We start from the raw sequence: 57,585 nt of genomic DNA on the forward strand, positions 1-57,585 counted from the left end.
GAGAGACTCTCTCAGGCTTTCCTCCGGGCGCTTCCCTTCGGTCTTGCGTTTCCGACTCTATCAGTCTTTTTCCGTCTCCCTGACCACCCTCCCGCAGACATGCAGAAGGTGATCCAAAGAGAGGATCTGATGAGTTGGTTGCTGCTCGGTTAAGTGCGCTCGTTCGCGTCACTCACCCTCAAGCAGGAGTACGACTGTACACGGGGCCGCAGAGCAGACGCAAATCGATTAAGGTAGTGGTCTAGACCACGGACGGATGCTCACGCGGAACCGGTACTTCATATGACATACCCTGCTGCACAGTGCGCCGTCCGGGACTGGCAGTGACGGCCCTGTACATCTCCATCCCTGGGAGGCTTCCCATGACCACCGTGACGTCCCCTCTGGCAGGACGCGCCATCGGACTGGCCGCCGTGCCGGATCCGGTCTTCTCCGGGGCCATGGTCGGCCCGGGCACGGCGATCGATCCGGTGCGTGAGGCCTCCGAGGCCGTCGCACCCGTGGACGGAGTCATCGTCTCCCTTCACCCTCACGCCTTCGTCGTGGTCGACGCCTACGGGCACGGCGTGCTCACCCACCTCGGCATCGACACGGTGCAGCTCAACGGTGAGGGCTTCGAGCTCCTCGTGAACAAGGGCGACACGGTGACGCGTGGACAGAGCATCGTGCGGTGGAACCCCGCTGCGGTGGAGGCGGCCGGCAAGTCCCCGGTGTGCCCCGTCGTCGCTCTCGAGGCCACTGCCGGCTCACTCGGCGAGCTCCGCGAGGACGGCGACGTGAAGACCGGCGACGTCCTCTTTTCCTGGAACTGACACCGCCGCCGTCCTGTGACGGCATACACGACAACCATCGCGGCGGCGGGACCCGCCGCACTATCGGAGACGGGTGAGATGGAGACAACGCTGCGAGGCGTCGGCGTGAGCCATGGCGTAGCGATCGGCGAGGTTCGGCACATGGGGACGGCGGTGCTCGAACCGCCCGCCAAGCAGATTCCGGCGGAGGACGCGGAACGTGAACAGGGACGTGCCCGCAAAGCCGTGGAGGCCGTGGCAGCCGACCTGATGGCGCGCGGCAATCTGGCGGGTGGCGAGGCCCAGGCCGTGCTCGAGGCGCAGGCCATGATGGCCCAGGACCCCGAGCTGATGGCGGACGTGGACCGGCGTATCGCCGTCGGTAGCACGGCCGAGCGTGCCGTGTACGACGCGTTCGCCGCCTACCGCGAGCTGCTGGCGGGGGCCGGTGAGTATCTCGCCGGTCGTGTGGCCGACCTGGACGATGTGCGGAATCGTATCGTCGCCCGTCTGCTGGGCGTTCCGATGCCGGGCGTCCCGGACAGTGACGAGCCGTACGTGCTTGTTGCCAGGGACCTCGCGCCGGCCGACACCGCTCTGCTGGACCCGACGCTGGTCCTCGGTTTCGTGACCGAGGAGGGTGGTCCGACCAGCCACAGTGCCATCCTGGCCCGGGCGCTCGGCGTTCCGGCTGTGGTGGCGCTCCCGGGTGCCGGTGAGCTCGCCGAGGGGACGGTGATCGCCGTCGACGGCAGCACGGGTGAGATATTCGTGAACCCGAGCGACGACAAGAAGGCTCAGATGCAGGCCGCGGCCGCGGAGCGCAAGGCCGCGCTGGCCGCGTCGACGGGGCCGGGTGTCACCGCGGACGGTCACAAGGTGCCGCTGCTGGCGAACGTCGGCGGACCGGCCGATGTGCCGGCCGCGGTGGAGGCGGGCGCGGAGGGTGTCGGTCTGTTCCGTACCGAGTTCCTCTTCCTCGACGACAGCAAGAAGGCGCCGTCCGAGGAGAAGCAGGTGGAGGCCTACCGACAGGTGCTCGAGGCCTTCCCCGAGGGCCGTGTCGTGGTGCGGGTGCTGGACGCGGGGGCCGACAAGCCGCTGGACTTCCTGACACCGGCGGACGAGCCGAACCCGGCGCTGGGCGTGCGGGGACTGCGGACGCTGCTGGATCATCCGGAGGTCCTGCGGACCCAGCTGACGGCGCTGGCGAAGGCCGCCGAGGGGCTGCCGGTCTACCTCGAGGTGATGGCGCCGATGGTGGCGGACCGTACCGACGCCAAAGCGTTCGCGGACGCGTGCCGCGAGGCCGGGCTGCGGGCGAAGTTCGGTGCGATGGTGGAGATCCCGTCGGCCGCGCTGCGCGCCCGTTCGATCCTGCAGGAGGTCGAGTTCCTGTCGCTGGGAACGAACGACCTCGCTCAGTACACGTTCGCCGCGGACCGGCAGGTGGGTGCGGTGTCCCGTCTGCAGGACCCGTGGCAGCCCGCACTGCTCGATCTGGTCGCGTTGTCCGCGGAGGCGGCCAAGGCCGAGGGCAAGAGCTGTGGTGTCTGTGGCGAGGCCGCTTCGGACCCGCTGCTCGCGTGTGTGCTGGCCGGTCTGGGGGTCACCTCCCTGTCCATGGGTTCGGCGTCGATCCCCTATGTGCGGGCGACGCTGGCGAAGTACACGTTGGCGCAGTGCGAGCGGGCCGCGGCGGCCGCGCGGGCGGCCGACAGCGCCGAGGAGGCGCGGAACGCGGCTCAGGCCGTGCTGTCCGGTGAGTAGGGGTCGCGCCACGCCGCTGATCGGCTGGTGAGGAGGGGCGCTCCGCCTTCGGGTGGGGCGCCCCTTCCTGTGTCCTCCTTTGTGTCAGTGGCGGTGAGGCGGCGCCGGCCCGTCGTTCTCCGGGGCGAGGTCGGGGGGCGCGCAGTAGTCGACGCCCGACTCGGGTGAGATGAGCTCTCCGGATTCGACGTCGGTGCAGTAGGCGTCGAAGACCTCGCCGGCGGTCAGGGGTTCCAGGTCGTCTCCGCGCAGGCGCCAGCCGTAGATCTGGTCGGGTGCGCCCGGGATGGTGGTGCGCATGACCAGGCCGCCGGGTTGCTGGGTGGCGAGGCCGAGGGCCAGGACGGTGGTGAACTCGAGGACCTCGGCCTCATCGAGTGGGATGGTGCCGGTCGCCGTGTCGTCGGCGTGCAGGACGGCGACGAGCGTTTCGGGAGTTCCCGTGACGCTGCAGACGAGGTGGCGGCTGCCCGGCGGCGCTGTGTCGAGGATGCGGCCGAGGAGGCCCGAGGCGCGGGCGAACGCCGCACGGCCGATGTCCTCGCCGCAGGTCGCGCAGGCGCCGAGGCGGGCCAGGAGGGTGGCCGCGTACTCCCAGGTCGCCTGGCGGACGGCTTCGTCGACGAGGGTGGGCACGAGGTCGGCGAGGGGCTGGCCCTCGTAGGGGATGGTGGGGCCGGTGGTCGCCAGTTCGGCGGTGAAGCGGGAGCGGTGGGCCGGGACGTCGGGGTCGAGGCCCTTGGCGGTGCAGAACTCGGCGTACTCCTGGGGGTCGAAGAGGGCGACGGTGGTGTGGATCCCTTGGAGGGCTCGCGTTTTGAGGAGTTCCTCGACCTGTTGGAGATACGTGGTGTGGTCGTCGAAGGTGAAGCTTCGGTAGCGCCGCATGGCACGGAAGTCGTGCTCATCGGTGAGCAGGCCGATCGTGCCCGCGATCTCGCGGCGCAGGACGCGTCGCATGGTCTGGTGGTCGGTGTGCGCCATGTTTCCCCCTGTGTGCACAGTCGATCAATGCTCACTCACAGTAATCGACGGCACTGACAACGGCGGCTGGAGCCCGTCCGGCGCGAGCCTGGCGGGGAAGAACGCGCAGGTCACAACGGTGAGGTGGTCGATGGCGGGTCGACCGAGGGGTCGGCGGCGGTTCCCCACGGTGATGGTGCGTCCGAGGTTCGCGGTGGGTCTTCGCCGCCGGCCTCGGGACGGTCAGGCTCGCTTCTGCGCGAGTTCCTCGTAGAAGTGCAGCAGGTCGAGGTTGTCGATGGAGCCCGGGTTGACCGCCTTCTCCAGGGGGGTGCCTTGCAGGAGGCGCTTGACGGGGACCTCGATGCGCTTTCCGGTGAGGGTGTGCGGGACTCCGGGCACCTCGATGATCTCGTCGGGGATGTGGCGCGGGGAGAGTTCTTCACGGATGGCCTGCTTGATGCGGGCGAGGAGCGCCTCGTCGAGCTCGGCTCCGGGGGCCAGGTGGACGAAGAGGGGCATCCAGTAACCGCCGTCTGGCTGCTCGATGCCGATGACGAGGGATTCCTTGATCTCGGGAAGCCGTTCGACGACTTCGTAGATGTCGGCCGAGCCCATGCGGACGCCCTGGCGGTTGAGGGTGGAGTCGGAGCGGCCGTGGATGATGACGGAGCCGCGTGAGGTGACGGTGATCCAGTCGCCGTGGCGCCACACGCCGGGGTAGGTGTCGAAGTAGCTGTCGTGGTAGCGGCTGCCGTCGGGGTCGTTCCAGAAGTAGACCGGCATGGACGGCATGGGGTTGGTGACGACCAGCTCGCCGACCTCGTCGACGACCGGGTGGCCGTTCGGGTCCCAGGACTGCAGGTCGGTGCCGAGGCTGGGTGCCTGGAGTTCGCCGGTGTACACGGGGAGTGTCGGGACGGCTCCGGCGAAGCAGGAGCAGACGTCGGTGCCGCCGCTGACGGAGGCGATCCAGAGGTCGTCGCGGACCTCGTCGTGCAGCCAGCGGAAGCCGTCGGGCGGAAGAGGTGAGCCGGTGGTGGCCACGCACTGGACCGTCGAGAGGTCGAAGTCGCGGGAGGGGTGGACGTCCGCCTTGCGGCAGGCCATGACGTAGGCGGCCGAGGTGCCGTAGAGGGTGGCTCCCGTGCGTTCGGCGACCCGCCACTGGGCGGCTGTGTCGGGGTAGCCGGGGCTGCCGTCGTAGAGGACGACCGTCGTGCCGGTCAGGAGGCCGGAGACGAGGAAGTTCCACATCATCCAGCCGGTCGAGGTGTACCAGAAGAAACGATCCTCGGGGCCCAGGTCGCAGTGCAGGCCGAGTTGCTTGAGGTGTTCGACCAGGATGCCGCCCTGGGACTGGACGATGGCCTTGGGCAGGCCAGTGGTGCCGGAGGAGTAGAGCACCCACAGGGGGTGGTCGAAGGCGACCTGTTCGAAGACCGGTTCCTCGTCCGCGGCTGTCAGGGCGGACCATTCCAGGGCGCCGTCGGGTGCCTCGCTGCCCAGGAGGGGGATGTGGACCACGGCGCGCAGGGTGGGCAGTTCGCGGCGGAGTTCGGCGACGACGGCGCGGCGGTCGTGTTCCTTGCCACCGTAGCGGTAGCCGTCGACGGTGAACAGGACGACGGGCTCCACCTGCTGGAAGCGGTCGAGGACGCTGCGGGCGCCGAAGTCGGGGGCGCAGGAGGTCCAGACGCCGCCCACGGCCGCCGTGGCGAGGAGGGCGACGACGGCCTGTGGGATGTTGGGGAGGTAGGCGCTGACCCGGTCGCCGGGGCGGACGCCGAGGGAGCGCAGTTCCGCGGCGAGGGAGCCGACCTGGCGGCGCAGCTCGGACCAGGTCACCGGGCGCGGTTCGTGGGTCTCGTCGACATGGAGGAGGGCCGGTTCGTCCGCGCGGGTGGTGCTCGCGCGCAGGGCGTGCTCGGCGTAGTTCAGCGTCGCCCCGGGGAACCACTCGGCGCCGGGCATGGAGCGGTCGCCCAGCACGCGCGCGTAGGGGCTGGAGAACCGGACGTCGAACCACTCGGTGACGGCCTTCCAGAACGTCTCGAGGTTGTCGACGGACCAGCGGTGCAGGGCCGGATAACCGCCGTCGGCCGGGGCACCGTGGTGTTCGGCCGTCCAGGCCTGGAACCTGGTGACCTGGGCTTGGGCGATGCGCTGCGGATCGGGCCGCCAGAGCGGCTCGGGGTTCACGGTCGACATGGGGCGGCTCCTGGACTGTGCGCGTCGTGTGCGTCGACCGCGCACGTGCCGGGGTGTGCGCGTGACGCGACTGATACGGACGATGCCACGTGATCGACTTCTACACCAGGGTGTGCCCCACACAGTCGGCGTCGTGAAGATGTGGTCCCGCCACAGGTGAACGGAAGTTGAACGACACACGCGTGTGGAGCGGCGAGTGGCAGGGTGAGCAGCATGGACGGTCGTGACCTGGTGCGTTCGATGAAGGCGGTCGGTTCTGCGGGGGCGGCCCAAGGGTTGCGGACCGTACGGGCCGCGTGGCGCAGGAGGCGTGCCGACGTCACTGGGTTGCCGACGCGCCGCACCGAGCGGGCGCGGGTGCCGGGGGCGGTGCGGGAGGTCGAGCCCGGGCCGGGCGGCGGGACGATCAGGTTCGCCCGCTCGGAGCTGCGGATCCACGTCGCGGTGAACGGGGCCGTGTTCTGGGGCTGGGACGGGGCCGGCCCGGAGCCGTCGTACGCGCTGGTCGGGCGGTGCCCGGAGGCCGATCCCCGGGCGGTCCTGGAGCCCGACAAGGACGGTGGCTGGCGGGTCGTGGCCGAGCGGGTGACCGTCGTGGTCTCGCGGCACGGGGCGATCGAGGTGTGCACGCCGGGGGGCGTGCCCTTGCGACGGGACCTGCCGCCGCGGTGGTGGGAGCCCGAGGGTGGCGGCCCGGGGCGTTGGATGCAGCGCTCGGAGGTGGCGGCGGACGCCCGTTTCTTCGGTCTCGGGGGGCGGGCGTCGGGGCCGCGGCTGCGGGCGGGGACGTACCGGCTGTGGAACACCGATCCGGGGCACGTGTTCGGCTGTGAGGACGATCCGCTCTACCTCACGATGCCGGTGCAGCTGGTGGTGGCCGACGCGGGCACGCATCTGGCCTTCCACGACAGCTCCTGGGACGGCACGGTGGCCCTGCGGGAGGGTGAGGAGGGCGCCGGCTCCGGGCACGACCGGCTGGGCACCTGCGAGCTACGGATGGAGGGCGGCCCGCTGCGCTGCTGGGTGATGGTGGGGACGCCTGCGCGCGTGCTGCGTACATGGGTGTCTCTGACCGGGGCACCGGCGCTGCCGCCGTCCTGGGCGCTCGGGCACCATCACGCGCGGTGGGGCTTCGGCAGCGAGCAGGAGGTGCGGCGTGTCGTGGCGGGTTACCACGAGCACGGGCTGCCGCTCGACGCCGTGCATCTGGACATCGACCACTTCGACGGTCATCAGGTGTTCACGGTCGACCAGGAGCGTTTTCCCAAGCTGCCGGTGCTCGCCGAGGAGCTGCGGCGGGACGGGGTGCGGCTGGTGTCGATCGTGGACCCGGCCGTCAAGGCCGAGCCGGGCAACGCCGTCTACGACAGTGGGGTCGGCGAGGACGCGTTCGTGCGGGATGCCTCGGGGCGACCGGTGGAGGGCGTGGTGTGGCCCGGGGAGGTGGTCTATCCCGACTTCACGCACGCGCGCGTGCGTGAGTGGTGGGGTGGTCTGTACGCGGAACGGATCGCGCAGGGGTTCACGGGGTTCTGGCACGACATGAACGAGCCCACGTCGTTCACGGCCTTCGGGGAGTCGACGCTGCCCCGCTCGGCCCGGCACGCGCTTGAGGGGCGGGGCGGCGACCACCGGGAGGCTCACAACGTCTACGGGCTGTGCATGGCGCAGGCGGGCTACGAGGGGTTGCGGAGGCTGCTTCCCGAGGAGCGTCCGTTCGTCTTCTCGCGCTCCGGCTGGGTGGGCCTGCAACGCTACGGCGGCACCTGGTCGGGTGACGTGGCCACGGGCTGGTCCGGCCTGCGGGCGTCGCTGTCGCTGGTCATCGGTCTGGGACTGTGCGGGGTGCCGTACTCGGGGCCGGACGTGGGTGGCTTCGACGGCAGTCCGTCGCCCGAGCTGTATCTGCGGTGGTTCCAGCTGGGTGCCTTCCTGCCGCTGTTCCGTACGCACGCGAGCCTGCGGGCGGGGCGCCGGGAGCCGTGGGAGTTCGGTCCGGAGGTGCTGGGTCACGCGCGCGTGGCGCTCTTGGAGCGCCGGCGGCTGCTGCCGTACTTCGTGACGCTGGCGCATCTGGCCCGGCGTACGGGAGCTCCCTATGTGCGGCCTTTGTGGTGGGGGGCGCCGGAGGACCGGGCGTTGCGGGACTGTGAGGACGCTTTCCTGTTGGGTGACGGTCTCCTGGTGGCGCCGGTGCTCGACCCGGGGACGAACCGGCGGGCGGTGCGGTTGCCGCGGGGGCGCTGGTACGACACGGCGACGGGGAAGGCCTACGAGGGGCCGGGGCAGGTGCTCGTCGACGCCCCTCTGGCGCGTATTCCGGTGCTCGCGCGCGCGGGTGCGGTCATACCGGTGCGTGGGCGGGACGGTGGGCTGGAGCTGGAGGTGTGGGCGCCTGCCCTGGGCCGGACGGGAGGCGGCCTGGTGGTGCGGGACGCGGGCGACGGCTGGGACGATCCCGAGCTCGAGCGGTACGTCGCCCGCTGGGAGGGCGGCCGGGGCGTCGTCGTCGAGCGGGAGGGTGAGGACGGCGTGTGCGAGCCGTCCCACCCTGTGCGCGTACGCGGGCTGGGCGGGCCGGCTCAGACGTAGCGGCCCTCGAAGAACGCCCGGGCGGCGAGCGTGTGCAGGGGGAAGGCCAGCTCCTCGGGCCTGCGCAGGAGGTGCCAGCCCTCGGTCTCGTCGGTGGGGGCCGAGGTCGGCAGGCGGTCCACGGGGCGTTCCGGCAGGAGGCCGAAGAGCAGGAGGTGGCCGTCGGGGGAGCTCATGGCGTCGGCGAGGCGTACTTCGCGGCTTGCGGCGTCGATGCCCGTCTCCTCCTTGAGCTCGCGGACGACGGCCTGCCGCCAGTCCTCGCGGTCGTCGATGTAGCCGCCGGGCAGTGCGATGCCCCCGCGCGCGGGGCCGACGGTTCGGGTTATGACGACCAGGGCAGTGCCCTTCGTGTCGTACACGGGCTGGAGTGCGACGGCGACCGGCAGCGGGTTGCGGTAGGCCACGGTGGCGCAGGCCGGGCAGGTGCGGGGCCAGCCGGTGACGCCCTCCCCATAGGGTGCCCCGCAGCTCGAACAGTGGGAGTCGCGCGGGGAGTTGGTAGTGGGATGCTGAGTTTCGGACACGCGGCGGACTGTATCCGATCATGGGCGGGCGTCGTGCGCGGGTGGCTCAGTTGCCCCTGGTGAGCGACTTGGCCGAGACGGGGAAGTCGAAGTAGGTGTCCGGGTACGGCTCGGGCTTGAAGGTGTAGTGCCACCACTCCTCGGCGAGATTGACGAAGCCGAGGGTTTCGAGGGTGCTCTTCAGCAGCAGCCGGTGGGCGCGCTGTTCGCCCTGGACGCGCGGGTCGAGAGTGTGGCTGAGGGTGTCGAAGCAGTCGAAGCCGGTGCCCATGTCGACGGAGTTGTCCGGGAAGCGTTCCTGCTGCGGCGCGAAGCAGGGCACCAGGGGCTCACCGGGGGTGTAGGGCCTGGTCGGTCGTGCCGGGAGCTTGACGAGGGTGAGGTCGAGGGTGGAGCCGCGGCTGTGACCGGATTTCTCGGCGATGTAACCGTCTTCGAACAGGCGGGCCTTGTCGACGTTCGGGTAGAACTCACCCTTCATCGCCTCGTCGTCGAGGTTCTCGGCCCAGCTGACGAAGTGGTTCACGGCCCGCTGGGGCCGGTAGCAGTCGTAGACCTTGAGGGTGTAGCCCTGGCGCAGGAGCCTCGTCTGGGCCTGGTGGAGGGCTTCGGCGGCCGGCCTGGTGAGGATGCACAGCGGCTGGCGGTAGCCGTCGATGCGTTCGCCGACGAAGTTGTGCGGCGTGAAGTAGCGCATCTCCTGGAGGATCGTCGGGTCCACGTTCCTCAGGGCGACGAAGTCGGCGGGCGCTTCGGGCTCGGTCTTCGCTCGGGCGGGAGCGGAGGCGACGGTCACGGCCAGCAGGGCGGCGAGCGCGGTGACTGCACCGCGTACGGCACGGGAGAGTCGTGTCATGTCTCCTGCGTCTATCAGCACCGGGTTGCGTTCGGGAAGCGATCGCGTGCGGGACGTCGCGAGAGTCGGGCGCCCTGCCCCTTTCGCGTGACACGTGCCAGACTTCTGACGTCTCGTCAGATCCTGCTTGCGGGAGGGCACTTGTCACGTACACGCACGCCCGTGGTCGCCGGGTGGTTCACGGGGGACGGCGAGCGGTTCAGGTTGCTCGGGACGCGTTGCTCGGCGTGCGGCGCGGTCTTCTTCCCCCGCGAGGACACGTACTGCCGAAACCCGGGCTGCACGGGGGGTGAGCTGGAGGAGGTCCCGCTGTCGCGGCGCGGGCGCGTCTGGTCGTACACGGACAGCCGCTACCGGCCGCCGTCACCCTATGTGACCGATCCGGAACTTCCGTGGAAGCCGTACGCGTTGATCGCTGTGGAGTTGGAGGCAGAGCGCATGGTGGTGCTGGGACAGGCCGCTCCCGGCATCAGTGTCGCCGAGCTGGCGGTGGGCATGGAGGTGGAGGTCGTCCCCGGAGTGCTGCACGAGGACGCGGAGACGACCTGGACGACCTGGCACTGGCGGCCGACGGGGGTGAGGGGATGACAGCGGAGGTGGCGGTGATCGGCGCGGGGATGCACCCGTGGGGCAAGTGGGGGCGTGGCTTCGTCGCGTACGGCGTGGCGGCGGCGCGCGCGGCGCTGGCCGACGCCGGCCTGGATTGGCGGGACGTCGGCTCGATCGTGGGCGCGGACACGGTGCGTGGCGGCTATCCGGGACACGTGGCCGGGGCGACGTTCGCGCAGGCTCTCGGCTGGCAGGGCGCCCGGGTCACGAGCGTGTACGCGGCGTGCGCGTCAGGAGCCCAGGCGATCGGTGCCGCGCGGGCGCAGATCCTCGCGGGGCTGGCGGAGGTCGTGCTCGTGGTGGGGGCCGACGCCGCTCCCAAGGGGTTCTTCCGTCCGGCCGGCGGGGACCGGCCGGACGATCCGGACTGGCTGCGGTTCCGGGTGCTCGGCGCGACCAATCCGGCGTACTTCGGGTTGTACGCGCGCCGGCGCATGGCGGTGCACGGGGACACACTGGAGGACTTCGCCCAAGTCAAGGTGAAGAACGCCGCTGTGGGAGCGCTGAATCCGAATGCCCGCTACCGCAAGCGGGTGACCGCCGAGGAGGTCGCCGCGTCCCCGGTGGTCGCCGATCCCCTGCGGCTGCTGGACATCTGCGCGACCTCGGACGGCGGGGCGGCCCTGGTGCTGTCCAGCATGGAGTTCGCGCGTCGGCGGGGGGTGTCGGATCCGGTGCGGATCCGGGCGGTGGCCACCGTGTCGCCCCGCTATCCCCGAGCGGTGCTGGATCTGCCGGACATCGCGACCGACTCGGCCGCGGCGGTGGAACCGGCCGGGGAGACGTTCCGGGCGTCGATCGCCGCGGCCGCCTATGAGGAGGCGGGAACAGGGCCGGAGGACCTGTCTCTGGCCGAGGTCTATGACCTGTCCACGGCATTGGAGTTGCAGTGGTACGAGGATCTCTCGCTGTGTGGCGAGGGTGAGGGCGCCAAGCTGCTGCGCGAGGGGGCGACGGCGCCGGGAGGCCGTATACCGGTGAACACCAGTGGCGGCCTGGCCTCGTTCGGGGAGGCGGTGCCGGCGCAGGCGATCGCCCAGGTCTGCGAGGTGACCTGGCAGTTGCGGGGTCATGCGGGCGACCGGCAGGTCCCGGGCGCGCGCGTGGGGATCACCGCGAACCAGGGGCTGTTCGGGCACGGATCGGCGGTGGTCGCCGTGCGGTGAGGGAAAGAAAGGGGCTCCCGCCCGGCCGGCCGGTGCTCGGGCAGGTTGGTGCGGTACCTCGCTCACGTTGTGTCATCACGCCGGAAGGCTGCGTGAACGTCTCATGAACTGCGCCTGGGCGCAGGCTCGCGGGGCCATCATGCTCCCGTGCACTCGTGGACGGATGCTCTCCGCTTCGCCTTTCAACCGGTGGTCAACCTCACCACTGGAGGAGTGTCAGCGCTGGAGATACTCGCCCGCCCGGAGACCGGTGACGTCCTCGCGGAAGCCCGGCGGGATCCCGAGCTCGACAGCCGGCTCGCCGTGTCGGCGGTGCGGGCGGCGGCAGGCAAGGAGACGATGCTGCCCCTGCATGTCAACGTGTTCGCCGGCACCCTGGCCGACCTGGGCGGGCTCACCCCCCTGCACGACGCCGTGCGGGAAGCGGGGCGGCTGCCGTGGGAAGTGACGCTGGACGTCGTGCCGCCGTACACGCACGTGCCGCAGGCCGCGCTGCTCGAGGCACTGGCCGCGCTGCGGGAGCAGGGCTTCCGGATCAGCGCCGACGGCGTCGGAGAGGGGGACCTGCCGCTGCGTCTGCTCGCGGACATCTCCCCGGACCTGGTGAAGCTCGACGCGTCCCTGCTGGCGCGCCCGGCGACAGTACGGGCGATGCGGACGCTCTGCGACGAACTGGGGGCGCTGCTCGCCGTCGAGGGGGTGGAGACGGAACTCCAGTGTGCGGCCGTTCGGTCGGCGGGCGCCCAGCTCGCCCAGGGTGAGTTGTTCGCCCCGCCGGCCCGGCTGCCGACGGCGGAGGTGTACGTGCCGCCGTGCTCACCGGGCGTACCGCCGGCGTCCCGGACGGGGCCGTCGGTGCGGGAGTTCGTCCGGCCGGCGGCACTGCTGCCGGCCGGCGCGTCCGCCGGGCAGGTACGGGCGTTGCTGACCGGGTCGCCGGACGTGTCCGGGGTGCTGCTGGTGGACCGGGCGGGGGTACCCGTGCGGTCGGTGCACCGCTCGCGCTTCCTGCTGTCGATGTCGGGACGCTACGGACACGCCCTCTATGCCGACCGGCCCGCAGCCAAGCACGGTGACCCGCCACGCACTGTGGGCATCGACGCGACGGCGTGGGAGGTGCTGGACGTGGTCGCCGTGGGCGATCGGGACCGGACGTCCGACGACGTGGCCGTCGTCGACGAGCACGGGCGGTGTGTGGGCGTCGTCCGATTGGCGGATCTTGTGCGGGCCTTGGCCGAGACGCGGGTGGAGGAAGCCGCGGGGCTCAATCCGCTGACCAGGCTGCCCGGTTCGGACGCGATCACCGGGGAGGTGGACCGGCGGATCGCGGAGGGGCGGACGTTCGCGCTGAGTTGGCTGGACATCGACCACTTCAAGCAGGTCAACGACGGCGTCGGGTTCGCGGCGGGCGACGAACTGATCCGGGCCGTGGGGCAGGCGCTGACGGCGGCGGCGGTGGGGAACACGCGCGTGGGGCACATCGGTGGGGACGACTTCCTCGTGCTGGCCGATCCGGAAGGCCTGAATCCGTTGGCTGCCTCGGTGTTGGAGGCGCCCTGGTCGGCGGGCGGACGTCCGGTCACCCTGTCCTTGGCCACGGTGGTGTGCCCGCCGGGCAGCGTGACGGACCATCGTCAGGCGGCTGCCTGTCTGGCGCCGCTGAAGAAGGCCGCGAAGGCCCTGCGCGGCGCCAGCTGGGTGCTGGGGCGCGCGGGACTGCCGGGGCATGAGGTGCGGCGAGGTGCGCTGCCGGTGGGCACGCCGGAACCAGGGGCGGTGGGAGTGGAGCCAGGCGTGCGGTGAAGGCCACCGACGCCGGCGCGGGACGGTCGGCGGTCCTTGGCCCGGCACCGGCAACCTCAACCATTGCCGTCGTCCTCCTTGACGGCCCCTGGGCGCCGGTGAACACTCCTCGGTGTCAGCCGACATCGCCGTACATTCGCGGCGTATCCAGGCACTGCGCCATGCGGACTCACCGGCTCTGGCGCCACTCCCCCACGGGCGATTCGGCTACGACGGCACGCTCGTCACGGACGCCGGGCGGGGCGCGAAACCTCCCTGCCCAGGCCGAAACAGCCACGGAGACGCACCCTGCACGGAGCACCCGGGGATCGCCCGGGCCGGGCCTAGGAGCCGCCATGAGCAACGGAGACATTTTCGTCGGCGAGGTCATCGGTACCGCCCTTCTCATCCTGTTCGGCGCGGGCGTCTGCGCCGCCGTCACCCTCAGATACTCCAAGGCCAGGGCCTCGGGGTGGATCGTGATCGCCTTCGGATGGGGGTTCGCCGTGCTGGCGGGGGCGTACACCGCCGCACCGCTGTCCGGAGGGCATCTCAACCCGGCCGTCACCCTGGGGATCGCCGTCGACACGGGCGAGTGGGGCAAGGTATGGGTCTACGTACTGGGGCAGATGGTCGGGGCGATGCTCGGCGCCGTCCTCGCCTACCTGGTCTACCTCGCGCAATTCCAGGCGAACGTGCGGCAGACCGGCACCACGCAGGGCACGGCGGAGGAGCCGACGCCGACGCTGGGAATCTTCTCCACCATCCCCGAGATCCGGAATCCGGTCGCCAACCTGATCACGGAGATCATCGCGACGGTCGCGCTCGTCCTGCCGATCCTCGCCTTCGGGCTGACGAAGGGGCTCGGTCAGTCCGGCACGCAGGTGCTGATCGTGTCCCTGCTCGTCGTAGGCATCGGCCTCTCCCTCGGCGGGCCGACCGGCTACGCCATCAACCCGGCGCGCGATCTCGGGCCGCGCATCGTGCACACGTTCCTGCCGATCCCCAACAAGGGCACGTCCGACTGGGGTTACGCCTGGATCCCGGTGGTCGGACCGCTGATCGGCGGGGCGCTCGCGGGTCTCGTGTACAACGCCGCCTTCTGACCAGTCGTCCGCGCAAGTGATCCGCGCGGTCGCCCGGACCACGCGTCGACCGCGCTCCTTTCCGCGCAGGCTTCCGCGCGGCCTTCCGAACCCAGCCCAAGGGGTAGCCATGACGGACCACGCCGAGACGTACGTCGCCGCAATCGACCAGGGCACCACCTCCAGCCGCTGCATCATCTTCGACCGGAACGGCGCGATCGTCGCCGTCGACCAGCGTGAGCACCGCCAGATCTTCCCCAAGCCCGGCTGGGTGGAGCACGACGCCACCGAGATCTGGTCCAAGGTGCAGGCCGTGGTCGCCGGGGCGATCGCCAAGGCCGGGCTGCGCGCCGACCAGGTCAGCGCACTCGGGATCACCAACCAGCGTGAGACGACGGTCCTGTGGGACCGGGCCACGGGCAAGCCGGTGCACAACGCGATCGTGTGGCAGGACACGCGGACCGCCGCGCTCTGCAACGAACTGGGCGGCGCGGACGGGCAGGACCGTTTCCGTGAGCAGACGGGACTGCCGTTGGCCAGCTATTTCTCGGGGCCCAAGGCGGCCTGGCTGCTGGACAGCGTGCCCGGCCTCAGGGGCCGCGCCGAGCGCGGCGAGATCGCCTTCGGCACGATCGACTCATGGCTCATCTGGAACCTCACCGGCGGGGTCGACGGCGGCCGGCATGTGACCGACGTGACGAACGCCGGGCGCACCATGCTGATGAACCTGGAGACCCTCCAGTGGGACGCGTCCATCCTCTCCGCGATGAACGTGCCCGAGGCGGTCCTGCCCGAGATCAGGTCCTCCGCCGAGGTCTACGGCACCGCCGTGGGCCAGCTCGCCGGTGTGCCGGTCGCGTCGGCGTTGGGCGACCAGCAGGCGGCGGTGTTCGGGCAGGCTTGCTACGACGTCGGCACGGCGAAGAACACCTACGGGACGGGCAGTTTCCTGCTGCTCAACACCGGCAACCGGCCGGTGCCGTCCAAGAGCGGGCTGTTGACGACGATGGGCTACAAGATCGGTGGTGAGGCGCCGGTCTACTGCCTGGAGGGTTCGATCGCCATAACGGGCGCGCTCGTGCAGTGGTTCCGCGACCAGCTCGGCATCATTCGCACGGCTGACGAGATCGAGACGCTGGCGGCCAGTGTCGAGGACAACGGTGGCGCCTACATCGTGCCCGCGTTCTCGGGGCTTTTCGCGCCGTACTGGCGCTCCGACGCGCGCGGTGTCGTCACCGGGCTGACCCGGTTCGTCACGAAGGCCCATCTCGCTCGCGCGGTACTGGAGGCGACGAGCTGGCAGACACGTGAGGTCGTGGACGCGATGTTCCAGGACTCCGGGGTGCGGATCACGACCCTGAAGGTGGACGGCGGCATGACGAAGAACAATCTGCTGATGCAGCACCAGGCGGACGTGCTCGGTGTGCCCGTGATCCGGCCCCGGGTCTCCGAGACGACCTGCCTGGGGGCGGCCTACGCGGCCGGACTGGCCACCGGTGTGTGGAACGACCTGGACGAGCTGAAGACTCATTGGCAGAGGGACGCCGAGTGGACACCGGCCATGGAGGCATCGGTGCGGGACCGCGAGTACCACAACTGGCGCAAGGCCGTGGAGAAGAGCTTCGGGTGGGTGGAGGACGGCGGCAGCTAGGCCCTGTCGTTTGGATTCGGGCGGTGCGGCGCGCTCACGCGCGCGTGTGCTGCGTCCGGGCGGTGCCCCGCACGCGCGTGTGCGTCCCCTTCGGGCCGCGGCCCGTACCCCGGTCGGCGGGGGTACGGGCCGTGCGTGGTTCAGGTGGTGGCCCGGCTGCACTCGGCGCGGTTCAGGTGGTGACGGCCTGCCGGCGTTCGGCGCCGTACTCCATGGCGTGCTGGACGACACCGACGAGGACGTCCCTGACCGATACCCGCTCGCGGGCGTCGCACAGCACCACAGGGACGTCGTCGTCGAGGTCGAGGGCGCGCCGCACGTCCTCGACCGGGTAGCGGACCGCGCCTTCGAAGCAGTTGACGCCGATGACGAAGGGTATGGAGCGGCGCTCGAAGTAGTCGACGGCGGCGAAGCAGTCCTCCAGGCGCCGCGTGTCGGCGAGCACGACGGCCCCGAGGGCGCCTTCGGAGAGCTCGTCCCACATGAACCAGAACCGTTCCTGGCCGGGTGTGCCGAACAGGTACAGCACCAGGTCCTCGCGCAGGGTGATGCGCCCGAAGTCCATGGCGACGGTGGTGGTGTGCTTGCGCTCGACACCTGTCGTGTCGTCGACCGGGCGGCCGGCCTCGGTGAGGAACTCCTCCGTGCGCAGCGGCCTGATCTCGCTGACGGCACCGACGAGGGTGGTCTTGCCCACGCCGAAGCCGCCGGCCACCAGGATCTTGAGCGTGACGGGCTCGACCGGGGGCTTGCCGCGCTCAGAACGCCCGAAGATCATCGATCTCTTCTCCTGCTTGATGGGGGTCGTGGGGCGGTGGGCCGTAGCCTCCGCCACCGGGGGTTTCGATGACGAGTACGTCGTCAGGGCCGACGTCCACGGAGTCGCTGCCGTCGAGCTCGACAAGGGTGCCGTCCGCGCGTTCCACCCGGTTGGCGCCCAGCGCGCCGGGGGCACCGCCCGCCATGCCGTACGGGGGCACCCTGCGGTGCTGGGACAGGGTGGAGACGGTCATGGGCTCCAGGAACCGGATGCGGCGGACCGCGCCGTCCCCGCCGCGCCACCGTCCGGCGCCGCCGCTGCCGCATCGGACGGCGAACTCGTCGAGCCGCACGGGAAGCCGCCACTCCAGGACCTCCGGGTCAGTGAGACGCGAGTTGGTCATGTGTGTCTGGACGACACTCGCGCCGGGGAAGCCGTCGCCGGCCCCGGATCCGGAGGCGACGGTCTCGTAGTACTGGTGGTGCTGGTTGCCGAAGGAGACGTTGTTCATGGTGCCGGACCCCTCGGCCTGGACGCCGAGTGCCGCGTAGAGGGCACCGGTGACTGCCTGGGAGGTCTCGACGTTGCCCGCGACGACGGCTGCCGGCGGTTCTGGAGCGAGCAGCGACCCGTGCGGTACGACGATCCTCAGAGGGCGCAGACAGCCGTCGTTGAGGGGGATGTCGTCGGCGACCAGGGTGCGGAAGACGTACAGGACGGCCGCGTTGACGACCGAGAAGGGTGCGTTGAAGTTGGTCGCGAGCTGGGGTGAGGTGCCCGTGAAGTCGACGGTCGCGGAGCGGTTGTCGCGGTCCACGCGCACGCTCACCCGGATCACGGCGCCCGCGTCGGTCTCGTAGGCGTAATCGCCGTCGTCGAGGGCGTCGATGACGCGGCGCACGGCCTCCTCGGCGTTGTCCTGGACGTGCCTCATGTAGGCCTGCACGACGTCGAGTCCGAAGTCCTCGATCATGCGGGTGACTTCGTCGACGCCCTTCCGGTTGGCTGCGATCTGGGCCCGTAGATCGGCCAGGTTGGTGCTGGGGTTGCGGGAAGGGTAGGGGGCCTCGGTGAGCAGGCGGAGGGTCTCCTCCTCGCGGAAGCTGCCGTTCTCGGCGAGCAGCCAGTTGTCGAAGAGGACGCCTTCCTCGTCGATGGTGCGGCTGTGGGCGGGCATGGAGCCGGGGGCGATGCCGCCGATCTCGGCGTGGTGGCCTCGGGAGGCGACGTAGAAGAGGATCGCCGGGTCACTCTCCGTGTCCGTTGCCTTGTCGGTGTCGAAGACCGGGGTGATCACGGTGACGTCGGGAAGGTGGGTGCCTCCGTGGTAGGGGTCGTTGACCGCGTACGTGTCTCCAGGGCGCATCGCGGGGCCGCGGCGGCGGATGACCTCCTTGACACTGGTGCCCATCGAGCCCAGGTGGACGGGGATGTGCGGGGCGTTGGCCACCAGGTTTCCGTCGGGGTCGAACAGGGCGCAGGAGAAGTCGAGGCGTTCCTTGATGTTGACCGACTGGGCCGTCGATTCGAGTCGGGCGCCCATCTGTTCGGCAATGGACATGAAGAGGTTGTTGAAGACCTCGAGGAGGACGGGGTCGGCTTTCGTGTCGAGATCGGAACTCTGCGTAATCGCCGTGCGTTCCATGAGCAGATGCCCGTCGTGGGTCGCCTCGGCCCGCCAGCCGTCGTCTACGACGGTGGTCGCGCCGGCCTCGGTGAGGATCGCCGGGCCGATGACGGTCTCGCCGGGAGGGAGGTCCTCCCGGCGATGCAGGGGTACGTCGTGCCAGGTGCCGCCCGTGTGGAGGCGGACGGTGTCGGGGACGGCGGTGCGGCCTTCGTACGGGGCGAGGGCGGAGAGATCGGGGGGTTCGGTGATGCCGGTGGCTTCCACGGAGAGTGCTTCGACGACGATCGGCCGGTCGAGTGTGAAGGAGTACGTGGCGCGGTGACGTTCTTCGAAGGCGTGTCTCATCGCCGTGGGCTCGGTCAACTCGACGGTGAGGGTGGTGTCGGTGCCGTCGTAGCGGAGCTGGGCGCGGCGGGTGACCTGGACGTGTTCGTCGGGGACGTCCTCGTCGTGGAGTTCGGCGCGGGCCGCCGCTTCCAGGTCGTCGGCCGTCTTGCGGATCCCTGGCATGGAGGCGGCCTCCAGGGGCGCCTCGACGGACTGTTCACGCATGGCGGTGGTGTCGGCGAGGCCGATGCCGAGCGCGGACAGGACGCCTGCCATGGGCGGCACGAGCACGGTGCGGATCCCGAGCGAGTCGGCGACCATGCACGCGTGCTGGCCTCCTGCGCCGCCGAAGGTGGTGAGGGCGTAGCGGGTGACGTCGTGGCCCTTCTGCACGGAGATCCGCTTGACGGCGTTGGCGATGTTGGCCACGGCGATCTGCAGAAATCCCTCGGCGACCTGCTCCGGCGTACGGTCGTCACCGGTCTTGTCGCGGATCTCGCGCGCGAGGGCGGCGAAGCGCTCGCGGACGAGGGCGTCGTCGAGGGGCTGGTCGCCGTCCGGGCCGAACACCTTGGGGAAGTGGGCGGGCTGGATGCGGCCGAGCATCACATTGGCGTCGGTGACGGCGAGCGGGCCTCCGCCGCGGTAGGAGGCGGGGCCGGGGGCCGCGCCGGCCGAGTCCGGTCCCACGCGGTAGCGGGAGCCGTCGAAGTGGAGGACCGAGCCTCCGCCCGCGGCGACCGTGTGGATGTCCAGCATGGGGGCGCGCAGCCGGACGCCCGCGATCTGCGTCGTGAAGACGCGTTCGTACGCGCCGGCGAAGTGCGAGACGTCGGTGGAGGTGCCGCCCATGTCGAAGCCGATGACACGGTCGAAGCCGGCGAGCTGGGACATGCGGGCCATGCCGACGATGCCGCCGGCGGGTCCGGACAGGATGGCGTCCTTGCCGCGGAACTGGCCCGCTTCGGCGAGACCGCCGTTGGACTGCATGAACATCAGCCGTACGCCGCGCAGCTCGTCTGCGACATGCCGGACGTAGCGGCGCAGCACGGGCGACAGGTAGGTGTCGACGACGGCGGTGTCCCCGCGTGGGACGAGTTTCATGAGCGGGCTGACCTCGCTGGACAACGAGATCTGCGGAAAGCCGACCCGGGCGGCCAGCCGGCCCACGGCCTGCTCATGGGCGGGGTGGAGGTGGCTGTGCAGGCAGACGACGGCGACGGCCCGGATGCCGTCGTCGTAGGCCTGTCGCAGCGGGCCGGCGAGGGCGTCCAGGTCGGGTGCTCTCAGGACGGTGCCGTCGGCGGCGATGCGTTCGTCGACCTCCACCACGCGCTCGTACAGCAGCTCCGGGAGGTCGATGCGACGGGCGAAGATGTGGGGGCGGTTCTGGTAGGCGATGCGCAGGGCGTCGCGGAAGCCGCGGGTGACGACGAGCAGGGTACGTTCGCCCTTGCGCTCCAGGAGTGCGTTGGTCGCGACGGTCGTGCCCATGCGCACGGCCTCGACGGGCTCGTGGGCGTCGCCCAGCAGCGCGCGGACGCCGGCGACGGCCGCGTCGGCGTAGCGCGCCGGGTTCTCGGACAGCAGCTTGTGCGTCAGCAGCCGGCCGTCGGGGCGGCGCGCCACGATGTCGGTGAAGGTGCCGCCCCGGTCCACCCAGAACTGCCAGCCGGTCACGTCCTCACCTCGCTTCCGCGCTGCTCACAGGGCTCGGAGGCCGTTGATCACGTCGCGCAGAATACTCTCGTCCGGCAGTTCGGCAGGGGGAACGGGCCGGTTCACATGGACGAATTCCGCGTCCACGAGGTCCCCGACGAGGACCCGGACCACACCGATCGGCAGGTCGAGGTCGGCGGCGAGTTCGGCGACCGACTGGGGCGCGTCCCGGCACAGGTCCACGATGTCCACGTGCTCCGGGGAGAGCGACGGGTCCGTTTCCGGATCATCGGCGTGGGGCTCGGCGACGACCACCGCGATCAGGTCGAGACGGTGCTGGACCGCACTGGTGGTGCGGCCCCGCGTCATGGCGTACGGACGGACGACCGGTCCGGCCTCGTCGTCGAACCAGTGGCTTCTTCCCTGACCGTCTGTGCTCATGCGACCGTCTGTGCTCATGCCATCCCACTACCCGCCCGCGGGCAGATCGGTACGCGGGGCGGTGCCGAGATGCACTCCGACCCGCTTGACGAGGAGCGTCATCTCGTAGGCCACCTGTCCGACGTCCGAGTCGGCGTCCGCGAGGACGGCGAGGCAGCTGCCGTCGCCCGCGGCGGTGACGAACAGGAAGGCCTCGTCGAGCTCGACGACGGTCTGCCGGACGCTGCCGGCCTCGAAGTGGCGGCCGACGCCCTTGGCGAGGCTGTGGAAACCGGAGGCGACGGCTGCCAGGTGCTCGCTGTCCTCCCGGGTCAGGTCCTTCGACACCCCCGTCGGCAGTCCGTCGCCGGAAAGCACGACGGCCTTGCGGATGCTGGCGACGCGGTCGACGAGCTCGTCCAGGAGCCAGTTCAGTTCGCCGTTGCTGGTCGTGGTGTGGCCGGTCGCCTTCGGTGCGGTCATCGACCGTCCCCCTTAGTCGTTCCTCGTGGTGCTGTGCCGCTGTGGGCGTCTTCGCCCGCGGCGTTCTCTGCGCGGCCGCGCTGCCAGCCACGCTGGAGCGAGGCCATGCGGCTGCGTACTTCGTCGGCGTCCCGGTCGGCCAGGTCCTTGCGGTCCTCGGCGCGCGGGTCGGGGCCTTGGCGCAGCTGCGGAGCCAGGTTCGCCTGCCGCACGCGCCGCGGCAGCGCTCCGAAGCCGGAGCCGGTGTCATGAGGCGCTGTTCCGGGGTCGCCGGGCCCCTCACCACCGCCTTGCGAGTGGCCGACCGGGCGGTGAGGTGTGCTGCCCGGGCGGTCCGTCGGCTCGTCCTGGCGGCCGGGGCCTACGGGAGCCTGGCGGGTGCGCCGGGGAAGGGACGGAGGCCCGGACGGCTCGCCGGCGCCATGCTCGGGTCGCTCGGCCGGGGCGCCGCTCCGTGGGATCTGCGCCGCCGCGCCGCGTCGGCGCGTGGGCAGGGGCGCAGGTGCCCCGTCCTCCGTCCGGCGGGTGTCCGACCAGGGCGAGGAGTCGTCGCCCGCCTCCGCGCGCCGCGGACGCTGGTCGGTCACCGGGCGGCCGTGCGAGCTGACCAGCTTGGGGGTGCGACGGCTCGGCAGCGGCACGGGGGCGGTCGGGCCGTCGGTGGGGGTGCGGTCCGGTTCGCCTCGGGTGGCGGACGGGCGGTGGTGCTGCTCGGCGGTCGGCTCGCCCTCGGCTCCGGTGAGGGAGCGGCGCGGGCGGAACAGGCCGCCTCGGTCACCGTCCTCCTCGTCGAGACGGACGGGGAAGGCGTCCAGGGCGTCCAGCCCGACGGGCGCCTCCAGCTCGATCGGACCGTCCAGCAGCGCGGCGGGGACTCCCGGGAGCTGAGCCGAGGGCGAGGAGAGCGCGGTCCTGCCGTCCGCGGCCTCGCCGGCCTTCGGGGGCCGGGGGCGGTCGAGGCGGAAGCCGATGCCGTTGGTGTCGGGGACGTCGTCGGTGAGCAGCACGTCGGGGATGAAAATGACGGCGGTCGTGCCACCGTACGGGGAGGGCTGCAGGGAGACCCTGACGTTCTGCCGCTGTGCGAGCCGGCTGACCACGAACAGCCCGAGGCGGTCGGTGTCGGAGAGTTCGAACTCGGGGGTCTCGGCGAGCCGGAGGTTGGCCTCCAGGAGCGCTTCGGGCGCCATGCCGAGGCCGCGGTCGTGGATCTCCAGGGTGAACCCGTTGGCGACGCGCTCACCGAGCACCTGGACGGCGGTGTGCGGCGGGGAGAACACCGTGGCGTTCTCCAGGAGTTCGGCCACGAGGTGGGTGAGGTCCGCGACGGCCGGGCCGGTGACGGCGATGCGTGGCAGACGGCGGACCTCGATGCGCTCGTAGTCCTCGACCTCGGCGACGGCGGCGCGCACGATGTCCATGAGCTGGATGGGCTTGCGCCACTGTCGGGAGGGTGCGGCCCCCGACAGGATCACCAGGCCCTCGGCGTGCCGGCGCATACGGGTGGTGAGGTGGTCGAGGCGGAAGAGGTCGGCGAGTTCCTCGGTGTCCTCGGTACGGCGTTCCATGGTGTCGAGCAGGGTGAGCTGCTTGTGCAGCAGGACCTGGCTGCGGCGGGCGAGGTTGACGAAGACCTCGGAGACGCCGGAGCGCAGTTCGGCCTGCTTGACGGCGGCCTCGACGGCGGCGCGCTGAAGGGTGTTGAGGGCTTGGCCGACCTCGCCGATCTCGTTCTTGTCGTACTCCAGACGCGGTACCTCGGTCTCCACGTCGACCTGTTCGCCCGCGGAGAGGCGGCGCATCACGCTGGGCAGTCGCACGGCGGACGCCTCGTGCGCCTCCACCCGGAGTTGGCGCAGGTCACGGATGAGTGCGCGGCCGATGCGCACGGACAGCACCAGCGAGAGGACCAGGGCGATCAGACCGAAGACGCCGGCCACGACCGCCTTGACGATGACCTCGATCGCGACCGGTCGGACGCGGTCCTGGTAGCGGTCGTTCGCCTGCTCGTCGAGGGTGCCGAGTTCGGCGAGGACGTTGGCGGCGGCGGTGTCCCAGGTCCTGGCGGTGACGCCCCGGGGCATGTCACCGGCGGAGGTGGCGACGACGGCCTGTTCTGCCGTGCGCAGCGGAGCAGTGGTGGCGTTCTTCCAGAAGCGCTCGTAGCGTTCGCGTTCCGCGGCGGGGAGTTGGGCGAGGCTGATGTCGTAGACCACGTTGCGCTGGGCCTCGAGGTCGGAGACGGCGCGGATCTCGTCGCGGGTGAGCTTGCCGACGACCAGGGCGGAGCCGAGCAGGGCGTCCTCCCGGGAGAGCAGTTCACGGGCGCGGGCGACGCTGACGAGGGCCCGGTACTGCTTGTCCATCTCCACACTGTCGACGACGTCCATCGTGGACAGCAGGGCGTAGCACGGATCGATCAGCCGGTTGTAGAGGTCCAGGGCCTGGGCCCGGGTGACGGTGCCCTCCTCGACGCTGCGGCGCAGGGAGTCGATTCCGTCGAAGGCGTCGAGCACCGCGGTCAGGCCCTCACCGTCGTCCTGGTCCAGCACGTCGCGGACGTCGGGGTCCTTGGCGTTCGCGCGGATCTCGGTCAGCGCCTCGTCCGTGGCGGTCCGGGTGCGCCGCAGTGCGGAGAGCGCGTTGGAGGCACGGGGGTCGGCGAGATAGACGAGGGTCTGGCGGCGCTCCTGCTGGACGACGCGGACGGTGTCCTCGATGGGGTAGCCGACCTTCTCCACAAGGTGCGACACGGTGAACAGGCGGTTCGCCTCGCGGCCCGTGAGTACCGTGGCGAAACCCCAGACAGCGGTCAGGGACACCAGCGGCACGAGAAGCAGCGCCACGATCTTCCGGCGGATGGACTTCCCGCGAAAGCGCATGGCCTCCCCCAGCTCGAACCCCCACCGGCAGGGGGTACGCATGTGCGTCAACAAACGGCGCGAGCCTACTACCGACGCACAGATAACTCGAAGAGCGGTCCGGAAGCTGAACCTCCGTATCAGCGTCCGGGCGGGGGGAGTTGTCCGGGCATTGCGGGAGATTGCCGCCCTGAATCCGAGCTCGCGCGGCGGACCGGATTCGATCGGTGCCGTGGACGAGTTGGCCAGAATTTTTCGAAGTCAGGGAATCTTCGGGGCGTGTCGCGCGTCCTACTCATTGGGAATTGGGGGCGGAATCGGCCACAGGAGCCGCAGGCCGCACCTGTGCGGCGTAAAAGAGCGCAAGCCGGGCAGCCACTGGGGAGTCGGTTCTTCGAACCGGGGCAAAGCTGTCTGCCGGCGGTGGGGAGTGACACGTTGATGGGCACGGCGGAGCGGCGCGGGGCGCCCGAGGACGGCATGGCGTCACGCGGTACGGCGCTGCGGGCTCCGGAGGCAGCGGATCGCGGCAGGCCGGCGGGCGGACACCAGCCAGCGGGCGGGTATGAAGCGGTGGACGGCCGCATACATGACGCGGTGGACGGCCGCATACCTGCGGAAACCAGGGCCGCCGCGTACGAGGGTGCCGAGCGGAACGGGGCGGGTATGTCGGCCGGTGCGCGCGTCGAGGAGCAAGGCAGGCCGGTCTACCGGCCGTTGTGGGTCGAGGAGCCCGCGCGTCGGCGTCGTCTTCCCGATCCGGTGCGCACGGCAGCCGTGCGCGCGGTGCTCCTCATCGCGGTGACGCTGGTTCAGGCCATGGTGGCTTTCCTGTGCACCCTGGCCGGTTCCTGGCTGGCCTTCCCCATGGTGATCAGCAGCGTGGTCAGCACGGTGTTGGCGACGTGGGGTGCGCTGGACGTCTGGGTGACCCGACAGGTGTGGAACCAGCGGTACGGGGTGGTGTCGACGCCGAGCAGCACCGCGCGTGCGCTGCGACGCGAGCGGCGGCGTGCGCGTCGGCAGGCGCGGGCGGCTGAGAGGGCGCAGGAGCGAATACGCCGACAGGGCGGCGCGGGGCAGTTGTCGCACTCGTGAGCTGAGGCTCTCCCGCCAGGTCACCGCACCCTGAACCGCACCGGCCCTTCCCCGCGCGCCAGTTCGCGTCGTGCGCGCATGAAGGGTCGCGGGTGGTCCACGGAAAGCACCGCTGTCGTACGGCCGTCGCGTTCGTAGAGGGCGAGGAAGCCGCCCTCGGCGGGGGCGCCGTCGCTGAGGCCTCCCTCGGTGATGCGGACGGTGTCCCCGTCCCGGTGTCGGCCGGCGAACTGGATGCGTGCGCCGTACTGGTCGGACCAGAAGTACGGCACCGACCGCAGGTTCTCGGCGGTGCGGCCCGCGAGCAGGTTGGCCACGGCGACGCGGGGCTGTTCGGTCGCGGAGGTCCAGTGCTCGGCGCGGGAGCCGCCGACGCGGGCGGCATCGCCCACGGCCCACCACCTGCGGGAGCGCGGTGACGCAGCCGTCGTCGCACAGCACGCCGTCGTGCAGGGCGAGCGTGGAGCCCGCCAGCCAGGCGGTGTTGGGGGTGGCGCCGATGCCGACGATCACGACGTCGGCGGGGAGGGTGCGGCCGTCGCAGAGTTCCACGCCGGTGACGGCCGTGGTGCCTCTCAAGCGGGCCACTCCGGTGCCGGTGACCAGCTCCGTTCCGCCGCGTCGGTGGAGGCCGGCGCAGACGGCGGCCATCTCGGCGCCGAGTTGCGGCACCAGGGGAAGAGGGGCGGTCTCGACGACGGTGACGGCGTGGCCCAGCGCCTCGTACGGGTACACGCTGGGCCGCTGTGTCGCCTACGCCTGGCTGCCGGGGCACCTGGCGCCAGGCACCGGCGTGCACATCGAGTACTTTGGCGAGAAGGTCCCCGCGACCGTCGCCGAGGAGCCGCTGTACGACCCGAAGATGAGCCGCATCCGCCGCTGACGACCGCCGACCGGCCCTCAGGAGGCCTTGTGTCCCCCACCTACGACGTCATCGTCATCGGTCTCGGCGGCATGGGCAGCGCCGCCGCCCACCATCTGTCCGCGCGCGGCGCCCGTGTCCTCGGCCTGGAGCAGTTCGGCCCCGTGCACAACCGGGGCTCCAGCCACGGCGGTTCACGGATCACCCGGCAGTCGTACTTCGAGGACCCGGCGTACGTCCCGCTGTTGTTGCGCGCCTACGAGCTGTACGAGGACCTGGAGCGGTCCACCGGCCGGCAGATCGCGCTCCTCAGCGGCGGGGTGATGGTCGGCCCGCCCGGCAGTGGGACCTGCCGCACGAGATGCTGGACGCGCGGGAGATCCGCCGCCGCTTCCCGACGCTCGCCCCGCGGGACGACGAGGTCGCCCTGTACGAGGAGAAGGCGGGACTGCTCCGCCCCGAGAACACCGTCGCCGCGCACCTCCAGCTCGCCACCCGGCAGGGCGCCGACCTGCACTTCGACGAGCCCATGACCCGCTGGGAGCCGTACCGGGACGGGGTACGGGTGCACTCGGCGGACAACACCTACACCGCGGGCCGGCTGGTGATCTGCCCGGGCGCGTGGGCACCGCGGCTGCTCGCCGACCTCGGGGTGCCGTTCTCGATCGAGCGGCAGGTCATGTACTGGTTTCAGCCGAAGCACGGCATCGAGGCGTTCCTGCCGGAGAACCACCCGGTCTACATCTGGGAGAACGCCGCCGGGGTCCAGGTCTACGGCTTCCCCGCCATCGACGGACCCGGTGGCGGCGTCAAGGTCGCTTTCTTCGACAAGGGCGAGGTCACCACCCCGCAGACGATCGACCGGACGGTGCGCGAGGAGGAGATCCGGGCGATGGCCGACCACATGGCGGGCTGCGTCCCCGACCTCCCCGGCACCTTCCTCAAGGCGGCGACCTGCATGTTCTCCAACACGCCGGACGAGCACTTCGTCATCGCCCGCCATCCCGCGCACCCCGAGTCGACCACCGTGGCCTGCGGATTCTCCGGGCACGGCTTCAAGTTCGTGCCCGTCGTCGGCGAGATCCTCGCCGATCTGGCCCTGACCGGCAGCACCGCGCACCCCATCGGCCTGTTCGACCCCGCCCGCCTCGCCGCCGCGCCCGCCTGAGGAGCCCGTACGTGACGACGACCCCGATCTCCCCGAGCCTGATCGCCACCCTTCCCGGGCGTTACTACACCGACCCGGAGGTCTTCCGGCAGGAGCAGGAACGCCTCTTCGAGTCGATGTGGTTCTGCGCCGTGCGCGGCGCGGACCTCCCCCGGCCCGGGGCGTTCCGCACCGTCCGGGTGGGTCGCGAGAGCGTCATCATCACCCGCGACCGCAGGGGCGCACTGCGTGCCTACCTCAACGTCTGCCGGCACCGCGGGGCCCGGCTGTGCACCGAGGAGTCCGGTGAGTTCCGGCGCAACCTCCAACGCCCGTACCACGCCTGGACGTACGACCTGGACGGCCGGTTGATCGCCGCGCCCAACCTGGTCAGGATGCCCGACGTCGACCGGGTGGCGTACGGGCTGATCGAGGTGGCGCTGCGCGAGTGGCTCGGTTACGCCTGGGTCTGTCTCGCCGACGAGCCGCCGTCCTTCGAGGACACGGTCCAGCACGCGGCGGTCGAACGGCTCGGCGACGCGGCGGCGATCGAGCACTACGGCACCGAGAACCTCGCCCTGGGCAAGCGCATCAGCTACGACGTGCGGGCCAACTGGAAGCTGATCGTCGAGAACTTCATGGAGTGCTACCACTGCGCCACGATCCACCCCGAACTCACCGATGTGCTCCCGGAGTTCGCGGAAGGCTACGCGGCGCAGTACTACGTCGGCCACGGCGCCGGGTTCGGCGAGGGGATCCGTGGCTTCACCGTCGACGGCAGCGAGGGCTTCGCCAGACTCCCCGACGTCAGTGCCGAGCAGGACCGCCGCTACTACGCGATCACCGTGAAGCCGACGGTGTTCATCAACCTCGTACCGGACCATGTCATCCTGCACCGCATGTTCCCGCTCGCCGAAGACCACACGCTTGTCGAGTGCGACTGGCTGTACGCGCCGGAGGTGGTGGAGTCCGGGGCGGACGTGTCGAAGTCGGTGGAGCTGTTCCCGGTCCGGAGGCGGGTGCCCCGCTCGGCGATCACCCGGACGTCGACCTGGTGTCCTTCACCGGCGGTCTGGAGACCGGGCGGCGACTGATGGCGGCGGCGGCCGGCACGGTGAAGAAGGTCGCCCTGGAGCTGGGCGGCAAGAACCCCAACATCGTCTTCGCGGACGCCGACTTCGACGCGGCCGTCGACATGGCGCTGACCGCCGTGTTCCTGCACTCCGGGCAGGTGTGCTCGGCGGGTGCGCGGCTGCTGGTCGAGGACTGCCTGCACGACCGGTTCGTCGACGAGGTCGTACGGCGGGCCGAGGGGATCCGTCTCGGCGGGCCGTTCGACGAGCGGGCGCAGACCGGTCCGCTGATCTCCGCCGCGCATCGGGCGAAGGTCGAGGCGTATGTCGCCCGAGGTCTGGCGGAGGGCGCCGTCCTGCGGTGCGGCGGCGAGCGGCCGTCCGGCGCGGAGTTCGAGGACGGCTACTACTACCGGCCCACCGTGCTCGACGCGTGCACGGCCCGGATGGCGGTGGTCCGGGAGGAGTCCTTCGGGCCGGTGCTGACCGTGGAACGGTTCACGGCCGAGGAGGAGGCGGTGCGCCTCGCCAACGACACGGTCTACGGCCTCGCGGGCGCCGTATGGACGGGCGACGAGGCGAAGGCCGCGCGCGTCGCGGGGCGGCTGCGTCTGGGCACGGTCTGGATCAACGACTACCACCCCTATGTGCCGCAGGCCGAGTGGGGTGGCTTCAAGCAGTCCGGTTTCGGACGCGAACTGGGTCCTTCGGGGCTCGCCGAGTACCGCGAGACGAAGCACATCTGGCGCAACACCGCCCCCAGCCCCCAAGGTTGGTTCGCCTAGCCCTTCTCCCACAGGCCCCGGCACCCGCAGAGCCGCTCCCTCCCCTCCCCCAGGCCCACGAGGAGTCCGCTCATGACGACGACAGCGCACCCATCCGGACAGCCCGGTTCACCCGGCCAGGACGACGCCGAACTCGCCGAGTTCGGCTACAGACCCGAACTCAAGCGCACCCTCGGCAACTTCCACACCTTCGCCGCCGGCATCAGCTACATCTCCATCCTCACCGGCACCTTCCAGCTCTTCTACTTCGGATACGGCAGTGGCGGCCCCGCCTACTGGTGGTCGTGGCCGATGGTCTTCGTCGGCCAGTTCATGGTGGCCCTGTGCTTCGCGGAGCTGGCGGCCCGCTACCCCGTCGCGGGGTCGGTCTACAACTGGTCGAAGAAGATAGGCAATCCGCACCTGGGCTGGCTGGCCGGCTGGATGATGCTGATCGCCTCCATCGTGTCGATCTCGGCCGTGGCCCTCGCCTACCAGCTGACGCTCCCGCAGATCTCGTCGTTCTTCCAGTTCGTGGGCGACGGCACCGGCACGTACGACGTGGCGACCAACGCGGTGATCCTGGCCGCGGTGCTGATCCTGTTCACCACGCTGGTGAACGCCTTCGGCGTCAAACTGATGGCCCGGATCAACACGGCGGGCGTGTTCATCGAGCTGATCGCCACGGTCGTCCTGATCGTGCTGTTCGCGGTGCACATCACCCGTGGCCCGCAGGTCGTCATGGACACCCAGGGCACGGGCTCGGGGTACGGCGCCGGGTACCTCGGCGCGTTCCTCGTGGCCTCGCTGGCCTCCGCGTACGTCATGTACGGCTTCGACACGGCCGCCTCGCTCGGCGAGGAGTCCCTGGACCCCTCCCGCAACGCGCCCCGCGCGATCATCCGCGCGATCGTCGCCTCGTTCGTCCTGGGCGGCCTGATTCTGCTGCTGGCGCTGATGAGCGTCTCCAGCCTGAAGGGCGACAAGCTCTCCACGGACGGGTTGCAGTACGTCGTGCTGGACGTGCTCGGCCCGACGGCCGGCAAGGCGATGCTGTGGTGCGTACTGATCGCGGTGACGGTGTGCGCGCTCGCCGTGCACACGGCGGCGATCCGGCTGGCGTTCGCGATGGCCCGGGACAACAACCTGCCCGCGTCCTCGCTGCTGGCCCGGTGCAGCCCGCGTTTCCAGACGCCGGTGGTCCCGGCCGTGGTGATCGGCATCCTGGCGTTGGCGATCCTCGTGGTGAACATCCGTCAGCCGCAGATCTTCACCGTCGTCACCAGCATCGGCATCATCATGATCTACCTCGCCTACCTCGGCGTGACCGGCCCGATGCTGGTGGCGCGGCTGCGCGGGCGGTGGCAGCCGGCGGGCGACGGGAAGTTCTCGCTCGGCCGCTGGGGGCTGCTCGTCAACATCGTCGCGGTGGTGTGGGGCGCGGCGATGACGGTCAACCTGATCTGGCCGCGCGCCTCGGTGTACAACGCGGCCCCGCCCTTCCACTGGTACCTGAAGTGGGGCGCCGTGCTGTTCGTCGCCGTGATCGCGGGCGGCGGCTACGCCTATTACTGGTTCGTCCAGCGCCACCGCACCGGCGTCCTCGCCGAGCACGCGCTGGAGTCGCCCGCCGCCCCGACCGCTCCGCTCGCCACTCCGGCGGCCGACTGAGGAGGAGGTCAGCAGCTCATGAGCAGCATCGACGAGTTCGACCATGTCGTGGTCGGTGGCGGCACGGCGGGCAACGTGGTCGCGGCCCGGCTCTCGGAGGACCCGGCCGTCACGGTGTGCGTGCTGGAGGCGGGCCCGAGCGACGTCGGCGACGACGACGTGCTGAAGCTGGAGCGCTGGATGGGGCTGCTGGAGTCCGGCTACGACTGGGACTACCCGGTCGAGCCCCAGGCCCGCGGGAACGACTTCCTCCGGCACGCGCGCGAAGGTGCTGGACGGCTGTTCGTCCCACAATTCCTGCATCGCCTTCTGGGCACCGGCCGAGGACCTCGACGACTGGGCGGCGGCGGGCTGTACGGGCTGGAGCGCGGCCGACCTCTTCCCGCTGTTCCGGCGGCTGGAGTCGAACGACGCCCCCGGCGACCACCACGGCCGCACCGGCCCGGTGAAACCGCGCACCCTGAAGGGCGAGGACCCGTGCGGTACGGCCCTGCTGGAGGCGTGCGCGCAGGCCGGAATACCCCACGGTCGCCTTCAACACCGGCCGGACGGTGGTCCGGGGCGCCAACTGGTTCCAGATCAACGCCGACGAGAACAACGTCCGCCAGTCCTCCTCGGTGGCCTATCTGCACCCGGTCATGGGCAAGCGGCCCAACCTCGACGTCCGCACCGGGGTGCGCGCCAAGAGGCTCGTGCTGGAGGGGCGGCGCTGTACCGGTGCCGAGTACCTGGACCCGGACCTGATCCACACCCGGACGGTACGGGCCCGGCGGGAGGTGATCGTCTCGTGCACACCGAACCGGGCCTGGACCGGCCGGACCTGATGTTCCACTACGGGTCGGTGCCGTTCGACATGAACACCGCCCGGCACGGCTACCCCACCTCCGAGAACGCCTTCTGCCTCACCCCGAACGTGACGAAGGCGAAGACACGGGGGAACGGTGCGGCTGCGCACACGGGACTACCGGGACAAGCCGCGGGTCGACCCGCGGTACTTCACCCACGAGCACGACGTGCGGGTGATGACGTACGGGCTGCGGCTGGCCCGTCGCATCGCCGCGCAGCCCGCGCTGAGCGGCTGGGCGGGCGCGGAGCTGGCCCCGGGGCCGGACGTCCGCACCGACGACGAGCTGCTCGACTACATCCGCAAGACCCACAACACCGTCTACCACCCGTCGTGCACCGTGAGGATGGGCGCTGACGACGACTCCTCGGCCCCGCTCGACGCGCGGCTGCGGGTCAAGGGTGTCGAGGGGCTGCGGGTCGCGGACGGCTCGGTCATGCCGGACCTCGTCGCCGTCAATCCGTGCGTCACGACGATGATGATCGGCGAGAAGTGCGCGGAACTGCTGAAGGAGGACGCCCGGTGATCCTCAGCTGGGTCGCTTGTACATCCTCGTCGCCGTGATCTCGCTGTGCCCCGCCTCCCCCGCCTGGGGCTGCTGCGGCAGTCCCGGGCGGAGGTGTTCCTCCACGCTGATGTACTTCAGGCCCGCCCTGAGGTCCGCGTCGTTGCGCAGCCGGATGACCAGCGGGAACTCCGCCAGAGCCGTGGTGTCGAACAGGCCGGTGGTGTACAGCAGCTGGACGCCGAGCGCGTCGGACACCGCCCGCTGGAGCTCCAGCAGGTAGGTGGCGTTGGCGCGGCCGATGGGGTTGTCGAGGAACAGCGTGCCGGCGTGACGGTGCTTGTCGCGGCCCCGGTCGTTCGAGCGCAGGGCCGCCATCGTGCAGTACAGGGCGATGGCGGCGGTGAGCAGCTGACCGCCGGAGAAGACGTCGCCCATCTGCCCGACGGGGACGCGTTCGGCGCGCAGCACGGCGTCCGGCTTGAGGATCTCGACGGCGACGCCCTTGGGCTGGAGGGCCGCCGCGACGCCGCGCAGCAGCAGCGACATCCCGTCGCGCCTCAGGTCGGAGTTCTTCTTGACGGCCGCCCGGGTCGCCTCGTCGATGACCTCGCCGAGCCGCTCGATGAGGGTCGCCTGGTCGGGTTCCTCGAAGCGGATGCGCAGGAACTCCTGCCCGGACCACTCGCCGAGGCCCTCCGGCAGCCGGGAGAGCCGCTGCGCGGAGCGCAGTGTGGCGAGCGCGGACTCGACGAGGCCGCGGAGGCGGTCCACGATCGAGTCCCGGTTGCGCTCCAGTTGCGCCAGCTCGTCCGTGAGGACCCGCAGTCGGGGCGCGAAGGCGTCCGCCCACTTCTGGGCGTGCTCGGGCAGCGCGGAGGCGGGCAGCTCGCGGATCTGCTGCCGGGCGGGGGTGCGGACCTGCTCGTAGCGTGTGGAGTTGGCATGCCGGACGAGCACGTCGCTCGCCTCGCGGACGGCGGCCTCGGCGGCGGACAGATCGGCGACGCAGCCGCGCAGCGAGCGGCGGGCCTCGGCGGCGGACTGCCGGGCCTCCTCCAGACCGCCCGGGTAGGGCTCCGGCTCCTCCTGCTCCTCGTCGGTGGTGTGCTCGCGCAGCAGGTCGCGGAGCATCGCGGCGATCTCGTCGAAGCCGCCGGCCGCGTCCTCGGCGGCCCGGTGCGCCTCCAGCAGCTCGGCGTGGGCCTCCCGGGCCTGGCTCAACGCCTCGGTGCGGGCGGCGAGTTCGGCGGTCGCGGTGCGCAGCAGCGCCTGGGCGTGCTCGGCGTCGCGCGGCTGCTGGTCCTCGGGCAGCTCGGTGTGCGCCTCGCCGTCCTCGGGAGCGTGCCGCTCGGCCTCGCCGCGCAGCCGCCCGAGCTGTTCACTCGCGCTGGACATACGGGTCTCCAGGAGCTGCACCAGCTCCTCCGCGCGCGCGGCGGCGGCCTGCCGGGAGGGTCCGTCGGAGCCGTCGGGTGACTGAAGGAGCTGCTCCGCGCGCGTGCGGACCTTGTTGCTCAGCCGGTCCAGCTCCGCGCGGGCCGCGCTCTCGTCGCTCTCCGCCCGCGCCTGCTCGGCCCGCAGGTCGGCGCCGACGCCGACCTTCTCGTACACCTGAGAAGCGGCCCGGTAGGCCTCGCGCAGGGCGGGCAGGGACGCCGTGGGCGCCTCGGTGTCGTCCTCGGGTACGCCGTCGGGAGCGCCGGCGATCTCGGAGCGCTCGGCGCGCAGCGCACGCGCGGTACGGCGGGCGTCGTCGGCGGCGCGCTGGGCGGCGCGGCGGTCCTCGTCGGCGGCGCGGGCCCGTTCCAGGCACGTCTGGGCGCGGGCCTCGGACTCGGTGGCCTCGTCGGCGAGTTCGCGCAGCTTGGCCTGCCAGCCGGCGCGCTCGCGCAGCCGGAACGCCAGCCCGGCGAGGGCGTCGGCGGCGCGGCGGGCCTTCTGGGCGGCTTCCTGCCTCTCGTCGCGGATCTGCGCGGCTTCGGCGGCGGCCTCGTCGGCCTCCGCGCGCACGGTGCGCGCCTCGGCCAGCTCGGCCTCGGACTCCTCGGCGAACGCGTGTGCGTCGCGGGCGGCCTGCGCCAGCTCGACCAGACGGCCCGCCGGGCAGCCCGTGCGCCAGGACGCCAGGCGTGCGGCCAGCTCCCGGTCCTTGCCGAGCCGGGCGGCGAGCCGGCGGATCTCCTCGTCGCGTTCGGTCGCCCGCGCGCGCAGCGCCTGCCGCTCCTCGTCGGCGGCGTGCTCGTCGTGCATGGCCGGGTTCGGCGGTACGAGGAAGACGTCACCGGTGTCGGCGTCGGGCGCCGGGGTGGGGGCGAGCAGGGCGGCGGCCGTGCCCACCGCGACGGCGGAGCGGGGCAGCAGGGCGGCGTCGCTGAGCGCCTCACGCGCGCGTGCGTGCGAGTCGGGGTCGGTGATGATCACGCCGTCGACCAGCTCCGGGCGGGCGGCGAGCACGCGCGCGTGGTCGGCGGGGTCGACGGCCTGGGCGAGGTAGCGCCAGCCGGGCAGGGCGGGGATGCCGTGCTCGCCGAGGAACTCGACCGTGGCGAGCACGTCCGGGCCGGGCGGCAGCAGCCCGCCGTCGCCGAGCGCGCCGAGGATGCGGGAGTCGTCGGCGGCGGCGGTCCGCAGCTCGAAGAGGTGCCGTTCGGCGGAGGAGACGGCGTCGTCGAGGAGTTCCCGCAGTTCGTCGGCGTAGCGGTCCAGGTCCTCGGGGGTGAGGCCGGTGCCGTCCGTCTCGCCGTCCTGCCGGGGCCGCGGAATGCCCCCGCGGGGGGTGCTGCCGCCGCCGGTCAGGCCGAGCAGCTCCGCCAGCCGCTCCTCGCCCGCCAGGGCCTCGGCGATCCGCCGCTCGGCCTCGTACGACCGCTGGGCGGCCGTCGCCGCGTCCGCCGCTCGGGCCGCGGTGAGTTCGGCGCGGGACTCGGCGGAGGCGGCCTCGCGCGCGTGCTCGGCGGCCCGGCGGGACGCCTCACGCGCGGTGTCCCAGGCGGCGACGGCCGTCTTCTCGGCGTCGCTGGCGGCGAGGGCGGCACGTGCCGGGTCGGCGTCCGGGGCGCTGTCGTCCAGCCAGCCGGCGCGCACGGCCTCGGCGGTCTCCTGCTCGACCTCGGTGAGGCGCTGGCGCAGGTGGCCGGCCTCGCTGCGGGCGCGCTGCGCCTCGGTGGCGGCGGAGGTGGAGTCCCGGTGGGCGGACTCGCCGACCTCCTGGAGCGCTGCGGAGCGCTCCTCCTCCTCGTTGGCGAGGGTCTCGGCGCTCTCCGCGGCCGCGTGCAGGGCGCGCACGAGGTCGACGGCGGCCTTGGCGCGGGCGGCGAGGGCCGGGGCGGCGTCGCGTTCGGCCTCCTGGATCGCGGCGGACACGCGCGCGACGCGGTCGGCGGCGGCGCGGTGGCGCAGTACGGCCTCGGCGGCCTGCCAGGCGGAGTGCAGGGTGCGGGCGTCGGCCAGCTCGCGTTTCTGCGCGGCGGCGGACTTCTCGGCGGCGGCGAGCGCCAATGAGGCGTGGCGGTAGGCGAGTTCGGCGGCGATCAGCGCGCTGCGTCCGCGTGCGGCCTCGGAGTGGGTGACGGTGTGGGCGGCGGCGGTGACCCGCTGGGCGAGGTCGGCGGCCCGCGCCCGTTCCCGGGTGCCCCGCGCGGACAGCCGCCGGGCCAGGGTGCGGGTGCGCCGCTCGGCGGCGGCGTGGACGTCACGCGCGCGTGCCCGAGCGTCGGCGGCCTCCACGATCCGCCCGAGCAGGTCCACCGACCCGGCGGTGAAGTCGCGTTCGGCGATGAGTTCGGCGCGCCGGCCCAGCTTGTTGCCGAAGCCGCTGACGAGGTCCGCGAGTCCGTCGGTGTCGCGGGTGTCCGTCACCGCGCGCAGCAGCAGGTCGGTGAAGTCGGAGTCCTTCTTGACCGCGAAGAGGCCGGCGGCCTCGCCCTCGTCGGCGTTCATCTCCCGCTGGTAGCGGAAGAGTTCGGGGTCCAGGCCGAGGTCGCCGAGGTGTTCGATCCACCGGTCGTGGATCTCCTCCCAGTGCACCTCCAGGTGCGGATACGCCTTCCCGGCGTCGGTGATCGCGTCCCGGAAGCCCTTCATCGTCCGCCGCCGTCCCTGCGCCCCGGACTGGCCCTCGACGGGCGGCCGTACGGCGGTGGACTCGGCGACGGGCAGGTTGTCGAGGCTCAGCCCGGGTCCGGGCCGGAAGGAGTACCAGGCCTCCGCGAACTTGCGGGGGTCGCTGGACACCTGCCGGCCGCGCCACTCGCTCACCTTGCCGACCACCACGCACTCGCCGGTCAGCACGTGCTGCCACTCCAGCGCGACGTGTCCGCAGTCGTCGGCGAGCAGGAACTTGCGCAGCACGCCGGAGCTGGCGCCGCCGAGGGTGTTGCGGTGGCCGGGCAGCATCACCGAGAAGATCAGCTTGAGCAGGACGGACTTGCCGCCGCCGTTCTCCAGGAAGAGCACGCCGGCGGGCGCGGGGCGGCGCGGCGGACCGACCGGCTCCTCCTCGAAGAACTCCGCCTGCGTGGGGGCGGGATCGGGCACGACGTCGCCCACTCCCCGCAGGTCAAGCACGGTGTCGGCGTAGCGCGCACCGGCGGGCCCGATGGAGTAGAGGCGGACCCGGGACAGCTCGTACATGGCGGACTCTCGTAAGTCTTCGGCAGATCAGGGGGGTGTGCGTGGCTCAGGAGTGGAAGGGCAGTCCGGCGTCGGCCACCAGCTCCAGGTCGTCGGTGTCCTCGGCGGGCAGCAGCGTCGGCGTTCCGTCCGTGACGGGGACGACGCCCAGCTCGAGCAGTTCGGCCAGGGCGGCGCTGCCGGCCATGTCCCGCACCTGGAGCTGGTAGCGGGCCGTCGTGCGGTACGTGCCGCCGTTGTCGTCGCCGGTCCGCTGGAGGAAGCCGGAGTCGGTGAGGAAGGAGACGGCCTTGCCGACGATGCCGGTCGTCGAACCGGCCAGTCTGCGCGCGTCCTTGGTGGCGCCGGTGGCGCTGCGCCGGGCCCAGATCCGCCAGGCGGCCTCCAGGCCGGGCGCGTCGCTGGCCGGGTCGGTGTTCTCGCCCTGCTCCTCCGCCCGCTCCTCCAGCCGGCGGCAGGCCTGGCGCACGAAGGCATCGACGCCGTTGACGCTGACCCGCCCGATGTAGGAGTCGTCGGCGAGGTCCTCGGGGCGGGGGAAGGCCATCGCGGCGACGGCGAGGTGCGCGAGGCCGTGCAGGAAGCGGTCCCCGCCGTCGGCGGACGTGCGACGCGCGTAGTCGCCCATGCGCACGGCGAACACCGAGTCCTCGGCGGCGGTCACGGCCATCCCCGCGCGCGGGGACACCTCCAGCACGACGAGGCCGAGCCCGGCCGCGACCGCGTCGGCGAGCCGGGCGAACGCCGGGTCCTCGCGGTGGCGCCGCAGCAGCTCGGCGTACTCCTGGTCGCGCGCGGGCTGGAGCTTGGGCTGGAGCCCGAAGGCGACGAGCCGCGCCGCGTCGGCGGCGTCGGCGGGGGTGACGGTGTTGCTCACCGGCGCGGCGGCGGCCTCCGGTTCACTCCGGTCGACGTGCTCGGTCACGGTGTCGGCTCCTTGCTGAGATGTCGCTCGTCCTTGGGGTTCCCGGCCGGGTTCACGCTGCTTCCGTCCGGTCGGCGGCCATCCCTGCCGCGTCCAGCAGGGCCGTACCGACGATGAGGTCGGCGCCGCCGAACTCGGGGTCGTCCAGCTCCGTCCCGTCGTCCACGGCGAACAGCAGCTTCTCCTCGCCCTGCCGGTAGGCGGTGCCGACCGCCGGGCTGGCCGCGTGCACGGCGAGCAGCGCGACCAGGTACGGCAGGTCGGGGTCGGTGCGCCGTGCCTCGGCCAGCAGCCCGGAGAGTCTGCGGGGCGCGTCGGCGGGCAGGTCCAGCAGCTCCTTGGCGGCGGCCAGTTGGTCCTCGCTGAATCGGCTGTCGTCCGGCGTGGCGATGAGGTCCGGTTCCGGCATCTCCGCCCCGAGGTGCTCCCGCTCCACCGGAGGCGTCAGCAGCAGGTCGACCAGGTCGCCGACCCGGACGGACACCGGCGTGCGCAGCCCGGTCCCGCGCGCGAAGAACGCGTCGGTGACCTTGACGGCCTGTTCCAGCGGCAGGGGCAGGACCGGTGCGACCAGGTGGCCGTAGAGGTCGATCCCCGAGGTCGTCATGGGTGTGGCGAAGGCCTGCCGGTCCTGCTCGGCGCGGAACAGCGGCCCGGCCTCCAGCAGGCGCGACTGCAACTGGGTGTGCCGGCGGATGCAGTCCTTGACGATGTCGACGAGTTCGGCCGCGCGCCGCTTGTGCTCGGGGTCCTCGGACTCGTCGCGTGCCTTGCGGATGTTGGTGAGGATCGCGTTCTCGTGGCGGTAGCGGTCGGCGACGTGGTCGAGGGCCTCGGCGATCATGTCGGGGACGGCGTTGAGCCAGTCGACGGCGCGCACGTTGCGCCGGGTCGCGTCGAGCGCCTTGCGCAGGGTCTCGGAGTACTGCACGGTCCGGTAGCGGGCCTGCTCGGCGGCGAGTTGGGCGTCGGCGAGGCGGCCCCGGCGGATGAGGACCTCCAGCTTGACCTCGGCGGCGATCTGCGCGCTGGTGACATCGGTGTCGAGGGCGCCGACGAGGACGTTGACCGCCTCGTCCGTCGTGCGGAGGTAGACCGCGCCGCCGTGGCCGGGGACCTCCTCGATCAGCTTGAAGTCGTAGTCACGGCGGACGTAGGTGCCGTCCGGCGCGAAGGTGCCGTACACGGCGCGGAAGCCGCGGTCGACGCTGCCGACGTTGATCAGGTTCTCCAGGACCCAGCGGGCCACGCGCTCGTGCTCCTCGGCGGGCCGCCGCGGGGCCTGAGCGGCGATGCGCGGGACGAGACGGGCCACGATCTGGTCCTGGTCGGCGCCGGTGTCGAAGTCCATGTTCAGGGTGACGAGGTCGATGGCGGCGAGGGCGATCTCCGCCATGCCGTACACCGAGTACTCACCGGCGAGGTTGGCCTTGCGTGCGTCGAGGTCGTGAAGGGGGGCGGTGCAGGCGAGCGCGCGCAGGCGCCGCGCCAGTCCCTCGTCGGCGGCCGGGCCCGAAGCGGGGCGCGGCCCCGCACTGAGCTGGGGCGGAACGCGGTCCGTCGATGCAGGCGAAGTCACGGTGCACAGACTAGGTCCTCGGTCTGACAACGAACCAAACGACGCAGAAGCGACGGTCGTCACAGAGGCGCGAGACGATCTCAGGCGTCGCCGCGCCCCTCCTCGCCCACCCGTCGCCGGTACACGTCGACGATCCGCTCCAGCGAGTCGGCGAGGTAGACCTCGAGCAGCCGCTCCGCCTCGCCCTTGTCGCCGGCCTGGAGGGCCTGGAGGATCTGCCGGTTGCGCATCAGGTACGGCTCGTGCAGCCGCCGCGGGTCGTCCACGACGTGGAAGGCCAGGCGCAGCTCGGCGAAGACGCTGCGCATCAGCTCGTCGGTGCGGGCACTGCCGGCCAGGGCCACCAGTTCCCGGTGGAAGTGGATGTTGGCGGTGCCCAGCCCCTTCCAGTCGTTCTCGACGGCCGCGAGCTGTCCCTCGGTGACGGCCGCCCGCAGCGCGTCGAGCCCGTAGGGCGGCTCGCCCAGCCCGCGGACGACGGCGCACTCGACGAGCGCGCGCGTGCGGTAGATGTCCTCGACGTCCTCCACGCTCAGAACACGGACGAACACGCCCCGGTTGAGCTCGTGGACGAGCAGGCGCTCGTGGGTGAGCAGCCGGAACGCCTCGCGCAACGTGTTGCGGGAGACGCCGAGCGCGCCGCCGATGCTGTCCTCCGACAGGCGCGTCCCAGGCGGGAAGTAGCCCTCGGCGATGCGGCTCCTGAGGATGTCCGCGACCCGCTCCGCCGTGCTGGTGCGCCCCAGGAGGGCTCGGTCGTCGGCCAGTCCCGTCAGCTGCTCTGCCATGCCGGAATTCAATCGCAGACAGGAGGAAGGAACAACAAGGGTATTGAAGGATCGTTCAACGATCCTCTACCTTGCTACGAACGGCGCCGCCCGCTCCTCACCGCGGCGCCGCGCGCTTCCGCACGGCACGGCTCACTCCCAGCACCCTCCGTCATCTCTTGCGAGGTGCCCATGAGCACGACCCCTCCACCGCAGGCCCCGCCCACCGACACCCACACCTCGCCGGCTCCCGAGGCGTCCGACGACGGCGCCATGGCCTGGCTGCGCGCCCTCGGTCCGCGCGGCCGGCGCGCCTTCGCGGGCGCTTTCGGGGGCTACGCCCTCGACTCCTACGACTACTTCACCCTGCCGCTGAGCATGGTCGCGCTCGCGGCGTACTTCGGCCTGGACAGCGGCCAGACCGGCCTGTTCACCACCGTCACGCTGGTCGCCTCCGCGGTCGGCGGCGCCCTCGCGGGCGTGCTGGCCGACCGGATCGGCCGGGTCAAGGCGCTGATGATCACGGTCGTCACGTACGCCGTCTTCACCGTGGCCTGCGGCTTCGCGCCCACCTACGAGACGCTGCTGGTCTTCCGCGCCCTGCAGGGCCTCGGCTTCGGCGGCGAGTGGGCGGTCGGCGCGATCCTGGTCGCCGAGTACGCGAGCGCGAAGCACCGCGGCCGCACCCTCGGTGTGATCCAGAGCTCCTGGGCCGTGGGCTGGGGACTGGCGGCGATCGTGTACACGCTGGTCTTCTCGTACTTCGGCGACGACATCGCCTGGCGCGTGATGTTCTGGACGGGCGCCCTGCCGGCGCTGCTCGTGGTGTGGATGCGGCGCCGTGTGCAGGACGCGCCGACCGCCGCCGCCGCGCGCGAGCGGAGCGCCGAGAAGGGTTCGTTCCCGGCGATCTTCCGGGGTCCGCTGCTGCGCACGACGGTCTTCGCGGGGCTGCTCTCCACCGGTGTGCAGGGCGGCTACTACACGCTGGCCACCTGGGTGCCGACGTATCTGAAGACCGAGCGCGGGCTGTCGGTGGTCAACACCGGCGGGTACCTGACGTTCCTCATCTCCGGCGCGTTCCTCGGTTACCTGACGGGCGGTCACCTCACCGACCGGCTGGGCCGCCGCCGCAACATCTGGCTCTTCGCCCTGCTGTCGGCGGTCTGCATCGTGGCGTACGCGAACATCCCGAGCGGTGCCGACACCCTGCTCCTCGTGCTCGGCTTCCCGCTCGGGTTCTGCATGTCGGCGATCTTCAGCGGCTTCGGGTCCTTCCTGAGCGAGCTGTACCCGACGGCGGTGCGCGGCACGGGTCAGGGCTTCACCTACAACACCGGCCGGGCCGTCGGTGCCGTCTTCCCCACCACGGTCGGCTTCCTCGCCGACAGCTGGGGCGTGGGCGGCGCGCTGGTCTTCGGCGCGATCGGCTACGGCATCGCGGCCCTGGCGCTGCTGGGGCTGCCGGAGACCCGCGGGAAGGAACTGGAGTGAACCGTCCGACCTTCATGGAAGACCGCCCGGTGGCCCTCGCCGACGAGCACGCGCACACGTGGAGCCCGAAAACCGCCCGGGCCCGCTTCCGCGAGGGCCTGTCGGGCCCCACGGCCGGTGTCGCGGCGGGCCACACCCAGGTCAACCTGATCTCGGTGCCCGCGGACTGGGCGTACGAGATGCTGCTGTTCTGCCAGCGCAACCCCAAGCCCTGTCCGGTCCTCGACGTGACCGACGCCGGCTCCTGGACGACCGTGCTGGCCGAGGACGCCGATCTGCGCACCGACCTGCCGCGCTACCGGGTGTGGCGGGACGGAGAGCTGGTGGACGAGCCGACGGACGTGCGCGCGTACTGGCGTGAGGACCTGGTGACGTTCCTGCTCGGGTGCAGCTTCACCTTCGAGTGGGCGCTGGCCGGGGCGGGCGTGCCGATCCGCCACGTCGAGCAGGGGCGCAACGTCCCGATGTACGTGACGAACCGTCAGTGCCGTCCGGCGGGGCGACTGCACGGGCCGATGGTGGTGTCCATGCGCCCGGTGCCGCCGGAGCACCTCGCGACGGCGATCCGGGAGAGCAGTCTGCTCCCGGCGGTGCACGGCAGCCCCGTACACTGCGGCGACCCGTCGGGGCTGGGCATCGACGACCTCGGGCGTCCCGACTTCGGCGATCCGGTGGACGCCGAGCCGGACGACATCCCGGTGTTCTGGGCCTGCGGTGTGACCCCGCAGGCCGCGGTGATGGCCTCGCGTCCGCCGTTCGCCCTCACCCACGCACCGGGGCAGATGTTCCTCACCGACGCCCGCGACGAGCAGTACCGCGTGGCCTGAACGACAGGAAGGATCCATGACCGCGATCGATCTGAACGCCGACCTCGGCGAGGGCTTCGGCCGCTGGCGGCTGACCGACGACGAACGGCTGCTGTCCGTCGTCACCAGCGCCAACGTGGCCTGCGGCTTCCACGCCGGGGACGCGGCCACCATGCGACGGGTGTGCGAACTGGCCGCCGAGCGGGGTGTGACGATCGGCGCGCAGGTCTCCTACCGGGACCTCGCGGGGTTCGGGCGGCGCGCGATGGACGTGCCGCCCGCCGAACTGGCCGCCGAGGTCGCCTACCAGATCGGCGCCCTGGAAGTCTTCGCCCGGGCGGCGGGCGCGCGCGTGGCCTACGTCAAGCCGCACGGCGCCCTGTACAACCGGGTCGTGCACGACGAGGTCCAGGCCGGCGCGGTCGTCGACGGGGTGCTCCTCGCCGACGCGGCGCTCCCCGTGCTCGGACTTCCCGGCTCGCGCCTGCTGGAGCTGGCCGGGAAGGCGGGGCTGCCGGTCGTGCCCGAGGCGTTCGCGGACCGCGCCTACACCGAGCGGGGCACGCTCGTGCCGCGCGACCAGGACGGGGCCGTGGTCAGCGACCCGGACACCGTCGTCGAGCGGTCGGTGCGCCTGGCCCGGACCGGCACGGTCGCCGACCGCACGGGGGCGACCATCGAGGTACGCGCGCGTTCCCTGTGCCTGCACGGCGACACCCCCGGCGCGGTGGAGCTGGCCCGCCGGGTCCGGCAGCGGCTGGAGGAGTCGGGTGTGCGGGTGGAGGCCTTCGCATGAGGGCGCTGCCCGTCGGCGAGGACGCCCTGCTCGTCGAGGTGGACTCGGGCGAGGAGGCCCACGCCCTGCACGCCGAGTTGCTCAGGCGCCGCGCGGAGGGCTCGCTGACCGTCCGCGAGATCGTCCCCGCGGCCCGCACGGTCCTCCTCGACGGCCTGGCCGACCCCGTCCGCTGGGCTCGCGAACTGGCCACGGCCGCCCTCCCGCCCGCTCCCCCGCTCGCCCGTGACGTGATCGACCTGCCGGTGCGCTACGACGGCCCCGACCTCGCCGACGTGGCCGCGCACTGGGGTGTGTCCGCGCGGGAGGTGGCCCGCATCCACGCGGCCACCGACTTCCGCGTCGCCTTCTGCGGCTTCGCTCCCGGCTTCGGCTACCTCACCGGCCTGCCGTCGCGTTACGACGTGCCGCGCCGGGCCACTCCGCGCACCGCCGTGCCGGCCGGTTCGGTGGCGCTGGCGGGACCGTACACGGGTGTGTACCCGCGGGCGTCGCCCGGCGGGTGGCAGCTGATCGGCACCACGGACGCCGTGCTGTGGGACCACGCGCGCGTGCCGGCCGCGCTGCTGACACCCGGCACGCGCGTGCGTTTCGTCCCGGTGGACGCGGAGGGCGCCGCATGACCGACCGCGCGCTGTTCGTCGTCCGCGCGGGGGCGCTGACCACCGTGCAGGACCGGGGCCGGCCCGGCCACGCCCATCTCGGGGTGCCCCGCTCCGGCGCCCTGGACGCGCCCGCGGCGGCGCTCGTCAACCGGCTGGTCGGCAACGCCCCGGAGGTGGCCGTCCTGGAGACCACACTCGACGGCTGCGCCCTCAGGCCGCGCTGCGACGTGACCGTGGCGGTCGGCGGCGCCCCCTGCGCGGTCACCGTGGACGGCCGTCCCGCCGCCTGGGGCGCGCCCGTGCGGGTGCCCGCGGGCGCGGTGCTGGACGTCGGGGCCGCCGTCTCGGGGCTGCGCGGCTATGTCGCCGTGACCGGCGGCATCGCCGTGGAACCGGTCCTCGGCAGCCGCTCCACGGACCTGCTCTCCGGCCTCGGCCCCGCTCCCCTCGCGGACGGCGCGGTCCTGCCCCTGGGCTCTGCGGGGCACGTTCCCGCCGCGCACGCGCGCGTGGACGTCGCCCCGCAGCCGGCGCCTCCGGCGGAACTCGTCCTGCGGGTGACCCTCGGCCCGCGCGACGACTGGTTCACCCCGCGGGCGCTGCGCACCTTCACCTCGCGCGCGTACCGTGTCTCCCCGGCCGGCAACCGCATCGGCCTGCGCACGGAGGGCCCCGCGCTGGAGCGGGCCCGGCCGGGTGAACTCCCCAGCGAGGGCATGGTGCTGGGCGCGGTCCAGGTCCCGCCGGACGGCAGACCGGTGGTCTTCCTGGCCGACCACCCGACCACCGGGGGCTATCCGGTGATCGCGGTCGTCCGCCCGTCCGACCTCCCGGCCGCCGCCCAGGCGGTCCCGGGCACCCCGCTCCGCTTCGTCGCGGTACGCCGCCACTGACGCACCGTCCTGACGCCTCCGCGACTGAGCGACGCCTCACCGCCGCTCCCCGGCCGACAGCGGCGGCCAGGCCCTGTCGTTCGGACGCCGGGATGATCCAAACGACAGGGCCTAGGCGAGGTCGGGCCGCCGTTCCCCGGCCGACAGCGCGGTCAGCGCCGCCGACACCGCCGCCGAGGCCCGCAGATCGAGGCGGGCGCTCGTGCCGCGCGCGCGGTGGCGCATCTCGTCGGCGGCCAGCGCGAGCAGTTGCGGCAGCAGGTCGGTGCAGCGCCGGGCCACCCAGCCGGTGCCCGCGGTCGCCAGCCACCACAGGCCGGCCGACGTCGTCGGGGCCGGCGACTGCGGCTCGGGCGAGGGCGCTGCGCCGTCGGCCAGGCCCGCCCGTGTCAGCAGCGCGTGGAAACGCACCGCCAGTTGCCGGTGCCCGCGCTCCCCGGGGTGGAGCCGGTCCGCGCTCCACATGGCCCGGTCCGTCAGCCACGCGCCCTCGGCGGCGTGCAGATGGACGGCGCCATACCGGTCGGAGAGCGCGTGGACGACGGTGTTCACGGCCCGTTGCCGCCGGGCGAGCGGGCGGGCGAGCGCCCCGGGCAGACCGAGCATCGCGCCCGGGTCGGGCAGGCAGGCGGTGAGCAGGACCGCGCCCTGCCCGGTGAAGGAGCCGTAGATCCGGTCGAGCCGGGAGGCGACGGCGTGGATGTCGAAGGTGCAGCGCAGGGTGTCGTTGACGCCGATGACGACGGAGACGAGGTCGGGGCGGAGCGCCAGCCCCGCCGGAAGCTGCCGTTCCAGCACGTCCCGGGTCTGCGCGCCGCTGACCGCGAGATTGGTGAATTCCACGGTCTGCTCCGTGAGACCGCCGGCGAGCAGCGCGGCCCAGCCGCGCCACCCGTCGCCCACGGGGTCGCCGACGCCCTCGGTGAGCGAGTCCCCGAGGGCGACGAATCGGACGGGTCTCATCCGAGTCCTCCGGACACGAAGGGACGGGACGCGACCGTCGCGTCGTCCCCGGCACGAGCGACGCGGGAGGAGGCGACCGTCGTGTCGCCCGCGCCGCTCCCGCCGGCCCGGCGCAGCACGGTCGCGTCGTGCGCGGCGAGGAACGCCTCCACGGCCGTCCCCCACCCGAAGCACTCCGCACGCGCGCGTGCCTGTTCCCGCGCCTCGGCCCGAGGCCGCGACAGCAGCGTCTCGACCGCGTCCGCGAAGGCCTCGCCGTGGTCCGCCGCGACGGCCCCGGCGGCCCCGATCACCTCGGGCAGCGCCGACGAGGCGCTGACCACGACGGGCGTACCGCAGGCCATCGCCTCCAGGGCGGCGAGCCCGAACGTCTCGGCGGGGCCCGGCGCCAGGCACACGTCGGCGGACGCCTGGAGCGCGCCCAGGGCACCCCGGTCGGAGACGTGCCCGAGGAAGGTGACCGGCAGCCCGCGCTCCCGTGCCCGCTGCTCCAGCCTGCCCCGCAGCGGCCCGTCGCCGGCGACGACCAGCACCGCCCGTGTGCCCCTCCGTACCAGGGCCTCCAGGGCGTCCAGCGCGGTACCGGGACGTTTCTCCACGGACAGGCGGGTGCAGGTCACCAGCAGGGCCTCGTCCGCGCGCGCGTGGCGGCCGCGCAGCCCCGGGTCGCGCAGGGCCGGGTGCCGTTCGACGAGGTCGACGCCGAGCGGGGCGCGCACCACGTTGCGGACGCCGATCCGCACGAACTCCCGTTCGGCGAACTCGGTGGTGCACACCACGCGCGCGTAGGTGTGCGCCGTGCGGAGGTTGAGCGCGTCGGCGGCCCGGCGGGCCGCTCCTTCCGGCAGGCCCCAGGTGCGCAGCACCCCGTCGGCGGTCTCGTGGGAGACCATCACGGCCGGGACGCGGGCCCGCCGCGCCCATTTCCCGGTCCAGCGCAGCGTCGTGCGGTCGGAGACCTCCAGGCGGTCGGGCGCGAGGTCCTCCAGTAGGCGGGCGACGCGCCGCTTGTCCGTGAGGACGCGGTAGCCGCCGGTGCCGGGCAGCAGCGGCCCGGGCAGGGTGATCACCCGGCCCTGCTCGGTGTCGCGGTCGCTCTCCCGCTCGCCGGGCACGATGAGCACGGGCTCGTGGCCCGCCGCCCGGTATCCCTTGCCCAGCTCGCGCAGGGCCGTGCGCAGTCCGCCCGAGGCGGGGGCGACGAAGTTGGCGAGGCGCACGATCCGCAGCGCCCCGGCGTCCGCCCGCCCCGTGCCCACGGGGGCCGATCCGGCGCTCACGCCGCCACCACCGGCCGACGGGCGGTGAGCACGTCGGCGTAGTGGCCGATCAGCTGGTCACCGACGGCGGCCCAGGTGCGGCCCTCGACCGTGGCCCGCCCGGCGGCGCCGTAGGCGGCCCGCAGTGCGGCGTCGGCGGCCAGCGACCGCACCGCGTCCCGCACGGCGTCGACGTCACGCGGTGGGACGAGCAGCCCCGTACGGCCGTGGGCGACCAGGTCGAGCGGACCGCCCGCGGCGGGCGCCACGACCGGCACACCGCTGGCCATGGCCTCCTGCACGGTCTGACAGAACGTCTCGAAGGGGCCGGTGTGCACGAAGACGTCCAGCGAGGCGAAGACGCGGGCCAGGTCGTCGCCGGTGCGGCGGCCCAGGAACACCGCGCCGGGCAGCGCCTCGGTCAGATGGGCCTGGCTGGGGCCGTCGCCGACCACCACGACCTTCACGCCGTCCAGGCCGCACGCCCCGGCCAGCAGCTCGACCTGCTTCTCGGGGGCGAGGCGTCCGACGTAGCCGATGATCGTCTCGCCGTTCGGGGCGAGTTCGCGGCGCAGCGCCTCGTCGCGGTGGTCGGGGCGGAAGCGGACGGTGTCCACGCCGCGCGCCCAGAGCTTGACCCGGGGGACGCCGTGCGTCTCCAGGTCGCGCAGGGCCGCGCTGGAGGGGGCGAGGGTGAGGTCGGCGGCGGCGTGGACGGAGCGTATCCGCCGCCAGGCGGCGGCCTCGCCGGCGCCCATGTAGGTGCGGGCGTATCCGGCCAGGTCGGTCTGGTAGACGGCGACGGCCGGGATGCCGAGCCGGGCGGCGGCGGCCATGCCGCGGACGCCGAGGACGAAGGGGCTGGCCAGGTGGACCATGTCGGCGCGGTGGTCGGCGATGGCCGCGGCGACGCGTCGGCTGGGGAGGGCGACGCGCACCTGGGGGTAGCCCGGGAGCGGGAGGGAGGGGACACGGACGACGGGGCACGGCGCCTGGGCGTCCGGCCCGGTCCCGGCGGCGGTGGCCGGGGCGACGACGAGCGGAAGGTGACCGCGATCTACGAGGTGCCGGGCGGTCTGGAGCGCGCAGTGGGCCACGCCGTTCACGTCGGGGGGAAAGGATTCGGTCACGATGACGACACGCATACCGGTGTTGTCGCCGCGCCGGACGTGGCCGCGTCAACGTGGATCTTTCCGGACGACAAACGTCCCATGAGCGTTGCGCTGCGCACCCGAGCGGGTCAGACGGTGTCCATTCCCGTCCGACCCGCTGGTCATCCCCTGTTCACCCGGCGGGCACGCGTACGCCCGTCGGGTCACATGGCGGAGGCGGTGTCGGGCCCGATCCGGCTGCGTACGGCCGTCTGCACCTCGGCCTCCTCGGCGGGGTCGGCGGCGAGTCTGCGCAGGCGTTCGACGACACGGGTGTCGCCGGTCTCGGCGTGCCGGGCGGCGATCTCGCGGGTGGCCTCCTCGCAGTCCCAGAGGCATTCGACGGCGAAGCCGGTGGCGAAGGAGGGGTCGGTGGCGGCGAGTGCGCGGGCGCACCGCCCGCGCAGATGGGACGAGGCGGTCTCGCGGTAGATATGGCGCAGGACGGGGGCCGCGCAGACGATGCCGAGTCGTCCGGCGCCGTCGACCAGGGTCCACAGGGTCGGCGCGTCGCAGCCCTCGCCGCGGACGGCTTCGCGCAGTGCGCCGAGGACCAGGTCGCTGTCCCGGGTGGCGCCCCGGCAGGCGAGGACGCGGCCGGCGGCGGCGCCCAGGGCGTCGGGCCGGTGGGCCCAGCCGCGGGCCCGGTCGACGGCGGCGACGCTGCGCATGCGTTCGAAGGCGTCGACGGCGGCCTCCACGACGGCCGTCGAGCCGGTGGTCACGGCGCCTTCGATGAGATCGAGGGCGTCGGGATCGTTGTTGTCGGCGAGGTAGCGCAGGGCGGTGCAGCGGGCTCCCTCGAAGCCGTCCCGCGCCGCGCGCACGATCTGCGGCCGGTCCTCGGGTCCGGCCACGGCGGTGAGGCAGCGGGCGGCGGGGACATGGAGCGCGGCGCCTCGTTCGACGCCTTGCTGGGCCCATTCGAAGACGGCTTGGACGCTCCAGCCGGGGCGGGGCCCGCTGGGACTCATCTGCCGCTGCCAGCGGTCGAAACAGCCGGTCTCCTGAGCGGCACGCACACGCGTGGAGACGTATTCGCGGGGGTCCTCGGCCCACAGCCGCCAGGGCCGTGGCTCGAAGGCGTCCCGTACGGCGGCGGCCAGCTCGGCCTCGCCCTCGGCGTCGGTCGCGAACCGCGCCAGCACGGGCGCGGCCAGGGCGCGCAGCCCGGCGTCGTCGTCGCGCAGGGCGAGCTCGTCCAGGGCCCAGGCCCAGTTGGAGCCCGAGGCGGCGTACCTGCGCAGCAGCTCCAGGGCGTCCCGCCTGCCGTAGGAGGCGAGGTGGCCGAGGACGGCCAGGGCGAGGCCGGTGCGGGACTCCTCGGTGTCGAAGGCGTCCTCGACGTCGAAGAGGTGGGCCTCGATCTCGTCCAGCTCGCCGTTCAGGTCGAGGAAGAGACGGGCGTAGTACAGGGAGCGGTTCTCCACCTGCCAGTCGTGGCGGGGGTCGCGCAGCACACAGTGGTTCAGGGCCGCGAGGGCCTCGGGGCGGGGGGCGGTGAGCGCGTGCAGTGTGCCGTCGCCGCGGCCCCGCTGGAGGAGGCCGAGCAGCGTGCCGCTGGGCGCTATGACCGGATCGAACATGGGAAACAGCCTCACATCAAGCGTCGACGCAACCGGGGACGTGCATTACCTGGCAGCGTGACAACACGTCGGGGCGCCCGCCGTTTCCTGCTTGCTGTAGACCATCTTCCTCTGCCTCTCGTCGGTGGCCCATGCGGACCGCGTCACGGCCCGCGCGGTGCGGCAACACCTGCCCAGCCATCGCGTCCGTGAATCACGACGTCATGATGACTCGGCGGTTCTCCCTGCCGCGACCGAAATTTCCGGCGGCCTCGCACCGCCTCCCCCGTGGTCGTCGAATTACTTGCTGTGCACTTTTGTTCTACCTGGTCAGGACCTTCGGTGTCACTGGGCGCCGAACAGCTCCAGCAACTCCGTGCGGCCGAACATACGGGCGGTGTCCACGGCCGAGGGGGTGCCCGCGGCCGGGTCGGCGCCGGCGTCCAGCAGCGCCTTGATGACCTCCGTCTCCCCCTTGAAGACCGCCCCCGCGAGCGGGGTCTGGCCCCGGTCGTTGACGCGGTCGGCCTCGGCGCCGCGGGCGAGCAGCGCCCGGACCGCCTCGGCATGGCCGTGGTAGGCGGCGAGCATCACGAGCGAGTCGCCGCGGTCGTTGGTGAGGTTGGCCGGAACGCCCGCGTCGACGTACGCCACGAGCGCCTCGGTCTGCCCCCGGCGGGCCAGATCGAAGATCTTGGTCGCCAGCTCCACGACCTCGGGGTCGGGAACTTCGCTCATCGGCCGGACCGCCTCTCTGCACAGCCGTTCAGGTGAATCGCCAGGGTACTGGCTCGGCGGACACATGACGGGACCCGCCGGAGGCAAAGATCAGCGGGAGACCCGTTCGACGCAACTCCGCTGTTCAGGCAGTCTGCCAAGGCTTCGCCCGTCCGGGGGAAATATCCCGTTTTTCACCCATTTGCACCTTTAATCGTATAGATACATCCTGTGATCCTGGAAGTACTCATGGTGACTGTCCCCACAACCAGGAGAACTCACATGATCCTGTCCATCTCAGGCGTGGTCCTGCTCGGCATCATCGTCTTCCTGTTCTTCCGCAAGGACGGGCTGAAGGCGTCGCACGCCCTGGTCTCGGCCCTGTTCGGCTTCTACCTGGCCAGCACGGCCATCGCCCCGAGCATCAAGGCCGGCGGCGAGAGCCTGGCGAGCCTTTTGGGCGGCATCAAGTTCTGACGTCGCCCGCCCCGCCGTCGTCCGTCCCTTCCGTACTCACCGTCAGGAGACAGCAGTGGCCCGGCGCCCCCTCCCCCGCATCCTGAGCACAGGCAGCGCGCAGATCGCCCGGAGCCGGGAGCTGGCCCGGACGGCGGCCGACAGCGCCACCGACGTCCTCCACCCGCTGATCACGATCACCCGCGGACTGCGCCGGCTGGCCTCGGCCGGGCGGCGCAAGTGGGCCGAGACCCCCAAGGACAGGCGCGGGCCGCTGCTGTTCATGGTGGCCTCGGTGATCCTGGTCGTGGCGCTCGTACCGCACGGCCCCCTGCTCGCCGTCATCACGCTGATGGCGGCGGCGGCCTGGCAGGGCCGGGACCGCACCCCACCGGCTCCGGAGGGCCCCGACGAGTCGCAGATCCAGCGGCTCCAGTCGCTGTACGAGGCTCTGGTCCCGCACTTCTCGACGGCCGAGGACCCCTCCCCGCTGTACGCCCACGGCGGCGAGTGGGAGAAGGTCTTCCCGTCGTACGAGTTCGACGACTCGGACCGGGTGACGCACCTCCTGGTCCGCTACCCGGCCTACTTCCCGGACGGCGAGGGCGAGCCGCGCGCGCGGGTCGAGCAGTTGCTCGCCGCGAAGTCGGGCCGTGGCCGTGAGTACCTCTTCGACTGGGAGGAGGAGGGCAACGAACTCACGGTCCGTGTCCTCGCCCCGCTGCCCACCGACATCGCCGCCCAGCGCTTCGTGACCGCGCCCGGCGAGACGGTCCTGGGCTTCACCGACCACTCCCAGGTCCACCGCACGCTCCCGCTCACCCACGGCGAGGAGCAGCGGGACGTGCCGCCGGTCGTCTGGCGCACCGGCCCGCGCTCCACCGAGCCCCATCTCCTGGCGGTCGGCCAGCCCGGCAGCGGCACCTCGACCCTGCTGCGCTCGATCGCCCTCCAGGCCCTTCAGTACGGCGATGTCCTGATCGTCGAGGGCGGCGGCACCGGCGAGTACGCCTGCCTCACCGGCCGGGACGGCGTCCTGGGCGTCGAGGTCGGGCTCGCCGGGGCGCTGGCCAGCCTGGAGTGGGCGGCGAGCGAGACCGAGCGCCGGCTCATCGCCGCCAACCACGCCCGCCAGGCGGGCCATCCGCCGCCGGACGACACCAAGCGCCCGCTGTGGATCCTGCTCGACCGCCCCACCGCGTTCACCCCGCTCGCCGAGGCGGACGGCCGCAAGGACCCGCAGTCCCTGCTCCAGGTCCCCCTCCGGCACGGCCGCGCGGTCCATGTCGCCGTCGTCGTCGCCGAACAGTTCGACCGCCTCGACCTCCTGAGCGACGCCGTACGGCAGCACACGCGCGCGCGTGTCGTCCTCGGGCCCGCTCCGGCCCGTCAGCTGGAGGCGCTCCTGGGCGCGCGCCCGCGCTCCACGCCCGTCGACCAGGTCCCGCCCGGACGTGGCTACGCCCGGCTCGGCTCCGGACCGGTGCACCGGCTCCAGGTCCCGGCGACCCCGGACCCGTACGACGACGCGACGAGCGACGCGCACCGGCAGGCGGTGCTGGACCTGCTGCCGCCGCGGACGACCCCGGCGGACGGCGAGTCGCTCCCGGTACCGGTCGAGGCCGTGGCCGCGGAGAGCAGCTAGCCAGGGGGCTCCGGGGGACGGTGCTTTTTTTCCGACCGGCGGCACGATCCACAAGTCACCCGCCGCCCCCGACGGGGGACCCCCTGCCGCCTACGCGACGAACGTACGCGGCCCCTCGCCGCCGGCCGTCCCGCCGCTCTCCACCACCCGGGCCGCCGCGGCCAGTCGTGCGGCGGCCTCGTCCGCCACCGCGCCCTGAACGGTGAACGGCAGCCGTACATAGCCCTCGAAGGCCCCGTCGACGCCGAAGCGGGGCCCGGAGGGGACGCGCACGCCGACCCGCTCGCCGGCCTCGGCCAGTCGCGAGCCCGAGAGGCCTCCGGCCCGCACCCACAGGGTCAGGCCGCCCTTCGGGACGGCGAATTCCCATTCCGGCAGCTCCCGCCGCACCGCCGCGACCAGCGCGTCCCGGTTCTCCCGGGCCTGGGCGCGCCGCAGCTCGACGGCCTGCTCCCAGCCGCCGGTGGTGAACAGCCAGTTCACCGCGAGCTGCTCCAGCACGGGGGTGCCCAGATCGGCGTACGCGCGCGCGGCGACCAGGCTGCGCACGACGTCCGGGGCGGCGCGCACCCAGCCGATGCGCATCCCCGCCCAGAAGGCCTTGCTCGCCGAGCCGACGGTGATCACCGTGGAGCCGGCCGGGTCGAAACCGCACACCGGCCGCGGCATCGCCGCGCCCGCGACGTCCTCGTCGAGCCACAGCTCGCTCATCGTCTCGTCGGCGACCAGCACGGTTCCCGCCGACCGGGCCGCCTCCACCAGCCGCCGCCGCTGGTCCTCGTCGGCGAGCGCGCCGGTCGGGTTGTGGAAGTCGGCGACGACATAGGCGATGCGGGGCGCCGCCTCGCGCAGCACCTGGCGCCAGCGGTCCAGGTCCCACCCGGCGAGCCCCTCGGCCATGGCGACGGGCACCAGCCGGGCGCCCGCCTCGCGCATCAGCTGAAGGATGTTGGCGTACGAGGGCGATTCGACGGCGATGCGCTCGCCCCGCCCGCCGAACAGATGGCAGATCGCGTCGATCGCGCCCATCGCGCCGGTCGTCACCATGATCTGCTCGGGCATGGTCGGTATCCCGCGCGCGGTGTACCGCTCGGCGATCACCGCGCGCAGCGCGGGCAGCCCGGCCGGATAGTCGCCGTGCGTGTGCGCGTAGGGCGGCAGCTCCTCCAGCGCCCCCTGCACGGCACGGGTGAGCCACGGCTCCGGCGCGGGCAGGGCCGCGCAGCCCAGGTCGATCATCGAGCCGAGGGCCTCCGGCGGCAGCGGCTCCAGCCCGCGCGCGGGCAGCGGGTTGCCCGCCGGCACGGCCGTCCAGCTGCCGGCGCCGCGCCGCGACTCCAGGAAGCCTTCGGCGCGCAGCGCCTCGTAGGCGGCGGCGACGGTCGTACGGCTCACGGTCAGGGCCATCGCCAGTTCGCGTTCGGCGGGCAGCCGGGCGGCCACCGGGACGCGTCCTTCCAGCACGAGCAGCCGGATGCCGTCCGCGAGCGCGCGGTAGGCGGGCGGGCGGCGCGTCCCGGGGCCCGCCGGGCGGTCCTGCTGGGACTTGAGCAGCCGCGCGAGCTGCGCGGCCCCCACCGCGGAGGTCCACTGCGCCATGACTACCAGTCCACCTTTCCGGAATTGGCCCTGGATGGCTCTTCTCGACAAGCCACAGAGTGACACGGGTAAGGCCACTGCGACCACCCGGGGGGACCCTTGTCGACACCACACCGTCTCGGCCGGCGGCTGATCCAGCTGTACGCCGGCCTCGTGCTCTACGGCGCCAGCTCGGCGCTCCTGGTCCGGGCGGGGCTGGGCCTGGAGCCGTGGAACGTGCTCCACCAGGGGCTCGCCGAACGGACCGGCCTGTCGATCGGGGTGGTGTCGATCGTGGTGGGCGCGGCCGTGCTGCTGCTGTGGGTCCCGCTGCGCCAGCGGCCCGGCCTCGGTACGGTCTCCAACGTCTTCGTGGTCGGTCTCGCCATGGACGGCGCGCTCGCCCTGGTCCCCGAGGCCCACACGCTGACCGTCCGGGTGCCGCTGCTGCTGGCCGGCGTCGTCCTCAACGGCCTGGCCACCGGCCTGTACATCGCGGCGAGCTTCGGGCCGGGACCGCGCGACGGGCTGATGACGGGCCTGCACCGGCGCACGGGCCGCTCGATCCGCCTGATGCGGACGGCCGTCGAGGTGGCGGTCGTGGTCACCGGCTTCGCCCTGGGCGGCACCATCGGCGTCGGCACCCTGCTCTACGCGGTGGCGATCGGTCCGCTCGCCCAGCTCTTCCTGCGGGTGTTCGCCGTTCCCCCGGCATCCGGCGGCAGCACGGTCGTTGCCACCGGGTCACCCCGTGGAGCGATACTGCGTCCGTGAGCACCCTCATACGCCACCCGTACCTCGACCATCCGGGGCCCATCGCATTCGCGCACCGCGGCGGGGCCGCGGACGGTCTGGAGAACACCGTGGCGCAGTTCCGGCGCGCGGTCGAGGCGGGCTACCGCTACATCGAGACCGACGTGCACGCCACCCGGGACGGCAAGCTCGTCGCCTTCCACGACACGACGCTGGACCGGGTGACCGACGGGGCGGGCCGGATCGCCGATCTGCCCTGGGCGGACGTACGGCACGCGCGCGTGGGGGGGCGAGGAACCGGTCCCGCTGTTCGAGGAACTGCTGGAGACCTTCCCCGAGGTGCGCTGGAACGTCGACATCAAGGCCGAGCCCGCGCTCCATCCCCTGCTCAACCTGATCGCGCGCACGGGTTGCTGGGACCGCGTCTGCGTCGGCTCCTTCTCGGAGGCCCGTGTGGTGCGCGCCCAGCGGCTGGCCGGGCCCCGCCTGGCCACCTCGTACGGCACCCGGGGTGTGCTCAACCTGCGGCTGCGGTCCTGGGGCGTGCCCGCGGCGCTGCGCGGTTCGGCGGTCGCGGCGCAGGTGCCCGAGACCCAGTCGGGCATCCAGGTGGTGGACCGGCGCTTCGTGCGCGCGGCCCACGCGCGCGGGCTCCAGGTGCACGTGTGGACGATCAACGAGGCGGATCGGATGCACCGGCTGCTGGACCTGGGGGTCGATGGCATCATGACCGATCACATCGGCACACTGCGCAAGGTCATGGAGGAGCGGGGCGTCTGGGTCTGACCCGGTCCCGCGCGCTCCGCCGCCCTCGCGCGGCATCTTCGGCGGGGAAGCGAGGGCACGGGTGGGCACCGACACCGTGCGGACGGCGGCGTGCGACGACGCGGCCGGGCGGCGGCGCGAGCAGCGCGGCTGGTACTTCTACGACTGGGCGTGCTCCGTCTACTCGACGAGCGTTCTCACCGTGTTCCTGGGGCCGTATCTGACGTCGGTCGCCGAGAAGGCCGCGGACGCCGACGGCTATGTGCATCCCCTGGGCATCCCGGTCCGGGCGGGCTCCTTCTTCGCGTACTCGGTGTCCCTGTCGGTGATCGTGGCCGTCGTGCTGATGCCCCTGGTGGGCGCGGCGGCCGACCGCACGGGCCGCAAGAAGCCGCTCCTCGCGGCCGCCGCCTATGTCGGGGCCGCGGCCACGACGGGCATGTTCTTCCTCTCCGGGGACCGCTATCTGCTGGGCGGCGCGCTGCTCGTCGTGGCGAACGCCGCCCAGTCCGTGGCGATGATGCTCTACAACTCCTATCTGCCCCAGATCGCCCCGCCCGAGGAACGCGACGCGGTCTCCTCTCGCGGCTGGGCCTTCGGGTACGCGGCGGGCTCCCTGGTCCTGGTCGTGAACCTCGTCCTCTATCTCGCCCACGACTCCTTCGGTGTCTCGGAGTCGACGGCGGTGCGGATCTGTCTGGCCTCGGCCGGCCTGTGGTGGGGCGGCTTCACCCTGATCCCGCTGCTGCGGCTGCGCGACCGCCCCTCGGCCGCGCGCGAGGCGACCGCACCGGGCCTGCGCCAGCTCGCCGCGACCTTCCGCGACATGCGCCGCCACCCGCTGACCCTCGCCTTCCTCCTGGCGTACCTCGTCTACAACGACGGCATCCAGACCGTGATCTCCCAGGCGTCGATCTACGGCTCCGAGGAGCTGGGCCTCGGCCAGTCCACGCTCATCGGCGCCGTCCTGCTGGTGCAGGTCCTGGCCGTGGCGGGCGCCCTGACGATGGGGCGTCTGGCGCGGCGGTACGGCGCGAAGCGCACGATCCTCGGCTCGCTCGTGGCCTGGACGCTCACCCTGGGCGCGGGGTACTTCCTGCCGGCCGGGGCGCCGGTGGGCTTCTTCCTGCTGGCGGCCGCGATCGGGCTGGTCCTCGGCGGCAGCCAGGCCCTGTCCCGCTCCCTCTTCTCGCATCTGGTCCCGCCCGGCAAGGAGGCCGAGTACTTCTCCGCCTACGAGGTGAGCGACCGCGGAATGAGCTGGCTCGGCCCGCTGCTGTTCGGGCTCACGTACCAGCTGACCGGGAGTTACCGGGACGCGATCATCTCGCTCGTGGTCTTCTTCGTCCTCGGGTTCCTGCTGCTCGCGCGGGTCCCGGTGCGGCGGGCGATCGAGGGTGCGGGCAATCCGGTACCCGAGAAGATTTAGCGCTCAACACGAAAGGGCGGTAGTGTACGCGTTTGGCCTGCCAGGCGTACCGTTACTGCGCGTCAAAGATGCCGAAACGCTGGGTGACATCTCCTTGCAGATGTGACAAACCGGGCGCCGGTGGGTACTGCACTGGTTGACAAGGCTGCGGCTACGACGGCGACGCATGACCCGGAACGGGACTCGGAACGGGAATCTTTACCGCCGACCGGACGTTGACCGGATGACGACGACAGCGACACCTGTCCTGTGGGCGACAAGCCCGGGAGGCACGATTCATGAGTGAGCGAGCTCTTCGCGGCACGCGCCTCGTGGTGACCAGCTACGAGACGGACCGCGGCATCGACCTGGCCCCGCGCCAGGCCGTGGAGTACGCATGCGAGAAGGGGCACCGCTTCGAGATGCCCTTCTCGGTCGAGGCGGAGATCCCGCCGGAGTGGGAGTGCAAGGTCTGCGGGGCCCAGGCACTCCTCGTGGACGGCGACGGCCCCGAGGAGAAGAAGGCCAAGCCCGCGCGTACACACTGGGACATGCTGATGGAGCGGCGGACCCGTGAGGAACTCGAAGAGGTCCTCGAGGAGCGCCTGGCCGTTCTGCGGTCCGGGGCGATGAACCTGGCGGTGCATCCCCGGGACAGCCGCAAGTCCGCCTAGCGGAGGCCGGCGCATCAGCGCAACGCACATGACCGCGGGCGCCG

40 protein-coding genes and 6 pseudogenes are annotated in these 57,585 nt (G+C 72.3%); 26 read left to right on the plus strand and 20 right to left on the minus strand.

Features of this window, described 5'->3' with window-relative positions:
* The first annotated feature begins 362 nt into the window (after positions 1-362).
* Together ALMP_RS33545 and ptsP are read left to right on the plus strand one after the other, a co-directional pair.
* On the plus strand, positions 363-812 hold the full coding sequence (locus ALMP_RS33545; protein WP_264935310.1) for a PTS glucose transporter subunit IIA: 450 nt from the start codon (positions 363-365) through the stop codon (positions 810-812).
* Positions 813-890: 78 nt separating this feature from the next.
* Positions 891-2,561, plus strand: a complete 1,671-nt coding sequence (ptsP, locus tag ALMP_RS33550; protein ID WP_264935312.1) for a phosphoenolpyruvate--protein phosphotransferase — start codon at positions 891-893, stop codon at positions 2,559-2,561.
* An 84-nt stretch (positions 2,562-2,645) separates the two neighbouring features.
* On the opposite strand, the gene ALMP_RS33555 is transcribed toward ptsP, so the two are convergent.
* Together ALMP_RS33555 and ALMP_RS33560 are read right to left on the minus strand one after the other, a co-directional pair.
* Positions 2,646-3,545 (minus strand): hypothetical protein, encoded by a 900-nt coding sequence (locus ALMP_RS33555; protein ID WP_264935313.1) that lies wholly within the window; start codon positions 3,543-3,545, stop codon positions 2,646-2,648.
* Positions 3,546-3,767: 222 nt separating this feature from the next.
* Positions 3,768-5,735 carry an acetoacetate--CoA ligase gene (locus ALMP_RS33560; protein WP_264935314.1) on the minus strand — a complete coding sequence of 656 codons (1,968 nt, stop codon included), beginning with the start codon at positions 5,733-5,735 and terminating at the stop codon, positions 3,768-3,770.
* 213 nt (positions 5,736-5,948) lie between these two features.
* On the opposite strand from ALMP_RS33560, the gene ALMP_RS33565 reads away from it, so the two are divergent.
* A complete protein-coding gene (locus ALMP_RS33565) occupies positions 5,949-8,327 on the plus strand; it encodes a glycoside hydrolase family 31 protein (RefSeq protein WP_264935315.1) in 2,379 nt (792 codons plus the stop codon).
* Here ALMP_RS33565 and ALMP_RS33570 read toward each other — a convergent pair.
* On the minus strand, positions 8,318-8,854 hold the full coding sequence (locus tag ALMP_RS33570) for an NUDIX domain-containing protein (protein ID WP_264935316.1): 537 nt from the start codon (positions 8,852-8,854) through the stop codon (positions 8,318-8,320). The two genes, ALMP_RS33565 and ALMP_RS33570, sit on opposite strands and share 10 nt — an antisense overlap.
* A 46-nt stretch (positions 8,855-8,900) precedes the next feature.
* Positions 8,901-9,710: a M15 family metallopeptidase gene (locus ALMP_RS33575; protein ID WP_264935318.1), complete on the minus strand. Its 810-nt coding sequence runs from the start codon at positions 9,708-9,710 to the stop codon at positions 8,901-8,903.
* 162 nt (positions 9,711-9,872) lie between these two features.
* On the opposite strand from ALMP_RS33575, the gene ALMP_RS33580 reads away from it, so the two are divergent.
* From ALMP_RS33580 to glpK, 5 genes are all read left to right on the plus strand, one after another.
* Positions 9,873-10,298, plus strand: a complete 426-nt coding sequence (locus tag ALMP_RS33580) for a Zn-ribbon domain-containing OB-fold protein (protein ID WP_264935673.1) — start codon at positions 9,873-9,875, stop codon at positions 10,296-10,298.
* Positions 10,295-11,485 (plus strand): lipid-transfer protein, encoded by a 1,191-nt coding sequence (locus ALMP_RS33585; RefSeq protein ID WP_264935320.1) that lies wholly within the window; start codon positions 10,295-10,297, stop codon positions 11,483-11,485. The genes ALMP_RS33580 and ALMP_RS33585 overlap by 4 nt, the downstream gene beginning before the upstream one ends.
* 147 nt (positions 11,486-11,632) lie before the next feature.
* Entirely contained in the window at positions 11,633-13,288 is a 1,656-nt protein-coding gene (locus tag ALMP_RS33590; RefSeq protein WP_264935322.1) for a GGDEF domain-containing protein, read from the plus strand.
* A gap of 335 nt (positions 13,289-13,623) precedes the next feature.
* Positions 13,624-14,373 carry an MIP/aquaporin family protein gene (locus ALMP_RS33595; protein WP_264935324.1) on the plus strand — a complete coding sequence of 250 codons (750 nt, stop codon included), beginning with the start codon at positions 13,624-13,626 and terminating at the stop codon, positions 14,371-14,373.
* A 109-nt stretch (positions 14,374-14,482) separates the two neighbouring features.
* Complete coding sequence (gene glpK, locus ALMP_RS33600; RefSeq protein ID WP_264935326.1) at positions 14,483-16,003, plus strand: glycerol kinase GlpK; 1,521 nt, start codon at positions 14,483-14,485, stop codon at positions 16,001-16,003.
* 172 nt (positions 16,004-16,175) lie between these two features.
* Here glpK and ALMP_RS33605 read toward each other — a convergent pair whose 3' ends face one another.
* Genes ALMP_RS33605 through ALMP_RS33625 form a run of 5 tightly spaced genes read right to left on the minus strand, consistent with a single transcriptional unit; the run spans position 16,176 to position 24,164 of the window.
* Positions 16,176-16,781: an ATP/GTP-binding protein gene (locus ALMP_RS33605; RefSeq protein ID WP_264935328.1), complete on the minus strand. Its 606-nt coding sequence runs from the start codon at positions 16,779-16,781 to the stop codon at positions 16,176-16,178.
* Positions 16,762-20,400 (minus strand): hydantoinase B/oxoprolinase family protein, encoded by a 3,639-nt coding sequence (locus ALMP_RS33610; RefSeq protein WP_264935329.1) that lies wholly within the window; start codon positions 20,398-20,400, stop codon positions 16,762-16,764. Before ALMP_RS33610 ends, ALMP_RS33605 begins: the two co-directional genes overlap by 20 nt.
* A gap of 24 nt (positions 20,401-20,424) precedes the next feature.
* Positions 20,425-20,820: a DUF742 domain-containing protein gene (locus ALMP_RS33615; RefSeq protein WP_264935331.1), complete on the minus strand. Its 396-nt coding sequence runs from the start codon at positions 20,818-20,820 to the stop codon at positions 20,425-20,427.
* A 27-nt stretch (positions 20,821-20,847) separates the two neighbouring features.
* Complete coding sequence (locus ALMP_RS33620) at positions 20,848-21,282, minus strand: roadblock/LC7 domain-containing protein (RefSeq protein WP_264935332.1); 435 nt, start codon at positions 21,280-21,282, stop codon at positions 20,848-20,850.
* On the minus strand, positions 21,279-24,164 hold the full coding sequence (locus tag ALMP_RS33625; RefSeq protein WP_264935674.1) for a nitrate- and nitrite sensing domain-containing protein: 2,886 nt from the start codon (positions 24,162-24,164) through the stop codon (positions 21,279-21,281). Before ALMP_RS33625 ends, ALMP_RS33620 begins: the two co-directional genes overlap by 4 nt.
* Before the next feature lie 420 nt (positions 24,165-24,584).
* Between ALMP_RS33625 and ALMP_RS33630 the strand changes: the two genes are divergently transcribed.
* Positions 24,585-25,241 carry a hypothetical protein gene (locus ALMP_RS33630; protein WP_264935334.1) on the plus strand — a complete coding sequence of 219 codons (657 nt, stop codon included), beginning with the start codon at positions 24,585-24,587 and terminating at the stop codon, positions 25,239-25,241.
* 20 nt (positions 25,242-25,261) lie between these two features.
* Here the strand turns inward: ALMP_RS33630 and ALMP_RS33635 are convergent.
* Positions 25,262-25,961, minus strand: a pseudogene (locus ALMP_RS33635) (FAD-dependent oxidoreductase); the annotation flags it as partial.
* On the opposite strand from ALMP_RS33635, the pseudogene ALMP_RS33640 reads away from it, so the two are divergent.
* The 6 genes and pseudogenes from ALMP_RS33640 to ALMP_RS33665 all read left to right on the plus strand — a co-directional run.
* Positions 25,957-26,124 (plus strand): annotated as a pseudogene (locus tag ALMP_RS33640) (glycine cleavage T C-terminal barrel domain-containing protein); the annotation flags it as partial. The pseudogenes ALMP_RS33635 and ALMP_RS33640 overlap by 5 nt on opposite strands.
* Positions 26,125-26,153: 29 nt before the next feature.
* Positions 26,154-27,271: pseudogene (gene solA / locus ALMP_RS33645) on the plus strand (N-methyl-L-tryptophan oxidase).
* An 11-nt stretch (positions 27,272-27,282) separates the two neighbouring features.
* Positions 27,283-28,344 (plus strand): SRPBCC family protein, encoded by a 1,062-nt coding sequence (locus ALMP_RS33650; RefSeq protein ID WP_264935336.1) that lies wholly within the window; start codon positions 27,283-27,285, stop codon positions 28,342-28,344.
* Positions 28,257-29,108 (plus strand): annotated as a pseudogene (locus ALMP_RS33655) (aldehyde dehydrogenase family protein); the annotation flags it as partial. The gene ALMP_RS33650 and the pseudogene ALMP_RS33655, both read left to right, overlap by 88 nt.
* Positions 29,109-29,180: 72 nt before the next feature.
* The gene (locus tag ALMP_RS33660) at positions 29,181-30,758 is read left to right on the plus strand and encodes an APC family permease (protein ID WP_264935338.1); all 1,578 of its coding nucleotides are present in this window, start codon (positions 29,181-29,183) and stop codon (positions 30,756-30,758) included.
* A gap of 18 nt (positions 30,759-30,776) precedes the next feature.
* Positions 30,777-32,128: pseudogene (locus ALMP_RS33665) on the plus strand (GMC family oxidoreductase).
* A 3-nt stretch (positions 32,129-32,131) separates the two neighbouring features.
* On the opposite strand, the gene ALMP_RS33670 reads toward ALMP_RS33665, so the two are convergent.
* The 4 genes from ALMP_RS33670 to ALMP_RS33685 all read right to left on the minus strand — a co-directional run bounded on the left by ALMP_RS33670 (position 32,132) and on the right by ALMP_RS33685 (position 40,034).
* Positions 32,132-36,742: a hypothetical protein gene (locus tag ALMP_RS33670; protein ID WP_264935339.1), complete on the minus strand. Its 4,611-nt coding sequence runs from the start codon at positions 36,740-36,742 to the stop codon at positions 32,132-32,134.
* A 46-nt stretch (positions 36,743-36,788) separates the two neighbouring features.
* Positions 36,789-37,667: a hypothetical protein gene (locus tag ALMP_RS33675; protein ID WP_264935341.1), complete on the minus strand. Its 879-nt coding sequence runs from the start codon at positions 37,665-37,667 to the stop codon at positions 36,789-36,791.
* A gap of 52 nt (positions 37,668-37,719) precedes the next feature.
* Positions 37,720-39,246: a hypothetical protein gene (locus ALMP_RS33680; RefSeq protein ID WP_264935343.1), complete on the minus strand. Its 1,527-nt coding sequence runs from the start codon at positions 39,244-39,246 to the stop codon at positions 37,720-37,722.
* 80 nt (positions 39,247-39,326) lie between these two features.
* Positions 39,327-40,034 (minus strand): GntR family transcriptional regulator, encoded by a 708-nt coding sequence (locus ALMP_RS33685; RefSeq protein WP_264935345.1) that lies wholly within the window; start codon positions 40,032-40,034, stop codon positions 39,327-39,329.
* Positions 40,035-40,205: 171 nt separating this feature from the next.
* On the opposite strand from ALMP_RS33685, the gene ALMP_RS33690 reads away from it, so the two are divergent.
* Genes ALMP_RS33690 through ALMP_RS33710 form a run of 5 tightly spaced genes read left to right on the plus strand, consistent with a single transcriptional unit; the run spans position 40,206 to position 44,607 of the window.
* Entirely contained in the window at positions 40,206-41,507 is a 1,302-nt protein-coding gene (locus tag ALMP_RS33690) for an MFS transporter (protein WP_264935347.1), read from the plus strand.
* 14 nt (positions 41,508-41,521) lie between these two features.
* Entirely contained in the window at positions 41,522-42,334 is an 813-nt protein-coding gene (locus ALMP_RS33695; protein WP_375803569.1) for a putative hydro-lyase, read from the plus strand.
* 16 nt (positions 42,335-42,350) lie between these two features.
* Entirely contained in the window at positions 42,351-43,109 is a 759-nt protein-coding gene (locus ALMP_RS33700; protein ID WP_264935350.1) for a LamB/YcsF family protein, read from the plus strand.
* Complete coding sequence (locus ALMP_RS33705) at positions 43,106-43,732, plus strand: allophanate hydrolase subunit 1 (protein ID WP_264935351.1); 627 nt, start codon at positions 43,106-43,108, stop codon at positions 43,730-43,732. Before ALMP_RS33700 ends, ALMP_RS33705 begins: the two co-directional genes overlap by 4 nt.
* Positions 43,729-44,607, plus strand: coding sequence for a biotin-dependent carboxyltransferase family protein (locus tag ALMP_RS33710; RefSeq protein ID WP_264935353.1), 879 nt, complete (start codon positions 43,729-43,731; stop codon positions 44,605-44,607). Before ALMP_RS33705 ends, ALMP_RS33710 begins: the two co-directional genes overlap by 4 nt.
* Positions 44,608-44,718: 111 nt before the next feature.
* Here ALMP_RS33710 and ALMP_RS33715 read toward each other — a convergent pair whose 3' ends face one another.
* The 5 genes from ALMP_RS33715 to ALMP_RS33735 all read right to left on the minus strand — a co-directional run bounded on the left by ALMP_RS33715 (position 44,719) and on the right by ALMP_RS33735 (position 50,283).
* Entirely contained in the window at positions 44,719-45,570 is an 852-nt protein-coding gene (locus ALMP_RS33715) for an SGNH/GDSL hydrolase family protein (protein WP_264935355.1), read from the minus strand.
* Positions 45,567-46,850 carry a glycosyltransferase gene (locus ALMP_RS33720; RefSeq protein ID WP_264935357.1) on the minus strand — a complete coding sequence of 428 codons (1,284 nt, stop codon included), beginning with the start codon at positions 46,848-46,850 and terminating at the stop codon, positions 45,567-45,569. The genes ALMP_RS33715 and ALMP_RS33720 overlap by 4 nt, the downstream gene beginning before the upstream one ends.
* Positions 46,847-47,974 carry a glycosyltransferase family 1 protein gene (locus ALMP_RS33725; RefSeq protein ID WP_264935359.1) on the minus strand — a complete coding sequence of 376 codons (1,128 nt, stop codon included), beginning with the start codon at positions 47,972-47,974 and terminating at the stop codon, positions 46,847-46,849. The genes ALMP_RS33720 and ALMP_RS33725 overlap by 4 nt, the downstream gene beginning before the upstream one ends.
* A gap of 170 nt (positions 47,975-48,144) precedes the next feature.
* A complete protein-coding gene (locus ALMP_RS33730; protein WP_264935361.1) occupies positions 48,145-49,566 on the minus strand; it encodes a HEAT repeat domain-containing protein in 1,422 nt (473 codons plus the stop codon).
* Positions 49,567-49,890: 324 nt separating this feature from the next.
* Positions 49,891-50,283 (minus strand): ankyrin repeat domain-containing protein, encoded by a 393-nt coding sequence (locus ALMP_RS33735; RefSeq protein WP_264935363.1) that lies wholly within the window; start codon positions 50,281-50,283, stop codon positions 49,891-49,893.
* Positions 50,284-50,544: 261 nt separating this feature from the next.
* Between ALMP_RS33735 and ALMP_RS33740 the strand changes: the two genes are divergently transcribed.
* Both ALMP_RS33740 and ALMP_RS33745 read left to right on the plus strand, forming a co-directional pair.
* A complete protein-coding gene (locus tag ALMP_RS33740) occupies positions 50,545-50,739 on the plus strand; it encodes a hypothetical protein (protein ID WP_016434155.1) in 195 nt (64 codons plus the stop codon).
* Positions 50,740-50,794: 55 nt separating this feature from the next.
* Complete coding sequence (locus ALMP_RS33745; RefSeq protein WP_264935368.1) at positions 50,795-52,363, plus strand: hypothetical protein; 1,569 nt, start codon at positions 50,795-50,797, stop codon at positions 52,361-52,363.
* Between the two features lie 90 nt (positions 52,364-52,453).
* On the opposite strand, the gene ALMP_RS33750 is transcribed toward ALMP_RS33745, so the two are convergent.
* Positions 52,454-53,962, minus strand: a complete 1,509-nt coding sequence (locus ALMP_RS33750) for a PLP-dependent aminotransferase family protein (RefSeq protein WP_264935370.1) — start codon at positions 53,960-53,962, stop codon at positions 52,454-52,456.
* A gap of 99 nt (positions 53,963-54,061) precedes the next feature.
* Here ALMP_RS33750 and ALMP_RS33755 point away from each other — a divergent pair, with 99 nt between their 5' ends.
* The 4 genes and pseudogenes from ALMP_RS33755 (at position 54,062) to ALMP_RS33770 (ending at position 57,541) form a co-directional block, all read left to right on the plus strand.
* Positions 54,062-54,715, plus strand: a complete 654-nt coding sequence (locus tag ALMP_RS33755; protein WP_264935372.1) for a YitT family protein — start codon at positions 54,062-54,064, stop codon at positions 54,713-54,715.
* Positions 54,712-55,480 (plus strand): annotated as a pseudogene (locus tag ALMP_RS33760) (glycerophosphodiester phosphodiesterase). The gene ALMP_RS33755 and the pseudogene ALMP_RS33760 overlap by 4 nt, the downstream one beginning before the upstream one ends.
* Positions 55,481-55,541: 61 nt before the next feature.
* On the plus strand, positions 55,542-56,888 hold the full coding sequence (locus ALMP_RS33765; RefSeq protein ID WP_264935374.1) for an MFS transporter: 1,347 nt from the start codon (positions 55,542-55,544) through the stop codon (positions 56,886-56,888).
* Positions 56,889-57,166: 278 nt separating this feature from the next.
* A complete protein-coding gene (locus ALMP_RS33770; RefSeq protein WP_010357981.1) occupies positions 57,167-57,541 on the plus strand; it encodes an RNA polymerase-binding protein RbpA in 375 nt (124 codons plus the stop codon).
* Positions 57,542-57,585 lie beyond the last annotated feature (44 nt).

Origin of the sequence: Streptomyces sp. A012304, from assembly GCF_026008495.1 — a bacterium.
GTDB lineage: Bacteria > Actinomycetota > Actinomycetes > Streptomycetales > Streptomycetaceae > Streptomyces.

Excerpts from the sequence above, each read along its gene's own strand:
- ALMP_RS33615 (WP_264935331.1), bottom strand. The coding sequence starts at position 20,820 with ATGAGCACAGACGGTCAGGGAAGAAGCCACTGGTTCGACGACGAGGCC.
- ALMP_RS33605 (WP_264935328.1), bottom strand. The coding sequence starts at position 16,781 with ATGATCTTCGGGCGTTCTGAGCGCGGCAAGCCCCCGGTCGAGCCCGTC.
- ptsP (WP_264935312.1), top strand. The coding sequence starts at position 891 with ATGGAGACAACGCTGCGAGGCGTCGGCGTGAGCCATGGCGTAGCGATC.
- ALMP_RS33560 (WP_264935314.1), bottom strand. The coding sequence starts at position 5,735 with ATGTCGACCGTGAACCCCGAGCCGCTCTGGCGGCCCGATCCGCAGCGC.
- ALMP_RS33695 (WP_375803569.1), top strand. The coding sequence starts at position 41,522 with ATGGAAGACCGCCCGGTGGCCCTCGCCGACGAGCACGCGCACACGTGG.
- ALMP_RS33555 (WP_264935313.1), bottom strand. The coding sequence starts at position 3,545 with ATGGCGCACACCGACCACCAGACCATGCGACGCGTCCTGCGCCGCGAG.
- ALMP_RS33620 (WP_264935332.1), bottom strand. The coding sequence starts at position 21,282 with ATGACCGCACCGAAGGCGACCGGCCACACCACGACCAGCAACGGCGAA.
- ALMP_RS33670 (WP_264935339.1), bottom strand. The coding sequence starts at position 36,742 with ATGTACGAGCTGTCCCGGGTCCGCCTCTACTCCATCGGGCCCGCCGGT.
- ALMP_RS33750 (WP_264935370.1), bottom strand. The coding sequence starts at position 53,962 with ATGGCGCAGTGGACCTCCGCGGTGGGGGCCGCGCAGCTCGCGCGGCTG.
- ALMP_RS33630 (WP_264935334.1), top strand. The coding sequence starts at position 24,585 with ATGGGCACGGCGGAGCGGCGCGGGGCGCCCGAGGACGGCATGGCGTCA.
- ALMP_RS33660 (WP_264935338.1), top strand. The coding sequence starts at position 29,181 with ATGACGACGACAGCGCACCCATCCGGACAGCCCGGTTCACCCGGCCAG.
- ALMP_RS33730 (WP_264935361.1), bottom strand. The coding sequence starts at position 49,566 with ATGTTCGATCCGGTCATAGCGCCCAGCGGCACGCTGCTCGGCCTCCTC.
- ALMP_RS33705 (WP_264935351.1), top strand. The coding sequence starts at position 43,106 with ATGAGGGCGCTGCCCGTCGGCGAGGACGCCCTGCTCGTCGAGGTGGAC.
- ALMP_RS33685 (WP_264935345.1), bottom strand. The coding sequence starts at position 40,034 with ATGGCAGAGCAGCTGACGGGACTGGCCGACGACCGAGCCCTCCTGGGG.
- ALMP_RS33710 (WP_264935353.1), top strand. The coding sequence starts at position 43,729 with ATGACCGACCGCGCGCTGTTCGTCGTCCGCGCGGGGGCGCTGACCACC.
- ALMP_RS33585 (WP_264935320.1), top strand. The coding sequence starts at position 10,295 with ATGACAGCGGAGGTGGCGGTGATCGGCGCGGGGATGCACCCGTGGGGC.
- ALMP_RS33625 (WP_264935674.1), bottom strand. The coding sequence starts at position 24,164 with ATGCGCTTTCGCGGGAAGTCCATCCGCCGGAAGATCGTGGCGCTGCTT.
- ALMP_RS33565 (WP_264935315.1), top strand. The coding sequence starts at position 5,949 with ATGGACGGTCGTGACCTGGTGCGTTCGATGAAGGCGGTCGGTTCTGCG.
- ALMP_RS33770 (WP_010357981.1), top strand. The coding sequence starts at position 57,167 with ATGAGTGAGCGAGCTCTTCGCGGCACGCGCCTCGTGGTGACCAGCTAC.
- ALMP_RS33740 (WP_016434155.1), top strand. The coding sequence starts at position 50,545 with ATGATCCTGTCCATCTCAGGCGTGGTCCTGCTCGGCATCATCGTCTTC.
- ALMP_RS33575 (WP_264935318.1), bottom strand. The coding sequence starts at position 9,710 with ATGACACGACTCTCCCGTGCCGTACGCGGTGCAGTCACCGCGCTCGCC.
- ALMP_RS33715 (WP_264935355.1), bottom strand. The coding sequence starts at position 45,570 with ATGAGACCCGTCCGATTCGTCGCCCTCGGGGACTCGCTCACCGAGGGC.
- glpK (WP_264935326.1), top strand. The coding sequence starts at position 14,483 with ATGACGGACCACGCCGAGACGTACGTCGCCGCAATCGACCAGGGCACC.
- ALMP_RS33595 (WP_264935324.1), top strand. The coding sequence starts at position 13,624 with ATGAGCAACGGAGACATTTTCGTCGGCGAGGTCATCGGTACCGCCCTT.
- ALMP_RS33700 (WP_264935350.1), top strand. The coding sequence starts at position 42,351 with ATGACCGCGATCGATCTGAACGCCGACCTCGGCGAGGGCTTCGGCCGC.
- ALMP_RS33690 (WP_264935347.1), top strand. The coding sequence starts at position 40,206 with ATGAGCACGACCCCTCCACCGCAGGCCCCGCCCACCGACACCCACACC.
- ALMP_RS33725 (WP_264935359.1), bottom strand. The coding sequence starts at position 47,974 with ATGCGTGTCGTCATCGTGACCGAATCCTTTCCCCCCGACGTGAACGGC.
- ALMP_RS33545 (WP_264935310.1), top strand. The coding sequence starts at position 363 with ATGACCACCGTGACGTCCCCTCTGGCAGGACGCGCCATCGGACTGGCC.
- ALMP_RS33735 (WP_264935363.1), bottom strand. The coding sequence starts at position 50,283 with ATGAGCGAAGTTCCCGACCCCGAGGTCGTGGAGCTGGCGACCAAGATC.